56 protein-coding genes (2 of these 56 only partly in view) are annotated in these 57,671 nt (G+C 46.1%); 20 read left to right on the top strand and 36 right to left on the bottom strand.

Annotation, left to right across the window (positions count from 1 at the left end):
* Both MKY85_RS29020 and MKY85_RS29025 read right to left on the bottom strand, forming a co-directional pair.
* Positions 1-738, bottom strand: the 5' portion of a protein-coding gene (locus MKY85_RS29020) for a glycosyl hydrolase family 8 (RefSeq protein ID WP_339238701.1). The gene continues 372 nt to the left of window position 1, outside the view; 738 of the gene's 1,110 nt are visible here — the first part of the coding sequence; the start codon lies at positions 736-738; its stop codon lies beyond the left edge, outside the window.
* Positions 739-839: 101 nt separating this feature from the next.
* Complete coding sequence (locus tag MKY85_RS29025) at positions 840-1,280, bottom strand: MarR family transcriptional regulator (protein WP_339243248.1); 441 nt, start codon at positions 1,278-1,280, stop codon at positions 840-842.
* A 212-nt stretch (positions 1,281-1,492) separates the two neighbouring features.
* Between MKY85_RS29025 and MKY85_RS29030 the strand changes: the two genes are divergently transcribed.
* Entirely contained in the window at positions 1,493-1,933 is a 441-nt protein-coding gene (locus MKY85_RS29030; protein WP_342571414.1) for a GNAT family N-acetyltransferase, read from the top strand.
* Between the two features lie 166 nt (positions 1,934-2,099).
* Here the strand turns inward: MKY85_RS29030 and rlmN are convergent, their stop codons facing one another.
* The 3 genes from rlmN to greA all read right to left on the bottom strand — a co-directional run bounded on the left by rlmN (position 2,100) and on the right by greA (position 5,490).
* The gene (gene rlmN, locus MKY85_RS29035) at positions 2,100-3,194 is read right to left on the bottom strand and encodes a 23S rRNA (adenine(2503)-C(2))-methyltransferase RlmN (RefSeq protein ID WP_342571415.1); all 1,095 of its coding nucleotides are present in this window, start codon (positions 3,192-3,194) and stop codon (positions 2,100-2,102) included.
* A gap of 179 nt (positions 3,195-3,373) precedes the next feature.
* On the bottom strand, positions 3,374-4,729 hold the full coding sequence (locus tag MKY85_RS29040) for a sodium-dependent transporter (RefSeq protein ID WP_339238705.1): 1,356 nt from the start codon (positions 4,727-4,729) through the stop codon (positions 3,374-3,376).
* Between the two features lie 284 nt (positions 4,730-5,013).
* Positions 5,014-5,490, bottom strand: a complete 477-nt coding sequence (gene greA / locus MKY85_RS29045; RefSeq protein ID WP_339238706.1) for a transcription elongation factor GreA — start codon at positions 5,488-5,490, stop codon at positions 5,014-5,016.
* 287 nt (positions 5,491-5,777) lie between these two features.
* Between greA and MKY85_RS29050 the strand changes: the two genes are divergently transcribed.
* The 3 genes from MKY85_RS29050 to MKY85_RS29060 all read left to right on the top strand — a co-directional run bounded on the left by MKY85_RS29050 (position 5,778) and on the right by MKY85_RS29060 (position 8,377).
* A complete protein-coding gene (locus MKY85_RS29050) occupies positions 5,778-6,650 on the top strand; it encodes an arylamine N-acetyltransferase (protein WP_342571416.1) in 873 nt (290 codons plus the stop codon).
* 162 nt (positions 6,651-6,812) lie between these two features.
* A complete protein-coding gene (locus MKY85_RS29055; protein WP_342571417.1) occupies positions 6,813-7,499 on the top strand; it encodes a 4'-phosphopantetheinyl transferase superfamily protein in 687 nt (228 codons plus the stop codon).
* Positions 7,500-8,062: 563 nt separating this feature from the next.
* On the top strand, positions 8,063-8,377 hold the full coding sequence (locus MKY85_RS29060) for a DUF2628 domain-containing protein (protein ID WP_192135327.1): 315 nt from the start codon (positions 8,063-8,065) through the stop codon (positions 8,375-8,377).
* Between the two features lie 435 nt (positions 8,378-8,812).
* On the opposite strand, the gene MKY85_RS29065 is transcribed toward MKY85_RS29060, so the two are convergent.
* Together MKY85_RS29065 and MKY85_RS29070 are read right to left on the bottom strand one after the other, a co-directional pair.
* Entirely contained in the window at positions 8,813-9,559 is a 747-nt protein-coding gene (locus tag MKY85_RS29065) for a Bax inhibitor-1/YccA family protein (protein ID WP_342573506.1), read from the bottom strand.
* A 207-nt stretch (positions 9,560-9,766) separates the two neighbouring features.
* Positions 9,767-10,123, bottom strand: a complete 357-nt coding sequence (locus MKY85_RS29070) for a nucleotide excision repair endonuclease (RefSeq protein WP_342571418.1) — start codon at positions 10,121-10,123, stop codon at positions 9,767-9,769.
* 669 nt (positions 10,124-10,792) lie between these two features.
* Here MKY85_RS29070 and MKY85_RS29075 point away from each other — a divergent pair.
* The 3 genes from MKY85_RS29075 to MKY85_RS29085 are packed head-to-tail and all read left to right on the top strand — an operon-like array spanning position 10,793 to position 13,632.
* The gene (locus tag MKY85_RS29075; RefSeq protein WP_342571419.1) at positions 10,793-12,244 is read left to right on the top strand and encodes a PLP-dependent aminotransferase family protein; all 1,452 of its coding nucleotides are present in this window, start codon (positions 10,793-10,795) and stop codon (positions 12,242-12,244) included.
* A gap of 12 nt (positions 12,245-12,256) precedes the next feature.
* The gene (locus tag MKY85_RS29080) at positions 12,257-13,177 is read left to right on the top strand and encodes a D-alanine--D-alanine ligase (RefSeq protein WP_339257943.1); all 921 of its coding nucleotides are present in this window, start codon (positions 12,257-12,259) and stop codon (positions 13,175-13,177) included.
* On the top strand, positions 13,174-13,632 hold the full coding sequence (locus MKY85_RS29085) for a GNAT family N-acetyltransferase (RefSeq protein WP_339238723.1): 459 nt from the start codon (positions 13,174-13,176) through the stop codon (positions 13,630-13,632). The genes MKY85_RS29080 and MKY85_RS29085 overlap by 4 nt, the downstream gene beginning before the upstream one ends.
* 178 nt (positions 13,633-13,810) lie before the next feature.
* On the opposite strand, the gene MKY85_RS29090 is transcribed toward MKY85_RS29085, so the two are convergent.
* The 4 genes from MKY85_RS29090 to MKY85_RS29105 all read right to left on the bottom strand — a co-directional run bounded on the left by MKY85_RS29090 (position 13,811) and on the right by MKY85_RS29105 (position 17,273).
* Complete coding sequence (locus MKY85_RS29090) at positions 13,811-14,599, bottom strand: glucose 1-dehydrogenase (protein WP_339238724.1); 789 nt, start codon at positions 14,597-14,599, stop codon at positions 13,811-13,813.
* A 228-nt stretch (positions 14,600-14,827) separates the two neighbouring features.
* A complete protein-coding gene (locus MKY85_RS29095) occupies positions 14,828-16,336 on the bottom strand; it encodes a copper amine oxidase N-terminal domain-containing protein (protein ID WP_342571420.1) in 1,509 nt (502 codons plus the stop codon).
* 207 nt (positions 16,337-16,543) lie between these two features.
* Positions 16,544-16,672 (bottom strand): hypothetical protein, encoded by a 129-nt coding sequence (locus MKY85_RS29100; RefSeq protein WP_342571421.1) that lies wholly within the window; start codon positions 16,670-16,672, stop codon positions 16,544-16,546.
* A 133-nt stretch (positions 16,673-16,805) separates the two neighbouring features.
* Positions 16,806-17,273, bottom strand: coding sequence for a YfbM family protein (locus MKY85_RS29105; RefSeq protein ID WP_339238728.1), 468 nt, complete (start codon positions 17,271-17,273; stop codon positions 16,806-16,808).
* Positions 17,274-17,369: 96 nt separating this feature from the next.
* Here MKY85_RS29105 and MKY85_RS29110 point away from each other — a divergent pair, with 96 nt between their 5' ends.
* Both MKY85_RS29110 and MKY85_RS29115 read left to right on the top strand, forming a co-directional pair.
* Positions 17,370-17,834 (top strand): DUF4385 domain-containing protein, encoded by a 465-nt coding sequence (locus MKY85_RS29110; protein WP_047840920.1) that lies wholly within the window; start codon positions 17,370-17,372, stop codon positions 17,832-17,834.
* 139 nt (positions 17,835-17,973) lie between these two features.
* Entirely contained in the window at positions 17,974-19,275 is a 1,302-nt protein-coding gene (locus MKY85_RS29115; protein ID WP_342571422.1) for a VWA domain-containing protein, read from the top strand.
* A gap of 135 nt (positions 19,276-19,410) precedes the next feature.
* On the opposite strand, the gene MKY85_RS29120 is transcribed toward MKY85_RS29115, so the two are convergent.
* A complete protein-coding gene (locus MKY85_RS29120; RefSeq protein WP_342571423.1) occupies positions 19,411-20,226 on the bottom strand; it encodes an SDR family oxidoreductase in 816 nt (271 codons plus the stop codon).
* 297 nt (positions 20,227-20,523) lie between these two features.
* On the opposite strand from MKY85_RS29120, the gene MKY85_RS29125 reads away from it, so the two are divergent.
* Positions 20,524-21,183 (top strand): TetR/AcrR family transcriptional regulator, encoded by a 660-nt coding sequence (locus MKY85_RS29125; protein WP_342571424.1) that lies wholly within the window; start codon positions 20,524-20,526, stop codon positions 21,181-21,183.
* Positions 21,184-21,291: 108 nt separating this feature from the next.
* Here the strand turns inward: MKY85_RS29125 and MKY85_RS29130 are convergent, their stop codons facing one another.
* The 3 genes from MKY85_RS29130 to MKY85_RS29140 form a co-directional block, all read right to left on the bottom strand.
* A complete protein-coding gene (locus tag MKY85_RS29130; protein ID WP_339257950.1) occupies positions 21,292-22,344 on the bottom strand; it encodes an LLM class flavin-dependent oxidoreductase in 1,053 nt (350 codons plus the stop codon).
* A 141-nt stretch (positions 22,345-22,485) separates the two neighbouring features.
* On the bottom strand, positions 22,486-23,298 hold the full coding sequence (locus MKY85_RS29135; RefSeq protein WP_342571425.1) for a methyltransferase domain-containing protein: 813 nt from the start codon (positions 23,296-23,298) through the stop codon (positions 22,486-22,488).
* A gap of 146 nt (positions 23,299-23,444) precedes the next feature.
* The gene (locus MKY85_RS29140) at positions 23,445-23,786 is read right to left on the bottom strand and encodes a zinc ribbon domain-containing protein YjdM (protein WP_339238739.1); all 342 of its coding nucleotides are present in this window, start codon (positions 23,784-23,786) and stop codon (positions 23,445-23,447) included.
* A 243-nt stretch (positions 23,787-24,029) separates the two neighbouring features.
* Here MKY85_RS29140 and MKY85_RS29145 point away from each other — a divergent pair, with 243 nt between their 5' ends.
* On the top strand, positions 24,030-25,181 hold the full coding sequence (locus MKY85_RS29145; RefSeq protein ID WP_339238740.1) for a VanZ family protein: 1,152 nt from the start codon (positions 24,030-24,032) through the stop codon (positions 25,179-25,181).
* Between the two features lie 168 nt (positions 25,182-25,349).
* Here the strand turns inward: MKY85_RS29145 and MKY85_RS29150 are convergent, their stop codons facing one another.
* The 7 genes from MKY85_RS29150 to MKY85_RS29180 all read right to left on the bottom strand — a co-directional run bounded on the left by MKY85_RS29150 (position 25,350) and on the right by MKY85_RS29180 (position 32,774).
* Positions 25,350-26,807: a carboxylesterase/lipase family protein gene (locus MKY85_RS29150; protein WP_342571426.1), complete on the bottom strand. Its 1,458-nt coding sequence runs from the start codon at positions 26,805-26,807 to the stop codon at positions 25,350-25,352.
* A gap of 182 nt (positions 26,808-26,989) precedes the next feature.
* The gene (locus MKY85_RS29155) at positions 26,990-28,084 is read right to left on the bottom strand and encodes a metallophosphoesterase family protein (protein ID WP_342571427.1); all 1,095 of its coding nucleotides are present in this window, start codon (positions 28,082-28,084) and stop codon (positions 26,990-26,992) included.
* Complete coding sequence (locus tag MKY85_RS29160) at positions 28,084-28,422, bottom strand: multidrug efflux SMR transporter (RefSeq protein ID WP_342571428.1); 339 nt, start codon at positions 28,420-28,422, stop codon at positions 28,084-28,086. The genes MKY85_RS29155 and MKY85_RS29160 overlap by 1 nt, the downstream gene beginning before the upstream one ends.
* A complete protein-coding gene (locus MKY85_RS29165; RefSeq protein WP_342571429.1) occupies positions 28,419-29,189 on the bottom strand; it encodes an HAD family hydrolase in 771 nt (256 codons plus the stop codon). The genes MKY85_RS29160 and MKY85_RS29165 overlap by 4 nt, the downstream gene beginning before the upstream one ends.
* Positions 29,190-29,340: 151 nt before the next feature.
* Entirely contained in the window at positions 29,341-30,714 is a 1,374-nt protein-coding gene (locus MKY85_RS29170; protein ID WP_339238746.1) for an ABC transporter substrate-binding protein, read from the bottom strand.
* Between the two features lie 279 nt (positions 30,715-30,993).
* Positions 30,994-31,809, bottom strand: coding sequence for a carbohydrate ABC transporter permease (locus MKY85_RS29175; protein WP_339261561.1), 816 nt, complete (start codon positions 31,807-31,809; stop codon positions 30,994-30,996).
* Positions 31,810-31,898: 89 nt separating this feature from the next.
* Positions 31,899-32,774, bottom strand: a complete 876-nt coding sequence (locus MKY85_RS29180; protein ID WP_342571430.1) for a sugar ABC transporter permease — start codon at positions 32,772-32,774, stop codon at positions 31,899-31,901.
* Between the two features lie 198 nt (positions 32,775-32,972).
* On the opposite strand from MKY85_RS29180, the gene MKY85_RS29185 reads away from it, so the two are divergent.
* The gene (locus MKY85_RS29185) at positions 32,973-33,515 is read left to right on the top strand and encodes a transcriptional regulator (RefSeq protein WP_339257958.1); all 543 of its coding nucleotides are present in this window, start codon (positions 32,973-32,975) and stop codon (positions 33,513-33,515) included.
* 258 nt (positions 33,516-33,773) lie between these two features.
* The gene (locus MKY85_RS29190) at positions 33,774-34,493 is read left to right on the top strand and encodes a hypothetical protein (RefSeq protein WP_339238749.1); all 720 of its coding nucleotides are present in this window, start codon (positions 33,774-33,776) and stop codon (positions 34,491-34,493) included.
* Positions 34,494-34,634: 141 nt separating this feature from the next.
* Here the strand turns inward: MKY85_RS29190 and MKY85_RS29195 are convergent, their stop codons facing one another.
* Positions 34,635-38,663, bottom strand: coding sequence for an S-layer homology domain-containing protein (locus tag MKY85_RS29195; protein WP_342571431.1), 4,029 nt, complete (start codon positions 38,661-38,663; stop codon positions 34,635-34,637).
* Positions 38,664-38,890: 227 nt separating this feature from the next.
* Complete coding sequence (locus MKY85_RS29200; RefSeq protein WP_342571432.1) at positions 38,891-39,634, bottom strand: SDR family oxidoreductase; 744 nt, start codon at positions 39,632-39,634, stop codon at positions 38,891-38,893.
* A 240-nt stretch (positions 39,635-39,874) separates the two neighbouring features.
* On the opposite strand from MKY85_RS29200, the gene MKY85_RS29205 reads away from it, so the two are divergent.
* Both MKY85_RS29205 and MKY85_RS29210 read left to right on the top strand, forming a co-directional pair.
* Positions 39,875-40,249: a helix-turn-helix domain-containing protein gene (locus MKY85_RS29205; RefSeq protein ID WP_342571433.1), complete on the top strand. Its 375-nt coding sequence runs from the start codon at positions 39,875-39,877 to the stop codon at positions 40,247-40,249.
* A 182-nt stretch (positions 40,250-40,431) separates the two neighbouring features.
* On the top strand, positions 40,432-41,478 hold the full coding sequence (locus tag MKY85_RS29210; protein WP_342571434.1) for a sugar diacid recognition domain-containing protein: 1,047 nt from the start codon (positions 40,432-40,434) through the stop codon (positions 41,476-41,478).
* A 134-nt stretch (positions 41,479-41,612) separates the two neighbouring features.
* On the opposite strand, the gene MKY85_RS29215 is transcribed toward MKY85_RS29210, so the two are convergent.
* The 3 genes from MKY85_RS29215 to MKY85_RS29225 form a co-directional block, all read right to left on the bottom strand.
* Entirely contained in the window at positions 41,613-42,779 is a 1,167-nt protein-coding gene (locus tag MKY85_RS29215) for a glycerate kinase (RefSeq protein WP_342571435.1), read from the bottom strand.
* A 30-nt stretch (positions 42,780-42,809) separates the two neighbouring features.
* Complete coding sequence (locus MKY85_RS29220; protein ID WP_339238755.1) at positions 42,810-44,105, bottom strand: SLC13 family permease; 1,296 nt, start codon at positions 44,103-44,105, stop codon at positions 42,810-42,812.
* 521 nt (positions 44,106-44,626) lie between these two features.
* A complete protein-coding gene (locus MKY85_RS29225) occupies positions 44,627-45,181 on the bottom strand; it encodes a hypothetical protein (RefSeq protein WP_339238756.1) in 555 nt (184 codons plus the stop codon).
* 96 nt (positions 45,182-45,277) lie between these two features.
* Between MKY85_RS29225 and MKY85_RS29230 the strand changes: the two genes are divergently transcribed.
* Positions 45,278-46,195 (top strand): phosphatidate cytidylyltransferase, encoded by a 918-nt coding sequence (locus MKY85_RS29230; protein ID WP_124116831.1) that lies wholly within the window; start codon positions 45,278-45,280, stop codon positions 46,193-46,195.
* Between the two features lie 352 nt (positions 46,196-46,547).
* On the opposite strand, the gene MKY85_RS29235 is transcribed toward MKY85_RS29230, so the two are convergent.
* Together MKY85_RS29235 and MKY85_RS29240 are read right to left on the bottom strand one after the other, a co-directional pair.
* A complete protein-coding gene (locus tag MKY85_RS29235; RefSeq protein WP_342571436.1) occupies positions 46,548-47,117 on the bottom strand; it encodes a hypothetical protein in 570 nt (189 codons plus the stop codon).
* A 407-nt stretch (positions 47,118-47,524) separates the two neighbouring features.
* The gene (locus MKY85_RS29240) at positions 47,525-47,902 is read right to left on the bottom strand and encodes a LysM peptidoglycan-binding domain-containing protein (RefSeq protein WP_342571437.1); all 378 of its coding nucleotides are present in this window, start codon (positions 47,900-47,902) and stop codon (positions 47,525-47,527) included.
* 306 nt (positions 47,903-48,208) lie between these two features.
* On the opposite strand from MKY85_RS29240, the gene MKY85_RS29245 reads away from it, so the two are divergent.
* The 3 genes from MKY85_RS29245 to MKY85_RS29255 all read left to right on the top strand — a co-directional run bounded on the left by MKY85_RS29245 (position 48,209) and on the right by MKY85_RS29255 (position 50,697).
* Positions 48,209-49,270 (top strand): trifunctional transcriptional activator/DNA repair protein Ada/methylated-DNA--[protein]-cysteine S-methyltransferase, encoded by a 1,062-nt coding sequence (locus MKY85_RS29245; protein WP_342571438.1) that lies wholly within the window; start codon positions 48,209-48,211, stop codon positions 49,268-49,270.
* 73 nt (positions 49,271-49,343) lie between these two features.
* Entirely contained in the window at positions 49,344-50,129 is a 786-nt protein-coding gene (locus tag MKY85_RS29250; RefSeq protein WP_342571439.1) for an isocitrate lyase/phosphoenolpyruvate mutase family protein, read from the top strand.
* A gap of 52 nt (positions 50,130-50,181) precedes the next feature.
* Positions 50,182-50,697 (top strand): hypothetical protein, encoded by a 516-nt coding sequence (locus MKY85_RS29255; RefSeq protein WP_339257967.1) that lies wholly within the window; start codon positions 50,182-50,184, stop codon positions 50,695-50,697.
* Positions 50,698-50,866: 169 nt separating this feature from the next.
* Here the strand turns inward: MKY85_RS29255 and MKY85_RS29260 are convergent, their stop codons facing one another.
* The 7 genes from MKY85_RS29260 to MKY85_RS29290 all read right to left on the bottom strand — a co-directional run bounded on the left by MKY85_RS29260 (position 50,867) and on the right by MKY85_RS29290 (position 56,941).
* A complete protein-coding gene (locus tag MKY85_RS29260) occupies positions 50,867-51,565 on the bottom strand; it encodes a hypothetical protein (RefSeq protein ID WP_339238763.1) in 699 nt (232 codons plus the stop codon).
* A complete protein-coding gene (locus tag MKY85_RS29265; protein ID WP_339257969.1) occupies positions 51,562-52,437 on the bottom strand; it encodes an ABC transporter ATP-binding protein in 876 nt (291 codons plus the stop codon). Before MKY85_RS29265 ends, MKY85_RS29260 begins: the two co-directional genes overlap by 4 nt.
* A complete protein-coding gene (locus tag MKY85_RS29270; protein WP_339238765.1) occupies positions 52,434-52,814 on the bottom strand; it encodes a GntR family transcriptional regulator in 381 nt (126 codons plus the stop codon). Before MKY85_RS29270 ends, MKY85_RS29265 begins: the two co-directional genes overlap by 4 nt.
* Positions 52,815-52,913: 99 nt before the next feature.
* A complete protein-coding gene (locus MKY85_RS29275; RefSeq protein ID WP_339238766.1) occupies positions 52,914-53,084 on the bottom strand; it encodes an aspartyl-phosphate phosphatase Spo0E family protein in 171 nt (56 codons plus the stop codon).
* Between the two features lie 245 nt (positions 53,085-53,329).
* Complete coding sequence (locus MKY85_RS29280; protein WP_339238767.1) at positions 53,330-54,712, bottom strand: transcriptional regulator; 1,383 nt, start codon at positions 54,710-54,712, stop codon at positions 53,330-53,332.
* Positions 54,713-54,985: 273 nt separating this feature from the next.
* Positions 54,986-55,903: an aldo/keto reductase family oxidoreductase gene (locus tag MKY85_RS29285; protein WP_253442051.1), complete on the bottom strand. Its 918-nt coding sequence runs from the start codon at positions 55,901-55,903 to the stop codon at positions 54,986-54,988.
* A gap of 147 nt (positions 55,904-56,050) precedes the next feature.
* Positions 56,051-56,941 carry a diacylglycerol kinase family protein gene (locus MKY85_RS29290; protein WP_339261563.1) on the bottom strand — a complete coding sequence of 297 codons (891 nt, stop codon included), beginning with the start codon at positions 56,939-56,941 and terminating at the stop codon, positions 56,051-56,053.
* A 372-nt stretch (positions 56,942-57,313) separates the two neighbouring features.
* Between MKY85_RS29290 and MKY85_RS29295 the strand changes: the two genes are divergently transcribed.
* Positions 57,314-57,671, top strand: partial view of a leucine-rich repeat domain-containing protein gene (locus tag MKY85_RS29295; protein ID WP_342571440.1) — the start only. Its footprint extends 1,160 nt past the window's final position; 358 of the gene's 1,518 nt are visible here — the first part of the coding sequence; it begins with the start codon at positions 57,314-57,316; its stop codon lies beyond the right edge, outside the window.

Genomic DNA, 57,671 nt, shown 5'->3' on the forward strand with positions numbered 1-57,671 from the left:
GTCATCATATGTATACTCTTTCGTCCCCACATTGAATGTTTTCGGATAAAATATCCCGTCATCCGGCATACTCTTCAACATGGATTCGTACTTGGCATATGTGCCCGGCTCCAGCATTTCATGCTTCTCCATTAATTGGAGAGACGGTAGATCCACATAAACCAGGCTTAACATATCCGCGGAGTAACCATTGCCAAAATCGTGAAAATCAACATAATATCCTTTATTCTGAACCGACTGCGTCAGTGTACGGGAAATATCCGAGGCTGTTGCCAGTTTGGCTTCTCTTCCCTGTTGCCATTGATCTGCTGCCTTTAATAAGGCACCGACAATTCGGAAATCATCACCGAGTGCGTTGGTGGTCACGTGAGATTTTCCCTCAGCATCCAGCTTCCAGGCAATATATTTTTGCGGCATGAGGAAATAGGTCGTCAGCAGCTCATAGCTTTGCTCAAATAACGCCTGATCGTTCTTCGCTACAGCATATTGCATCCAAAGACCAAGTGATTCAGATAAAACCTCTCTGCCTGCTACAATATCCGCTTTTTCGGATGTGGCATCTTGCAAATAGGACGCAAGTAAACCATTGGGATTGGTCATATGCTCTTGGACAAAGGATACTGTAGGGGATAATTCATTCATCACGAACCGCTCCTTCATGAAAATAATGAACGCTGCTGCAATACTGACCACCATTATGACCAACCACGTTACTGTTTTCCGGTTCATTCTCTTCATGATTCCCTCCTGTACTTTTGCTATTGTGAGATAATGACTCTGCTCCTTGAGATCGGTTCGGCTAGGGTCTGGGATGTAGGGGGCAAGGATAGAGGTATTGTTCATTCTGAGATATTCATGTAGGACCGCCGTCCGCCCTTTTTGACAAATTTCCAGTCTACCTCGATGTTGTGGCGCATTCGGCGGAGAAGTTTAACCGCCGTATCTATCTCTTCATCCGTAAAGCCGTCCAGCGTCACCTGGTCGGAATGCTCTCCCTCTTTACGAATGAATTCCCATGCTTTCAGGCCAGCTTCTGTCGGATATAACAACTTGTTCTTCTTATTGTCTATTGCCGACTGTTTGACAATAAATCCATCGGATTCGAGTTTGCTAATCGCTCTGGCAGCAGTCGTGCGATCCACTTTAATCAGTTCAGCGAGCTGATTCGGGATGATTCCCGGATTCTCACAGATGCGATACAGGTAGAGATATTGTCCACGGGACAGGTTCAGATGCTGAAACTCGACATTGCTGATCGAATCCAGACAGCGGGCAATCATGCCAATTTCACGCAACACTTCTTTTTTATCAGTCAATGCGCTCACGCCCTTTTATAAAATTGTTGCATTCACAACATAAATAGTGATATAACTACAGTTAAATTGGATTAAATTTTAACCATGATACTCACAAGGAACGGCTGCAATGATTATGCCATATACCAGTTTATCATGCCCGGATATGATTACTATCGTCCAAAGGAGAAACATTCATGAATACAACGATTGTTGAAGTTAATAATCAGGAATTGCTCGATGCCTGCTTCGCCATCCGTACCGCTATTTTCGTCGAAGAACAAGGCGTACCCGCAGCGGATGAATTCGACGCTTATGATACATTAGAAGCAGAGGCACGCCACATTCTGCTCTACGTAGACGGTGTACCTGCTGCCTCCTCCAGACTGCGCGTTGTTGAGCAGGTCGCCAAATTGGAACGGATCTGTGTCATGCTCGATTACCGCAAACACGGCCTGGGCCGTGTGCTGATCAACAAGCTGGAGCAGATGGCCATTGCCGATGGACTCGAGAAAGCCAAATTGCACGCCCAGGTACAAGCCTCCGGGTTCTATGAACGTCTCGGATATGCACCTGCATCGGACGTGTTTATGGAAGACGGCATTCCCCATCTGCTGATGACCAAAAAACTGAAATAATGTATTCCAAAAACGCCTCCGTTATCACTTCTCAGTGATGTACAGAGGCGTTTTGTATTCAGACAACACATTCATTCGCAACCCAACAACGGTATATGGCACGCACAGACCCGATTATAGTAATCAAGTATGCTAACTAACTTACTTGCCAGCTCCGCGTTGTGTCTTATCCCAGTGCCAGACGGTCTGGCTCTAATTCGGCAGTGTTGTTCTTCATTTGTTTACTGCGCAACTGTCCGCAAGCAGCATCGATATCCGTACCATGTTCCATACGTACAGTGGAGTTGATGTTGTTCTTTTTGAGCGTATCATAGAAGCCCAGAATCGACTCCTCAGTACTCCGTTGATACTGACTGTGCTCATCCACCGGGTTGTATGGGATCAGATTCACACTGACCATACTTCTGCGACTGGACAACAGTTCAGCGAGCTCCGCTGCATGCTCACGTTGATCGTTAACATCACGCAGGAGGATATACTCGAACATGATGCGTTTGTTCGTCGTAGCCAGATAATAATCGACTGCATCCATTAATTGCTCGATCGGGAAAGCCCGGTTAATCTTCATGATGTGCGTACGCAGTTCATTATTAGGCGCATGCAGGGAGATCGCCAGATTGACCTGCAGACTGCTGTCTGCAAATTCCTTGATTTTGTCCGGAAGGCCACTCGTGGACACCGTTATGCGTTTGGCGGCAAGTGCCAGTCCTTTGCGATCCTTGATGACTTCGATGAAATCACTCATGTGCTGGAAGTTGTCGAATGGTTCACCAATACCCATCACAACCACGTTGGTTACCCGTTCGTCTTGTCCCGCTGCATCCAGATGTCGCTGCACATGCATAATCTGTTCGACAATCTCTCCAGCAGTCAAGTCACGGCTCTTCTTGATCAGACCGCTCGCACAGAAGCTACAGCCAATATTACAGCCGACTTGTGTGGTCACACAGACAGTCAGTCCGTATTTTTGCCGCATCAATACCGTCTCAATCAGGTTGCCGTCCTGCATTCGAAGCAGGAATTTCACGGTACCATCTGCCGATTCCTGTTTCACATGTTCGCTCAGCGAGTTCATGGTGAAATGCTCGGAGAGAACGTCCAGACATTCCTGACGGACATCGGACATCGCCGGGAAATCATGCACACGCTCTTGGTATAACCATTCCCAAATCCGGGATGCACGGGATTTCTTCTGCCCATGCTCCGGCAGCCAGGAACGTAATTGCTCTAATGTTAATCCATATATGGATGATTTGTTCATTGTATAATCCTCTTTTCGCAAAAAAGCATATGGCTTATCGGTCCTACCCAAAAAACCTCTACTCCGTATTGTCCCAAAATTGACGAGGGAAAACAAGGGCTTTTGCATTTATTCCAAGAGGTTTTATCCATGGTAAATCTGCACAACAGACCATATTTAACCCTATCGGGCCTTCACATTTAGAAGTGAATGATACCGGATGTGTGCAGTAGAACCAGCAGAACCAGGATCGGAGCCACGTAACGCAGCATGAACAGCCACACACGGAACCATCCGGAACGCAGACCGGAAGCTTCAGCAGCCGTTTTCCAGAAGTATCCGGCAAAGATCGTCACAAGCAGTCCACCTACAGGCAACAGGATGTTGGATGCGACAAAGTCCATCCAGTCGAACACGCTCTTCGATCCAATCGTCCATTCAGGCAACAAACCGAGCGATAGTACCGAAGGAAGCCCCACGATAAAGACCCCTAGCGAGATAATCCATACCGCACGACTACGGCTCCATGACAGACGTTCCATGAAATACTTCACCGGGACTTCCAGCAAGGACACGGCTGACGTCAAAGCCGCAATAGCGAGCAGGATGAAGAACAATCCGCCAAACAGGAATCCAAGCGGCATAGCTGAGAATGCTGCCGGAAGAGCCACAAAGATGAGTGACGGCCCTTGGTCCGGTGCAATACCGAACGAGAATGTCGTTGGGAAGATGATCAGACCAGCAATGAATGCATAGATGAGGTCACCGGCACCAACAGCGACGGTCGCTGCACCGAGAGATTGATTTTTATCCACATACGAACCGTAAGTCACCAGTATACCCATCCCGAGTGACAGGGAGAAGAAGGCATGTCCAAGCGCCACCAGTGCAGATTCCGTTGTCAGCTGCGAGAAATCCGGATTCAGGAAGAAGGAAACCCCGGCCCCTGCACCTGGCAACGTAACAGCACGAATCATCAGGATAATAAGCAAAACTAACATTGCCGGAATCAGTACCTTGTTGAACTTCTCGATTCCGTTCGAAACGCCTTTGGCAACAATCCAGCCTGTAATCAGAACTGCAACCAGCTGCCAAACGATCGGCAAATACCCGCTTACAAAGGAGCCGAATTGTCCAGCATAATCCGGATTATTAAACAATGTTCCACTGAAGGAAGTCACTGCATATTGCAATGTCCAGCCCGCGATAATGACATAAAAGGACAAGATGATAAATGGCGTTAATACTTGCAGCAATCCGGCTGCGAGCCAACCCTTATGTCCACCTGCTTTGATAAAAGCAGTAGCAGCACTTCCTCGTCCACTGCGACCAATCGCAAGTTCAGCCAGGAGCACTGGCAGACCGATGAGCAGCAAACAGACGATGAAGAGCAGGAAAAACGCAGCTCCTCCGTTCTCACCCGTAATGTACGGGAATTTCCACATGTTGCCCAGACCAACCGAACTACCAATGGCTGCCAGGATAAATCCAGCTTGGGAAAAACGCTCTCCTTTGCCAGCGTTGTCTTGATTTCGATTAGGCTTACTAAAATTCATTGTATCTACTCCATCACTTTAAAGTTTTCCCGTAATTATATACTACTCGCCTTGTCAGGTCATTCGAAATTCGAAATTTGTCGAAATGTTATTTTTTTACATATAAAAGCACTCGATCATCTTCATTCTCATAAGTTCCCTAAACACAGTATGTGATAAATTCTGTCAGGCCAACCGTATGGAGTTATAACATAACCATATTTCCAACCTTTCAAAACCCATTAGAGCGAAAAAGAGGTGTCCCTCAGCCACTTTGATGACTGGGAAACACCTCTCTTTTAAAATTAAACTCTTATTTCAAGCAACTCATATTTGATAACACCCATCGGAGCATTAACATGAATGACGCTGCCCACTTCTTTGCCCATCAGTTCTTTGCCAAGTGGACTCTCATAGGAAATTTTATTATCTGCTACATCGGCCTCAGCAGGACCAACCAATTTATATTCAATCTTCTCAGCGAATTCGATATCATTGAGCAATACAGTGGAACCTACACCCACTTTGGTAGCATCCATATTCTCGGATGTGATGACTTTGGCGTTTTTCAGCATCTTCTCCACGATCAGAATCCGGGTCTCCATAAAGGCCTGATCATCTTTGGCTGAATGATACTCACTATTTTCCTTCAGGTCACCGTAACTGATCGCGAGTTTCAGACGCTCAGCCAGTTCCTTACGCTTCACTGTCTTCAATTCCCTCAGTTCGTCCTCCAGCTTTTCCAAGCCTTCCTGTGTCAAAATCACTTCTTCATTAGCCATTTTTCCATCTCCTAATCCTGCTATCTATCTATATTCTAACCTATATCCACTCCAAAGGGTTAGCATACCCCAGAAAAAGAAGTAGCTCATCCATATATTGTATTTCACTACCATCAAAACCATGATTACCTCTTGAAATGATTTTCAGAGCTGTCCTACTAATTGTACCGTTACAATTAGCTTAATTGACGATGTTGCTTTCACCCGTTGACTCTTACAATGAACTCAGGGCAGCAGAAGTTTATAACCATTGCTTGCAGCCCAATATATATCCTGAGGTGATCTGAATGAACGTTATATTAAATCCATCTGAAATACAGGCCTATCTGAAACGGATTGGCATGAATGATATAAAGAAACCTACGCTGGAATACTTAATTGAACTCCAACGTGCACATGTGCAATATCTTTCGTGGCAAACGGTCGATATTTTTGCAGGTCGTCCTGTAGGAATCAGTCTTCAAGAGTCAATTCAGCTCATATTACAGGGACGCAGCGGCTACTGCTTTCATCTAAACGGTGCATTTAGTGTTCTTCTCCGCTCGCTGGGTTATACGGTTGATTGGCATCGTGGCGGAGTACAGCCTCATGGGGAACAACCCCGTGTGAATTCATTCCATCTCGGTCTGTCTGTCCTTCTGCCGGATGCCGACCCAACAGTTGAACGCTGGATTGTGGATGTAGGTCTGGGCGGAATGCCCTTTGAACCTCTGCCACTTCGTTATGGAACCCATGGTTCCGCTCCGTTCACATACCAACTGATGCCATCATCTGTTGCTGCTGGGGGATGGCGGCTTGAGTACGAACCGAATGGGCCAAGTGAAGGCGTCGACTATGCTCCTGAAGCAGTTCACGATCTGGGGGAGTTCATACCGAAACATGAATTCTACAGTCGGGCGGCCGAATCCCCTTGGCATAATGTATTTTTGCTTCGTCAGCGGAATGAGAACCGCAGTCATGAACTACGAGGATGTATGCTCCGAACCCATGATATCGAAGGAATTCGGAAAACGGAAATTCAGAGTTATACCGAATGGCGTAACGTATTAACTGAAATATTCCATGAACCCTTGGTGAATTACAGCGAACTGGAATGCCAGGACATGTGGGAACGAGTGCAGGCTGCGCATACGGAATGGAAACAAGCGCAAGAAGCATAATGAGGAAGATGCAGAACCTGAGGCCTTAACACGATATGGAAAACAGGATAATTATCTTGATTAAGCATCCGTATAGGGAGCACTTAAATAGAAATCACATAAGGGATTGTTCCATATAAAGGAAAGCTACTGATCCACGCCGAATACGTCCTTAGGTGATAAATGATGATAACGATTCGTGTACTCCAAGTTCCAGAAGTAATGCCTGAGGCATACTGGAATCATTTTCTGTCCCAAGTCTCGGCAGAGCGTCGCACCCAGGCTTCACGTTTTGTTCGTCAGGCTGATGCGTATCGCTCCGTGTTGGGAGAAATATTGACTCGTGTGACTTTGAGCAGGTTAACTGGCCTAAGGCCAGCTGAGCTTTCTTTTACCCGTAATCCCTACGGCAAACCTTCCCTCAGCCAGCATTCGGATGTACAATTCAACGTCTCCCATTCTGGTGACTGGATTGCTCTTATCTCCGGCGGTACCGATGAACTGGGTGTGGACGTCGAGAAAATAGCCCCCATTGACATGCAGATTGCAGAACGTTTCTTCTCTACAACGGAGAGCCAGTTCTTGTCCGCCACGCCTGACGATCGTCGGCTGAATACCTTCTACCGTCTATGGACACTGAAGGAAAGTTATATCAAAGCAGTGGGTATGGGGTTGTCCATACCGCTGGACTCCTTCGCCATCCTGCCGGATGAGGGCGGAGTTTGGTATTGCGAGCAAGCCGGGGCATATCGCTTTCTCAGTCAGCGACTGGACGACGGGCATATGCTTGCGGCATGTTCGGCTGGGGGAGAGCTGCCAAGCCAGCCCAAGATTGTAACCTTGGAGGGTCTATATACGGAGTTGATGTAGTGTTCGGCTAGTTGCGGCTTATTAGGGGATCGTGAAGTATAATTTGGATTTGGTTTTCAGGCTTGGGGTTTAGGGCCGGGTTTTGGGGGTCGGGGTTAAGATTGGGTTCATGCCCTAACCAACCTGACACGCCTTATGGGCTTCAATTACACAGGTCTGGCATTCTAAGGAACCCTACGCACCCTATATGCTCTAATATGTCCTTTTTCACGTTGATATTGCCGAATTCTGCAACAATAAGGTGTCTGAGGTTCGTTAGGTTCCCCTACACCCTAATAATCCACTATTAAGAAGTGTGAAATTCGTTAGAATTGCAAATATGATGAAGGAGCGGTCATTGACTCTCCTTCATTTTTACTTTTTATCAAAAAGAGAATATATCTCATATAGGAAACCATAATTTTCAAAAAAAAGATTAACATCCTGTCCAGTTAATGGTACTATAGGACCAAAAGGAAGAAGAATAGGTAATAATAATCAGGTATTTACGACTAGTTTCACACTACATACTTGTTAGTACTCGATTCTCTCTCCGATTCATTATTTTAGAAGGAAGTGGACAAATGCATATCTTTTTGCAAAACAGTGCAGGTGTAACCAAGAACGTGAAAGTAGGTTTCAGCTGGACAACATTATTTTTCGGATTTTTCCCTGCGTTGTTCCGTGGTGATTTGAAATGGGCTGCCATCATGTTCTTGATCTCCGTAGCACTTGGTATTTTCACTGCAGGAGTTGGAGCTTGGATTAGTGGGATCGTGTTCTCTTTCGTTTACAACAAAATTTACATTAAAGAGTTGCTCGAAAAAGGCTACCGTCCTTCCAACGCTGAAGCTCAAGCGGTTCTGGAAAATAATCAGATTATTGCCCGAGCAGCTTAAAACCAAAGCAATACACGGATTATCATAGCAATTATAAGCTTTTAGATTTTTTATTGTAGAAATACCAACCAGCAATCATGTTGAGATAAACACCAAAAAATCCCTGGCGAATCCGTCAGGGATTTTTTGGTGTTTATCAGATATCAATACTTATCCTTCAATTGCATAAGGATTCCTGCACCAATGATGGTAATTTCTTTGTCTTTGATCTTTTGCGAGATATGCAGCTCTGGGTACAGTCTTCAGAGGTAGGAAGATCTCCAGTACGGGGGAGATGTCAAAAGCGATCATGGTCACGGACAGCCACCCGTCCTATGGACCGCCCAACAGTCTCATCTTCATATACCAAAAAAGCCAACGACGTGAGTAACACGCGTTAGCTTTTTGGCTTTAAATTCAAACTCCGTTTACTTCTCGAACATGATTGAAGCAGGACTAGTCCCGGCTACGCAATTTGCCAAGCAGACGGATGATCTCAATGTACAGCCATACCAGCGTTACCATCAATCCAAATGCACCGTACCATTCCATATACTTGGGCGCACCACGCTCAGCGCCACCTTCGATGAAGTCAAAATCAAGGACCAGATTGAGAGCAGCCACAATAACAATAACGACCGAAATACCGATGCCGATCAAGCTGTTGTCATGCAGATAAGGAATCGAAATGCCGAAGAAACCAAGTACAAAGCTCAGCAGATACATGATCATGATACCGCCGGTTGCAGCGACGACCCCAAGCTTAAAATTCTCTGTAGCTTTGATCAAACGGGTTTTGTATGCCATCAGCAGCGCGATGAATACGGCCATCGTCAACAGAGCAGCCTGCAAGGTAATTCCGTTATACAGGGATTCATAGGTTGCGGAGAGCGCCCCCAGGAACAGGCCTTCTGCCACGGCATAGACGGGTACGAGATATGGTGCTGTTATCGGTTTGAACGAAATCACAAGTGCCAGAATGAAACCAACGATCAATCCGCCATACGCGAGCGGCATTACTTCTTGTCCGTTAAAGAACATCATCCAGGTTGCAAACGCACTAGCCAACAGGATCACCAGCGTAATAAACGCTTTGTTCACCGTGCCGTTAATTGTCATATAATTCTGATACCGATCTTCTCCATATCCTCTGTTCTCAAACGTGCTGTCTTTAAGGGTAGGGTTACCGCTACGACCGATCAACACAATCACCTCTTCATATGTATTTGGTATATCTGTGATACTGAGTTTGGGCGTTCTACGTTTCAAATTCTACTAGCTATTCCCTTGAAAGAGCGGGATGGCACCACAAAGGATCGGATGCAACCCTTCGATTACATCCTTACCTCGTGGTGCAACACTTAGGACATATGTCCTAGGCGTTGCATGTTAATTAAGATTTTATGCGTCTTAATTGTACAATACTTTGTCTACATTGTATTTCGCACGCATCGTGTTGATGATATACGTCTCGTAAATTTCACGATCTACCGGATCTTCAATCACGCACACTTCAATCTTTGTTACTTCCTCACGGTGGTTCTTGATTGGAGATACAGTATCTTCAAAATGCTTTTTGATACGTGGTCTTAATTTTCGTGCTTTCCCGACAAATAACAGCTCTCCAGCGGCATTGTAAAACATGAAAATTCCGCCTAGTTCCCGGGTTATCAGGTGAAAATCCGTAAATCCATAAATGTGGCTAAGCTGTGGATCAACCTGCTTCGTAATGGTTACATCCGGTGTTGGCACAGTAATATTAATCAATAGGCTCACTTCCTCATTATCTATAGGTTTACATCCTATCACATATTATAAAGGGACACCATTTCAATCTATAAGAAGTACAATTCACGCAATTTTCGCTATTACGACAAATATTTCAAAAAAAAGGTTAACTTCCCTGATTCAAAGTGTTACTATAGGGGTATGAGGAAGAAATTGGGCACTGAGACACATGTCTTTATATCTACCTCCGTCTATTGTACCCTATGATTGAAACTCTTTTTCATGCTGAATTCTGTTACGTGATCACGACAAGAGTACAGTTAGCAAGAACCTTAGCTTATAGATTGTAGATTCATCATCTAATCGACCCTTGCAGCAAGCAAACGTAGAAAGACCTAGATTCTTGATTCACTGTAGATTTTAAGTATCACCTAGAAAGCCTGCAATTATAGTCGTACTGAGTTAATAGACACACGTAGAAGGTCAGATAGCTATCGATCCTAGAGAGACTAGTCATGCAATGCAACTGTAGAATTATAGCAGCAGTACTATAGAAAATGGATCAAGTCTCACCACAGGCCCCGGCATATTGCTTGGGCTTTTTTGCGTTTACGCGAATAACCGACCACCTCCTCAGGGAAACAGAGGTATCGTGGTTCTTTCTGTCGGGTTTATAATATGGCAAGATACCAGTAGAGGAGTGATGGGATGTATTCCGATCTGCAACTGACGGAGGACCGCCCTGTATATATACAAGTCAAAGATTATATGAAGCGATTGATGCTCAAAGGTGGCCTGCAAGCCAAACAAAAACTGCCCTCCACCCGTGAACTTAGTACACTCATGAAGGTTAGTCGTAGCACGGTTCTGCTCGCTTATGCCGAGCTTGAAGATGAAGGTCTGATCTACGCGGTCAAAGGCAAAGGCAATTACGTTAGTGCTTCCATTGAGGCTCCTGAGGCCACAGCGAGCTGGCAACTGGACTGGAAGACAGAGGTAAGTAAGTATGCCATCCAGGCAGAGCAGTACGATCTGATGAAGCATGGCTCCGGTGCAGAGCGCGGCGAGATCTCGTTTACCAGCATAGCACCGGATGAAAAGCTATTTGATCTGCCGAACGTGAAACGGGCTTTTCTGGATCGCATGTCACTTGAAGGCGAAGTACTGCTGAATTACGGATATGCGCAAGGATACAGACCGCTGATGAACTATTTACTACGATATATGGAGAATAAAGGTGTTGACCTCCGTGGCAAGGACATCCTGATCACCAACGGATTCACGGAAGGTTTCGATCTGGTGCTTGGAGCGTTGCGCAAAAAAAGCGGAAAAGCGCTCTGTGAGAATCCCACGCACCACACGGCAATCAAAAACCTGAAGCTGCACCAGTTCCACCTAACCGGTGTCAATATGGAGCCGGATGGCCTGGACTTGAAGCAGCTGGAACATGAACTTGAGGAAAGTCCATATGATCTGGCGTATCTCGTGCCCTCCTACCACAATCCAACCGGGATTGTGACGTCTCCTGCGAAACGGGTAGAGATCATCCGGTTGATGAACAAGTATCAGGTTCCCATCATTGAGGATGGATTCAACGAAGAATTGCGCTATTCCGGTTCCCACGTATCTCCCTTGATCGCCAGCATGGGCAAGGGCAATGGACTGGTTTATCTGGGCAGCTTCTCCAAAGTCCTGTTCCCAGGTCTGCGGGTGGGTTGGGTTATTGCTGATACGGCGCTGATTGATTATCTGGAGAGTATGAAACGGGCACGCAGCATCCATACCTCCACACTGGACCAATCGTTATTGTATCAATATCTGAGCAACGGCAATTTCGAGAAATATTTGAAGCGAGCCCGCACGGAGTATAAGCGAAAATATGAATTGGTTGTGCGTTGCCTGAAGCAACATCTGCCAATGTGCCGGATTTCCGGTGCGGGTGGTCTGCATCTGTTCGTGCAGTTCCCGTCCGAATACAGAACCCGTGAACTGCTAGAGGCTTGTAAAGTGAAAGGTGTAACGTTCACACCAGGGGATACCTTTTATCTGGAGCCCGGTCAGGGTGTAAACACGATGCGTCTGGGTTTCTCCAGAGTGAGCGATGAGCATATACGTAAAGGCGTTCGCATCATTGGCGAGACAGCAGCTCAAATGAGATAAGGAGGATTTCACATGAAAGTTGGCGTAATTATGGGCGGTACATCTTCAGAGCGGGATATTTCCCTGCTCACCGGACAGGAGATGATTGCCAATCTGAATAGAGACAAATACGAGGTTGTGCCCATTGAGCTGAATTCCAAGCGCGATCTGATCGACAAGTCAGCGGGAATCGATGTGGCACTGCTTGCCCTGCATGGCAAATACGGCGAAGACGGTACGGTTCAAGGCACACTCGAATCCCTGGGTATTCCCTACACAGGCTGTGGTGTGCTTGCAAGCAGTGTATGCATGGATAAAGACATGTCCAAACAGCTCATGCAGCATGCAGGTGTACTTACCGGTGAATGGTTGCGAGTGAGTCATATGGAGGAGCTGGCCTCTATTGCTGTTCAACAATTAACGTACCCCGTGGTGGTCAAACCGAATTCAGGCGGTTCCAGCATTGGTACCCAAGTGGTAAAGGAAGCGTCCTCCCTGCCCGCCGCTGTAGAGGCTGCCCTCGCCTGGGATGATACGGTGATGATTGAACAGTATATCGAGGGTGAGGAAATCACCTGTGCCATTCTGGATGGTAAGATGCTGCCGGTGATCTCCATTCGTTCGAACGCTGCGTTTTTCGACTATGCTTCCAAATACGATGACAATGGGGCCGATGAGCAGGTTGTGCAATTGCCTGTGGACCTTCACCATCGCGTCGAAGCCGCGGCCCTGGCCTGTTATCAGGTGCTAAAATGCAGCGTCTACGCTCGCGTGGATATGATGATTCGGGAAGGCATGCCTTATGTGCTTGAAGTGAACACACTGCCGGGACTTACTCGTAACAGTCTGCTGCCCAAAAGCGCAGCTGCTGCAGGCATTTCTTTTGCAGAACTACTGGATACCATTATTGAACTTTCATTGAAGGAAAGACCCAAGGAGGATACAACATTATGAGCCTGGATGTGACGATTAGACACAGCTCCCCTACCGATCTGCAAGATATGGTCATTCTGATGGACCAACTCGGTTACCCCACCACTTACGCCGAGATGGAAGAGCGTTATACCCATATCTCTGCGGACGCAAACTTTACGACACTGGTAGCTGAGGTACGCGGACGCGTAGTTGGACTGATCGGATTACAGACGTCTTATCTGTATGAAAAGAACGGAAGACACTGCCGTATCTTGGCCTTGGTTGTACATGACCAGTTCAGAGGTTCTGGCATCGGCCGTCAGCTCATTCTTGAAGCTGAGCAATGGGCAGCCACGCATAACGTGGACTCCCTGTCTCTGAACAGTGCCAATCGTCCGGAACGTGAAGCTGCACATCAATTCTATCGTCAGATGGGCTTTACCGCCGGAAGCACCGGGTTTAGCAAGAAGCCTCAGATCTTACAACACACTTAACCTGCGGATATAAGCTATCTGGATGACACGAAAAAGAACGCCCCATTCAGCACATTGGCCAGTTAAGGGCGTTCTTTCGTATCCGAGGTACATGGTGGAAGGAATGATTCTCCAGGTAATCTATTGGTTATTCTATGTTGAATTTTCAGGTCGAATCAGTACCGTAACATATCTGGGATCAATATTTGGCTGACTGTGCACCATCGATTGGTATAATGGCTCCGTTAATAAACGGTGCTTCGCCGGACAGCAGGAAGGCAACGAGGCGTCCCACTTCTTTCGGTTCACCCAAGCGCTTCGCCGGATTGTCCTTCACGAACTCTCTGGATGCAGACTGCCAGTCATTCGGATTGATCTGTTTGAACGAACCGATGACCATATCTGTCAGAATGGCTCCAGGTGCTACCGCATTGATACTGATTCCGTGCTCAGCGTATTCAATCGCCGCATCTTTGGTCATGCCAGCAACGGCATGTTTACTCGCTCCGTAGGCGATCTGGTTTGGTACAGCACGAATGCCACCGACAGAGGACGTGTTCACAATGTAGCCTTCACCCTGTTTTTTCATTACAGGCAAGACGTGCTTTAACCCGTAAAATACACCTTTCAGGTTGATGTCGATGACTTTATTGAACATCTCTGTCTCGTAGTTCTCGATCAGGTTTTGCTTGCCTTCAATGCCTGCATTGTTGAAAAATGCATCGATACGTCCAAACGCATTTACCGTATCACTAACATACTTCTTCACTGCTTCTTCGTCGGCTACGTCACCTTCAATAAGCAGGAACTCGGCATGCTTTACCTCTTCTGATATCACACGCTTGGTCTCTTCCAGCGCCTTCATGTTCACATCCACCAGGGCAAGTTTTGCCCCTTCACGCGCGACTTCCACCGCAGCTGATCGGCCAAGACCCGAACCACCACCTGTAATCAGGACTACTTTACCTGCAAATCGTTCAGACATCATCCATAGACCTCCCTTTGCTGTTTTTGACATCTTCAACACATAATTACCCATTTCATCATTTGCTCTAATCAAACGGGGATCTCTTACAACCAGAAATTCAACCGGATTAGTATGCTTCTATACCCATCCAGTCATTCATCTGGCCTGAGATAGCACAACAAAGAGGAGCGCCTCCAAAAGAAGCACTCCCCATAGAATTAATTCATCGTTTTTGTTAGTCATAAAAATTTAAGGACGGTCAATGTAAATCCAGCCTGTTTCTTGTTCCTTATCTACAGTAGCTCCGAGGGATTCAGCCATAAAGCGCAGCGGCACATATGTCTTGCCATCCTTGCCTACATATGCGGATTCCACCATGGTTACTTCTTTACCAGCAACGGTTGCCTTCTTGGAACCTACAGTCAGAACAATCTCATCACCCGTGATGTCGTCAATGACAACAATTCGGTTCGAACCTTTGGTCCATTTCACTTCAGCATCCAATTCCTCAGACACGTAGCGAAGGGGAACAAATGTTGTATTCTTAACGGTGATCGCCCCGGCGTATTCATCATCCGGGAAGAGTACTACACTTTTATTCGTGATCCCAGCTTCATCTTTGAGCAATTGATATGCAAGTGAATTGGAATCAAAATTGCGCAGCATCTGTCCAGGTGTAATATCATCCTTCATCAGATCCATAACGCCGCCCGATACATCCACTTCATCCACTGCAACCGTTCCACCGATGTTCCACTGTTCACTGTTTCCACTTACGGTTACAGCGTTCAATGGCAGATCTTCGGAGGCCGGCAGCGCTACCTTCAGTTCAAAGTTTTGCTTGCGGATATCCAGCTTGCTGTCGAGATAGAAGTCCAATTTCAATTTGGTTTCTGTACCAAATACCGTTTTGAATTCTGGAGTCTCATTCAACAGGTTGTTCAGCTCCTGATCATAATTGACCAGCATGCTGTCCAGTCCTACTTTGATCATGGCATATAGTGAAGCAACGGCTTCATCTTTCGATTCAGGAACGATCGAATTCAGCGTTTCATCTCCCCCGCCTTCAACCTCGTTCACAGCTTCCAGTACAGGATAGAACACATCGTACAGATCTCCAATCAGGTCTTTCAGCCCTTGCTCATCCTTCGAGACACTCGTCAGGAACGGTTTAACCATGGCAAGCATCTCTTCACCACTGATCTCCAGGTGCAGCTTGGAGAGGCTAAGTGTTTCGCCATTCACGGATTCCTGTACCGGTGTTACAGAGATATTCTTCGGATTGGACAGATGTTTCAGGACAAAAGAGAACAGTTTCGGTGAGATTTCCTCGAGTTGTTTCTCCAGAGCCTTCGTATCCACCATTGGAAGAGCTTGTGCATCCTGGAACGTATCCAGAGATATGTACAGCGGTTTCTGGGCTCCATCCAGATCAATCACCACTTGGGACTCATTCATGGACAGGTGGAAAGGTAACTTCGTTCCCTCCATGCTCAGTGTACCTTTGATCGATGCTGTCTTCGCATCTTTCATTTTGGCTTGATCAATATCCAGAGATATGGAATTAATACGTTCGATCATTTCAAGGTCGTTCTCTGTCGCAAATTCCTTAGCCGGTTCTATGTTTATATTCATGGATTGTCTGGATTCACCGGACTTGATACTCGCACCATTGGCCATTGCTTTGCCAACGTCTACTCCACCCACAGCCTGACATCCTGTAAGAACAACCATTAATAATACCAGTGGCACTGCCATCCATTGGACTAACTTCCGATTCGTAATAAGATCCCCTCCTTAGAAAAATATGATTCATTTCCATTATGAAGGTATAGGTAATTGTTGTAAACGGATACGCAAAAAATAAACCAAAAGGCCGGAACATGTCCGACCTCTGGTCTATCTATATTTCAACATATCGTATGTTTCGATAAAAGATCCTGCTTCATTATGCAATACTGGAAGTTATTCTTGATCCTGATCTTCTGCGAGTTTCTCATCCGTTTCTTCATCTTCCGCAGTTGCGGGAGTCTCGAATTGATCGGGCTCGTCCTCTTGAATCGCTTTATTCTCTTCGTTCTGATCCTGTGTCATATCGCATTCCCTCTCTTCTACCAGATTGTCATGTCAGCAAGGCATGAGCCTTGTGTCTATCAATAACCCGAATAGGCACAGTTCAAACCTGTCTCCGCGACGGACAACCATTTCCCATCATTTCAGTGCCCGTTTAGAAAACATAAAACACGATTCCGTTTCCACTTGCAGCCGTTGCCTGAAACAAGGCCTGGATATCATCCACCGTCTGGACAATCTCCTGAAATGTCTCTTCCGCATCCCAATCTTCCATGACTGGATAGACGCCCTCAGTGATCATCTGTTCCAGACTATACCGCTGCTTTAATTCATCCGGTGTGAGCTGCTCCAACGCCATGTAAGCCTCCAGCACCTGCTCATTACTGAGTAAGAACAGATCCATATCCGAATAGTTTCCCAAGTATTGCTCACCTGCGAGAGGCACTACATAGCCCAGGGGTGGCTTCCCATCTACCAGATTGCCGTTCAGCGTGAATTGGATCATCTGCCAGGTTTTATCGATATCCAGATCAACTGCACAATCATGGACACTGATCTCCCCTGACTTGATGGATTCAACTAGCTCTTTCGTTACCACAAGATATCTTCCGGACATTCCCATACCGTTATCCCTCCTGTGTAATTGATTCTAATGTTCCCCATTAACCGTGCTTGTTGGTTCAGAATCGGGGTAATTCCTATCAAGGAGGTCGTATACATGAAAAAATTTGACTACAGTCTCAATTATGATGAGTTGGATCTGCGCAAACATCCTGAGCTATACACCGTAGGCCGGGGAGAGCAGGGTGTTCTCATGGTTGAGCCATACAAGGGCGAGATTCTTCCACACTGGCGATTCAAAACACCCGAGATTGCGACAGAGTCATCGGAGAAAATCTATGAGCTATTTTTGGAGTATAAGAAAAAGGGGGATTTCGTGGGTATGGATATGGCTCGCAAATTTCTCCAGATGGGCTATACACGGGCCAGACGGTATACGAATCACAAAGGCGGACGCAAATATTCGAAGGAGGATGGCTCAATCTTGCCCTATCAGAATGATAAGGTGAAGGCAGAAGCCGCAGCCATATTCAAAGCCCAATGGGAGATTGCGAAAACGGACCCAGACTATGTGAAGATGAAGAAGGAGCATCGGGAAAAGTATGAGTCTGATGAGGCGTAGAAAAACGGGGGAACCGTAATATAGTCTCACTGATTGGATCTGTCATCTGCTCGTTGACTTATGGAAACATATGTATCAAAATCTAACTTGTTACTATGTAGTACCATTAATGAGTTTGAAGAACAGAGGCAATCGGAATATGACAGATCCCATCATTCATTTGAGCACCGGCCAAAATACCACGATTCATGAGTCAGGCCAGATTTACGTAACGATTCAAAGTGCTTCAGCACCTTCTGCTCTCGATGCAAGCTGTTTTATGGTCAACGACAGGGGACAAGTTCCCTCGGACGATTATTTTGTATTTTATAACCAGAATGTTGATCCCCACCGCAGCGTTGTTCTCCAACATGCCGAGGATCTCAAGTCATCCTTTGTGCTGGATACCCGTAAATTACGACAGGCTCCTGTAGAAAAATGCGTCTTCACCGCTACGATTGACTCCGTAGGTACGTTTGCAGATGTTCAGAAATGCCAAGCCATTGTAAGAGCAGGTTCACAACAAATTACATACGAGATTACGCAAGCTACTTCAGAAACAGCACTTATTTTCATTGAAATTTATAAGCATCAGGACGGATTCAAGGTTCGCGCCATCGGACGCGGTTTCTTTGGAGGTTTGCAGCCTCTTGCCGAGTCGTTTGGAGTTGAAATTGAGAGTCCGAGCGAAGCCAAGTCTGAAGTTGCCGCTTCCACAGAGTCACAGGCACCAACGGCCGAGCCGGTGAAACCTCCTAGTCCTGCAAAAAAGAAAAAAACTAAACCACTGAAATTGACGAAAATAGATCTGCTTGAACGTAAAGTTACCTTATCTCTGGAAAAGAAAAAAGTTGATCCTTTGCAGGCACGTGTAGCCGTCGTTTTCGATGCATCCGGCTCCATGTTCGATCTATACCGCAAAGGCATTGTGCAAGAAGCCTTTGAACGTATACTCGCCGTTGCGGCAGCGTTTGACGACAATGGCGAGTTGGATGTCTGGTTCTTTGCGGATGATTTTATGCGTGCGCCAAGTGTAACAGCCAAGGATTACAAGGATTACATTGTTCGCACGTATGTTCTCGGACGTAGGGGCTTCGGAAACAATGAACCCAAGGTAATGGAAGATGTTATTCGTAAGTATACGGTGGAAGAGCCTAATGCACATATCCCAACCTACATTATCTTTTTCAGCGATGGAGGTGTGGACAAAGAAAGCAAAATCACACAGCTTATTACCGAAAGCTCACACAAAAACCTGTTCTGGCAGTTTGTTGGCCTGGGACGGTCCTATTATGGAGTATTGGAAAAATTGGATGACATGCCTGGACACTTCATAGATAACGCCGACTTTTTTGCCTTGGACGATTTCTCCAAGATCAGTGATGAAGAGCTATATGATCGGCTTCTGAATGAATTTCCAGGCTGGATCAAAGAAGCTCGGGTCAAAGGGATTCTGACATAAACTTCCGATCACATCATCCACGATATTAAGATGAACGAACTCCAATTCATGAAAAGACGTTGCCAGTGAATACCTCGCTGACAGCGTTTTTCTTTTTTACTTTACCACTTTCGAACTACTCACCACTTATCATTCTCAGGCTTTCGCTTTTTCTGGTTTACCACCCTTGGAACGCGGACGAAGCATACCTCCCACAATACGCAACATCAACTTGCGTGGCACGAGACGAGTGAACTGCGCTGTCCAATAGTTACCGGACCCCGGCACAGCGTAGGGTTTGCCTGATTCCAGTGCCCTCATGGCCACGGCTACGACATGCTCAGGTGTATCACGTTTGCCCACAGAAGCTTCTTCCGCACCCACGATATCAAAGAACGAAGTCTCGGTTGAGCCCGGACATAGCGCTAAGAACTGAACGCCACGCTTCCTGTTTTCTTCGTATAACGCCTCGGTAAAAGAAAGTACAAATGCCTTTGTAGCTCCATACACAGCCATATACGGATCAGGTTGAAAAGCAGCCGTCGACGAGACATTAATGACAGCACCCTTTCGCTTCTGCAACATGCCTGGCAAGAAAAGATGTGTCATATTGGTCACGGCCAACACGTTTAACATAATCTCGTCCTGTTGCCTTGAACCATCCACCTGTTCAAAACATCCATGGGTAGCGAATCCAGCATTGTTAATCAATATATCGATGTGTATGCCCCGATTCTGACATTCCTCATATACGCTCTGAGGTGCATAGACTTGCGACAAATCCGATACGATCACCTCAGCCTTTACTTGATATGTACGCTCTATTCGTTCTGCCAATTGAATCAGTTTGGTCTCTGTTCTGGCCACGAGCACAATATTTCTACCCTTGGAAGCCATTTCAAGTGCAAAAACTTCCCCAATACCTGATGATGCGCCTGTAATAAGTGCCCATTGTTGTTGATCCTTTAACATCTCTCATCCACCCTCTGCACATGATCGAAACGTTTGTTTTCATACGGAAACAACGTTTTCTAATGGAATCATCGTAATCGAAATTCATGACACTGTCAAATACATTTGTTAAAATTGGATCTTGAGCGGTGCGCCTCCTTACTGGATTCGGATTAAATTGACGTTATCCGACGTAAAACAGTAGAATGACCATAAGAAAAAAATATATCGACGTACTTTCATAGAAGACAGACCGCATTTAAGCTGAAGTTTTTCTATACAAAAACAACAACAATACGGTTATGAGGATGAAAATCAATGAAGGATCTTAATTCGGGTTCCACGGAATCTGCACATACGGTAACAACTTTTCAGGAAGCCAGACTCCAGCACTCGGATAATCTGCGGCAAAATATCGTGCATGCTGCTGCTGCTTTACTGCAAGAGCATGGACCGGAAGCCGTCACGGTACGCCGTGTAGCTGAACGCATGGAGTGCTCCACCAAAATCATATATAACCTTTTTGGCAAAAAAGAAGGGTTAGCCAAGCATTTATATTTAGAGGGTTGCTCTCTCATGGCCCAGCGGTTTGAAGCTATGCCCCGGCATGAATCGTTCGAACAATATTTCCGGGATCTGGCCCACGTCTACTGGGACTTCGGCATTTCACAATCCAGCTTCTATCAGCTGATGTTTGGAGGGTCTTTTTCCGAATTCAAACCCGATGGAGAGACTTTGCAGGGAACAGCGACTGCACTGAAGCAAGTATCTGCCTTGGTAGAGGTAGCCATTGAACAGGGAATGCTTCATGTGCAAGATCCCTTGCTTGCGGTACGAATGATCTGGGCTCCCTTACACGGTGTTATTCATCTGTACCTGGGAGGCCATATTGAGAGCGAGGAAGCTGCCAAAACGCTCTATGATCGTACGGTGTCCATGGTTATCCACTCCCTTGTCAGTACATCTGCGAGTGAATAAGCATGTAATCTGTACTTTATAGAGAGTTTCGGCAAATAAATGAAAAAGGAGCAGGTCCAATGGCTTAATCCGCCGAGGACGTGCTCCTTTATTTGGTTCACTCTGTGTTTACTGGTTCTCCGCTTCCCAACGTGCAATTTCCTTGCGCACAATTGGAGCGACTTCTTTACCGAGCAATTCGATCGCTCTCATCACCTCGTTATGCGGCATGGTGCCGAGAGGGGTGTGCAACATGAAGCGGGTAATTCCGACTTCTTTGCGCAGATAGATAATCTTCTGAGCTACCGTATCCACATCACCTACATACAATGCACCTTCAAGGCTGCGCGCCGCATCAAATGTCGCACGGCTGTAATGTCCCCAGCCACGTTCACGGCCCAACATGTTCATGACCGCTTGAGCTGGCGGGAAGAATTTCTCCACCGCTTCGTCTGTTGTATCGGCAATGAAGCCGTGAGAGTGAGAAGCGACTGTCAGCTTGGAAGCATCATGTCCCGCGTGAGCAGCTGCTTTTTTGTACAGCTCCACCAGTGGTGCGAATTGCACCGGACGGCCACCAATAATGGCAAGCACCAGTGGCAAACCAAGCAGTCCTGCACGAACAACCGATTCCTGATTACCACCACTGCCGATCCATACCGGAAGTTTTTCCTGTACCGGGCGCGGGTAGATGCCCAGATTGTTAAAGGAAGGACGGTGTTTGCCTTCCCAGGTTACTTTTTCCGAATCACGCAGCTTGAGCAGCAAATCCAGTTTCTCGTCGAATAGTTCATCATAATCATTCAAATCATAGCCGAACAGTGGGAACGATTCGATAAATGATCCCCGCCCTGCCATAATCTCTGCACGACCGTTCGAAATGCCATCCAGTGTCGCAAAATCCTGATATACCCGTACCGGATCATGCGATGACAGCACCGTTACGGCACTCGTCAGGCGAATATTCTTGGTCTGTGAAGCTGCCGCCGCCAGAATGACAGCTGGGGATGAAGCCGCATAGTCAACACGATGATGTTCTCCCACGCCGTATACATCCAGACCCACCTCATCTGCCAAAACAATCTCCTCAACGACATCGCGAATACGCTGCGCATGACTGATTAGCTCTCCTGTTTTTACATCCGGATTCGTCTCCACAAATGTACTAATTCCGATTTCCATTGTCTGTTCCTCCTTGGTATGAAGCGATCCGTCGTTCATCTAACCTATTGTAAGTAGATCACCTTTTGTTATGTATCTTAATATTGAACTATTTTGATAAAAAACACAAGTACCCCTTGTTTCCAGGGGGTACTTTTATGCTTATTTTCTCCTTCCAATGTACAACAGATGCGACGAGATCCCCAAAATGGAAGGGTCTTTGGCGGCTTCAATCATATATTGAATAAGTTCATCATACTCGCCACGTTCTTTCCAGTGTTGTTGCTGCTCGTCCGTAAGCATGGCTCTAAGGCTGGATGAACCAATGAAATCAACAGTTTCAAATCCTTGTTGCTCCATGAAGGGCGTAACGTCCTGAATATTAAAATAATATGCCCCCGTAAATCGTCCTTGATCCTGATGATCGAATATACCCTTTTCCACAAAAGAACGAATTGCTGCCATGTTATCATTCGGTTTCCAATGCTGCGGGGATTGCAGCGAATTGATACTCATGCGCATACGGCTTTGCATCGCTACAAATACCACGCCTCCTCGCTTGGTTACCCGATACAACTCCCGTACAGCGGCCGTTCGCTCCTCCTCTGTCTGCAGATGATATAACGGCCCCAGCATAAGGGAAGCATCATACGTCTCTTCAGCCATACCGGAGAGCGAAGTGGCATCGAGAACATGGAATCCATCGAATTGCTGTGTCAAACCGAACTCCTGAGCCTTTTGCCGTGCAGTATCCACGGAGGACGGTGTCAGATCCGATAAAGTGACCTGGTACCCCAATCTCGCCAGTTCCATGGCATATTTTCCCGGTCCAGCCCCATTATCCAGAATATGACCGGTAGCGGGGAGACACTCCTTGATGTAATGCATGTTAATGATGAACTCAATCGGTTCCCGCTCCAGTCTTCCCCACTCATCAAACCTCGAATAATATTCAATAATGTGATCTCTCTTCATCGCTCTGACACCTGCCTTTTTTTATATGTAGAGCACTCAACCATATTCAAAAATTAAATTCCAACCAGTATATATCTGCTAAATATTTCCTGTCAACCAAAAAACGTTCAACTCCCAATGTATGCAGAACTGAACGTTTTCCAATCTTATATTTTCTTCACAAACTCGGACTTCAACTTCATCGCACCGAAGCTGTCGATCTTGCAATCAATATCATGGTCCCCATCAATCAGGCGGATATTCTTCACCTTCGTGCCCTGCTTGACTACAAGCGAGCTACCTTTAACCTTCAGATCTTTAATGACCGTAACAGTATCACCATCATTCAGCACATTTCCGTTGGCATCACGGATTACTTTCGCATCTTCTGCGTTCTCATTGTCTGCTTCCAAAGACCATTCATGTGCACACTCCGGGCATACCAGCAGGTTACCATCCTCGTACGTGTACTCCGAATTACATTTCGGGCAGTTAGGCAAATTAGACATATGTATTACTCTCCATTCTACGATTGGCTATCCAGCAAGTATACGGGATTTCGGCGGTATGTTCCATATGGTTGATCACTGCATGAATGAATTTAAACCAAATTTAAGGTTCATACATCCCTCACTTTAAGGGTAACAACTTATGATGTAACTATCAGATATTCGCTACACATACTTAAATCCTATCTATTTCTCTATGAGAGTTACTATATTTGATACCACATACTAAAGGAGTGCCTACTCATGTCTCCCTATGTTTTTCCGGTGCAAACGGCTTTTTTTATCTTTGTTGTTGCGGCCATGTTCTTACTGGTGCCGTGGCTGATCTATGGTTATCGCAAAGACGGCTTCTTCAGCTGGTCGCGGTTTGGCATCAGCTTTTCCTTTATCTTTTATATCCTGGCCGCCTATTGCCTCGTTATTCTCCCGTTCCCCACTACGCGAGATACCTGTGCGCAGCAAGCCGCTGACACGATCTACTACAATTTGGTTCCATTCACTTTTGTCAAAGACATCATGAAAGAAACACCCATTGTATGGTCTCAGCCATCCAGCTATATGGGTATGATTCAGGGCAGAGCCTTTTTGCAAGTTCTATTTAACGTCCTGCTCCTTATGCCGCTGGGTGTATATATCCGTTATTTTTTTCAAAAGAGATCGTTCTGGACATATGCCCTGCTTGGTGGCTTCGGGCTTTCCTTATTTTTCGAGATCACCCAGATCACCGGATTCTACGGGTATTATAATTGCCCTTACCGTCTCTTCGATGTAGATGATCTGTTATTGAATACTTCAGGAACGGTCATTGGATTCTTCACAGCGCCCATCCTGCTTGCTTTATTCCCATCCCGTGCAAGCATTCAGGCGAAGAGCGAACAAATTGTGGAGCAAAATCGCGTGTATCCCGTACCACAACTGCTTGCATTGCTTATCGATGGTGCGGTAGTCGTGCTGATTAGCAATGTGTTGTCCATCTTCACCCCGTCCGATGTAATTCAAGGAGCATTGAATACATCCATTGCAATGGTCATTGTGCTGTTCTTCATTCCATGGGTACGAAACGGAATAACACCAGGCTCAGCTATTCTGCGCTTCCGTTATGTGAATCGCCAGAGTGGTTCACCGACCATGGAATCATTATTTAAAAGACTACTCGCACTTTACACGCCTTGGTTCGTGATTACAATCATCCGCTGGGTCAATGATTATGCCTTCACCAGTAATGAGGATGTCATGCTCCGGCCTTATCAAATATGGCTTTCCCTCGGAACAGTCGGTGTCTATATGTTGGTCTACGCGGTGCTCTTTGTTCATGTCTTGATCGTGCTCTTCTCCCGTGGGAAACGTTCCTTCTACTTCGATGAGGTGTCCAACACGCAGGCCTCTCGTAAATAATGTTTGGAATATAACCATGCATGATTTTCCTTGAATCTCTTCTCACGTTCTGCTTCTTCAGCCGAATTAATTAATAAAAGAGGACGTTCATTCTGAGAATGAACGTCCTCTTTGGCATGTACTCTTTGGAATTATTCAGGGTAATGCATACTCAATAACCCGCCTGGATTATAACCCCAAAAGTTCTCGCTTGGCTGCATCCGGATCATGCACAACTTCAATCTCATGGTTAAAGATTAGTGTCGCACGATCCTGCTCGTATTCAGGCCAGCTTACACCAGCAACTTCAGGTTTGCCGTTCTTGGAAAAGGAAATCCAGGCATCCTGTACCTTGAGGGCAAGTGCCGCCGCAGCTTCATCCGGCTCCGCATTCATGAATTTGAGGACATGCAGTGTATTAAACACAAAGAACATTTCTATGCTGTGAATCGCTCTTTTTAACAAGGGATGTTCCGGCATGACCCAATCAAATCGATACATCCACACCGGGGCATACTTCTGCTGTGCACCAGCATACTGTAGCGCTGAATGCCAGAAGAACATATCGGTCATGACCTGAGCTTGTCCATCAGCTGTTTTGGGATAACTGTCCGCGATGGCTGCCCGGTTCTCCAGATCTGGCGTCATAAAGTCTACGCCCTGCACCATATCGATCTCTTTTGAATACGGCACATGCGGCTGGATGAACAGTGCACCCTCGTGCAATGTCGTACCAATCAGCACAGGAATGTCCTGTGCCGAGCCTTCGCTCACCGCCTGTAGTGGCACTTGCGGAAGAGTCTCCCCGTCCAAAACAGGTTGGAACAATAAGGCCAGACCTGCCCCACTCTGCTGTTTGACCTTTTCACCGGCTGCAATAATCTGCTCTACAGGGATTGTACTTAGCTTCTGCAGATGATCCGGGTCCACGCCAAGAATCTTCAGCATGCCTTCCCTCAACGCTGAGGCTTGCTCTGCCGGCATGAACTGGGAAGCACCACTCTCCATAATGGCACGTTGGAATAGTCCTTTGGCCGATGGCATCGCCATCAGTGCCGCAATACTCATGCTGCCTGCCGATTCGCCGAACACCGTTACTTGATCCGGGTTACCACCAAAAGCAGAGATATTATCCTTCACCCACTGTAATGCCGCCACCTGATCCAGCAGACCTGCATTGGATACATATGAATCACCGAATGGAGCCATATGGAGGAAACCCAAAGGTCCCAGTCGGTAATTGATCGTGACAACGATGACGTCGCCCCGTACCGCTAACTGTGTACCATCATACATGGGTTGACTGCCCGAACCGGATACGAAGGAACCGCCGTGAATCCAGACCATTACCGGCAATGGTAGTTCTGCCTTTTCCCCAGGAGCCCATATATTCAGATATAAACTATCTTCTGACTCATTCGGTAGTTCTGTCAGGCCTTCAGGTTGATGATTCCGAGGTTGTATATTCTCAGGCCCAAATTGCGTAGCCTGTCTGATTCCATCCCATGACTCGGGTTGTACCGGAGCCTTGAACCGTAACTCACCTACCGGGGGTTTCGCATAAGGGATGCCCTTCCATACACTTGCTCCGTGCAAAAGCTCGCCTTGAACTGTACCATATTTCGTTTGAACCTGAAGTTCTCTCATGCCGCTTCTACTTCCTCTCCGTGAATAGGTTGGACTATTGCTGAATACGTTATGTGTACTTATTTGAGTATAGTTTGTACACCCACCCATTTACAACTTTACCCAACTCTATACATTCCTACTACGTTTCACGTGGAACTTTAGGGGAGTGACCCTCCCCTTTGATCCCCCAACCCAATTAACTACCCTTCTCGTGGATAAAGAACCGTAAACTCAGCACCCTCGATCCATTCGCCCGCGACAAAATCCCGTCCCTTCACAACAACTCGATCCTTATAAATCTCCACATGAAGTCCTTCACTGCCCTCCAGATGCTCATCCTCATCCGTCCAGAGATAACCTACAGACGAAGCGTTAAACATGGTTGGCATACGGCCCGCACCATCGTACATCGTATGCTGCGCCTCCAACTGCCAATGGGTATGTCCTGAGAAGAGAATTGCTTGCGGGTATTTAGCCAGAACCGCTTTAAGTTCCGCATCCTGATTCACACCATACCAGCCTTGCTCTTTCATTGATCCTGCTACCGTATCCATCAGCGGCTGATGCAAAAACAGGAAGATGGGATGATCTGGTATTGCATGTTCAGACAATTTTGCATCCAGCCACTCCAACTGTTCAACTGACATATCGCAATCCTTCGGGTGAGGTTGCTCAGTGCCCAGGAATATATAATGATACCCATCAATCCAGTGATCGTGGTAAGAGCCCTTCATGCCGGTTGTCCCTTCAAAATCACTCCATCGACGCTGCCATAACCCTGCAACCGTAATGAGATCACCTCCTGAAGAGATCGGTCGCCCATCCTGACCCTCCTGCCCCGAAGGTGCAGCAGACAACGTATAAGTCCCGCCGGATAGTTGCTCAATCAGTGCAGCTGATTCAGCAGCAGTTTGTGTTGTGATCCGTTCCATATCTGCTTCTTGCTCCAACAGCTCGGCTACTTCGTCCTCATTCATCTCAAGCAAAACGATCGGCGGATCTTGCCATATCACGGCTCCAATATCATGATTACCTACCGTGTACCGGATGTCCGGCAAGCTCTCCGCATGTTGCTTCCATATGCGCTGCAACTCACGATATTCGCTCGGCAGCCCCCGATCCGTCACATCACCCACATGCATAATCCCGCTGCTCCCCTGACTGAATGTAGCTATGTCGGCTAATGCTTGGTCCAGATGCCGGTTATGGATATGGTCTGCCTCATCTCGCACATGTGTGTCCGTAATGACCTGGAAGCTGGCGATAGGTTGCTCCGGTGTAAGTTCATTTTTCATCAAGAATCACTCCATTTCAGTCCAATAATGCCAATCAGAATAAAACCGATCCATACCATCGATGTGAGCCGCAGACGTTCACCAAAAAAGTAATGCCCTACAACGCCAATAAGCGTAATGCCCACGCCAGACCAGATCGCATAGGCCACAGCCAGCGGCATATACTTCACTGCAAAATTGAGAAAGGTAAAACTTGCGCCATAACAGACAAACATCAACACCGAAGGCCAGAACCGCGAGAATCCATCCGATACTTTTAGCAAAATGGTAGCGCTCAGCTCCAGACCAATGGCCAGCGCCAACAGTACCCAGCCCAAGTAGCCGTGACTGTTCGTCATCGATTCAGCCCGCCATTCAGCAATTCATGGAATGATTGAATCGTTCTGTCCGCCAAGCGGATTCTTCCCGTTTCTCCAATCCCAATCCTGTATCCTGCACCAGCGCTTCGTGCCATCTCCATATCTCCGTCCGTATCTCCAATGACCACCGTATGCTGTACCGATACACCCAACCGTTCACAAGCAAGTAGAAGCATATCGGGAAAAGGTTTCCCCCGCTCCACCAGATCGGTACCAATCACTACGTCAAAAAAGGATTCCAGCCCCATCCACTGCAAGTGCTTGACTGCACTAGGTGTATCATCCGCCGTCACGACACCCATAACCACGCCTTCGCTACGGCACTGTTCAAGGAATTCTCGAACTCCTGGTAATGGACGTGCCGGGCGATGCTTCTCCATCTCTTCCTCTGCTTGCGCCAAACACTCCCGAACCATCATCTTGGCTTCCGCCCAGCTGAGACCCGCACGATATCCGTGCCATGTTAACACAGCGTACACCTCATCCATGGTTCCCATCGCAAGCGGCCCGCGCACGTCATAGCCAGTCATTCGGCCTTGGTCATCGTGGAATGTACCCCAGATCTGTGGAAGTTCCTCTGTATTGATACGCAGTCCCCGGGTAGCTAGCTGATCTTTGAAGCCACCCAACACACAATCGGTCCAGAACCCCCACATGCGCGTAAAATCAAGTAATGTTCCGTCCTTGTCGAACAATACGGCTTCAATCGGAATTGTTAATCCTTCCACATACGTTTCATCTTGCATCAGTTAAACTCCTTGTCTGCGATCTTGTATGAACGGAAAGGACGGTACAGCATGTACCGCCCTTTTCGCATGAGTTACTTATAGCAATACGTTTGCTTGTTATTCGAACTGTTGCTCCACCGAAGCACACGGAAAACGTTCATCGATATCATTATTTCGTTACACGATCCAGCTCTTTCTGTGCTTTTTCCTTCGCTTCCTTCAGCGCTTGTTCGGCTGGCATATTATTGATCTGCACCTGATCAGCTGCATCTTTTAATGCATCATTGATTTTGCCACCTGTTGGATCCTGGAATGGAGCCGAGGCGTGAGCTGCCTGTTGCAATGGTACAGTGATCTGTGGATTCTCCTCACTGAACTTCATGAATTCTGGATCTTGTTGTGCCGATTGACGCACTGCAATATATCCGGTGTTCATGGACCATGAAGCTGTGTTCGAAGTTTCGGAGAAATACGTAAGCCATTTGTAGGCTGCCTGTTGTTGCTCTGGACTTGCCGCTGACGGAATACCTGCTGATATGGCACTTGCTACCGGTTTTCCTTCACCCATACCTTCCCAGCCTGGTTGTTGCATTGCAGCGACTACGCTGAAGTCCAAGTCACCTTGGTCCCCACTGGATCCGGTGTAACCTGCTGCTTTATTTTTCATCACATCATCAATCGTTTTGTACCAATACTCCCAGCCCTGGCCACCATAATGAATGCCCATAATCCTGTCTTCGTTGATCCATTTACGGAACAGGTCCCATGTCTCGATCCATTCCGGGGAGTCAATCATGACGGTTTTGCCATCGTCGCTAATAATCTGTCCGCCCTTACCCAGCACGGCATCAATCATATTGTCGCTACCCCACATCGGTTCCCAGCCGTAGAAGGTGGTCTTGCCATTCTCTTGCTTGCTCATCTTCGCAGCTGCTTCAGCCAGCTTCTCCCATGTCGTCAAACTTGCTGGGTCGATCCCATTCTCCTTGAACGTATCCATACGGTAATACATGATCTGGGTTGTACCGTACATTGGTAAAAAGTATTGCTTACCATCCACCTGTCCCTGGTTCAGGAATGTCTGAATGAAGTCGTCTTTCCTAAAATTCGGATCAGCAGCAATCATCTCATCCATGGGCGCATAATATCCTTTACGTGCCCAGTCTATATTGGAGCTAAGTACCGCGGCGGGAACATTCTTGGAAGCAATCGCTGCTTGCAGCTTCTGTTCCGTCTCCGTGTAATCTGCCTGTACAATTCCCTTCACAACGACTTCGTTCTGTGAGGCGTTGAACGCATCAATCGTCTTTTTCATGTTATCGCCCAGATTACCACCCAGACCATACCAGAACTCGATCTCAACCGGATCTTTGGCCTGAACTTCGGTTCCACTGGCAGCAGCCGTCGTGCCCGATTCTGCGGGTGCTTGTGTTCCACAAGCGGTCAGTAGAGCAAAGCTGGTCGCGAGTACCAGCGACATGCCACCCTTCCAGTTCAACCTCAATCTCTTTTTCCATGTCATGCTTGCTTGACTCCAGTTCATTGTCGTTCCTCCCGTTTTAGGTGAAATGGTAGTTTGCATAAATTGAACTAAAGAATATTTACACTAGCCACTCCAATGACAGAACAACCCTCCGATCGCTGTTATCCCCAGATTTTTTTGATTCCTTTTTATAAAGGTAAAATCCGGGGATAAGCGTATGCTTCCGATGTAGCTTTCTTGCAGAAAGCTTTTAGGCGAGCGCTTCGCTTCTTCAGATTATTTCTGTCCTCTCCGTTTTGTGTAAATGTTTATTTCAATTTATATAGTAAGTAGTTAATATCAGTTCTTGTTCACACCTGCCGTGATATTCACGCTCTGCATGATGGTCTTCTGGGTGAACAGGAAGAGAATAATTAGGGGTGCAATCGTGAAGGCACTCGCAGCCATAATCTGTGGCCAAGCAAGTCCGTATGCCCCGCCTTCTACAAAGAAACTGCGCAGACCCGCCGATACCAGTTGCAAGTCAGGGTCTTTGGTGATGAGCATAGGCCAGAAATAGTTGTTGTACTGTTCAATAAACGTAATCAGTACCATCACGGCGAAGCTTGAGCGAACAAGCGGCGTGATAATTGTCCAGAGAATCCGGAAGTGGGATGCACCGTCGAGCTGTCCAGCTTCCACTAATTCGTGAGATACCTGCATGAACGCTTGCCGGATCAGGAAGATCGAGAACACGCTAACACAGTTGGATACAATCAAGCCCGTGTAGGAATCTAGCAGATTAAGTTCGCTAAGCACCAGGTAACTGGGCAGATACACGGCTGTACTTGGTATCATATAACCCACCAGAATCAGGGATGTCAGTACACCTTTGAGACGGAATTTCATATGTGTCAGGGCGTACGCCATCATACTGGAGTTGACGATCTGAAATAGACAGATGGCTAAGGCTACCCCGGTACTGTTCAGGATGTAACGGGCAAATGGTGCCGCATTCCAGGCATCCACATAGTTGCTCCAAAGGAACGTCTCCGGCCAGAAGGTCGGTGGGAACTGCCAGATCTCATCATTGGTTTTGAATCCGCTAATGACCATCCAATAGAAGGGAAAAGCTGTACCCAGCGCGATAACGGCCAACAGCAGATAGCGGATCATTTTACTTATTTTAAAATTCGGTTGTGACACGTTCTGCAACTCCTTGCGCTTCATCCGTTTAGACTTTTTGTTAGGCAATGTCATTGTCATTAGTAGTGCACCAGACGTCTGCCAAGCAGGAAGGATACACCCGACAGCAACACGCAGATCAGAATAATCACAACGGCGATGGACGAAGCTTCACCCACATTAAAAGATTCGAATGCTGACTGGTAATACATGTACAGCAACGTTCTCGTTGATCCTGCCGGTCCACCTTGCGTCATGACATTAATCTGGTCATAGGCTTGCAGGGACTGGATGGTAAGAATAATGGAGAGAAAGAATGTTGTTGGTGAGATCAGCGGTAACATGATACTTCTGAACTTATCCCAACCGTTGGCCCCATCGATTGAAGCTGCTTCGAGCAGATCAGAGGGTAGATTGCGTAGTGCAACCAGATAAAATACCATCGCCCACCCAATCGATTTCCAGAGCGTAACGATCAGGACGGCAACCAGTGCCCAGTCTGCGTCACGCAACCAGCCAATCGGAGATACACCGGCCCAGCCCAGCATGAGATTGGCCAGTCCCACTTCGGGCTCGAAGATCCAGGACCACGCAATGGACACCGCAACTGTCGGGGTAACCCATGGTGAGAAGAGTAATGTTCGGAAGATGCCGGATGATTTGATCTTGCTATTCATGAGCATCGCAAGCGCCAATCCGCCCACAATGGTTGGAATTACACTTCCCAGTCCGAATAAAAGGGTGACTTTCAGGGATCGATAGAATTCAGAGTTCGTCAGCAGATAACTGTAATTGTCCAACCCAATAAACAACTTGTCCGGGCTCATGAAGTCCCAATCGGTGAAACTGAGATACACGATATATCCCAGAGGTCCCAGCCAGAAGATCAGCAACGGGATTAGAGCTGGTAGCGTGAATAGAACCGCCTCAGACTCCCTCCATAGTTTTAAACGCAAATCCCCCACTCCTTACTGTCCAATTTTTCTTTAATGATTGGGAATTTTTGAGTATAATCAGCTTTATATTTCTTCTGTACAAAATTGATTGTACACTCGTATTGAAAATTCTAATTCCGGCTTATGTTAAAATTGGAGCAAGTCATGTAAAATATGAGGCAGCTAGTGGGAACGTTATCATAAACCAGAGGTGACATTGTGGGAAAAGAAACTGACGGGAAACCGAATCATTCTTCGTTACCTGATCGGCATGCGCTGAGGGAGAGAGTCATTGAGGCCATCGCCAATACGATGGATCTGTATGGGGTGAATCATACGTTTGGCAAATTATACGGCATTATGTATTTTGAAGATCGACCGATGACACTTGAAGAGATGAAGACCTCGATGAATATGAGCAAAAGCAACATGAGCTATGCGGTTCGGTCACTTACGGAGTCACAGATGATCTATAAACTGGAGGAAAAGAAGGAGCGCCAGGATCAGTATGTAGCCGAGACGGACTTTTATCGTACATTCCAGAATTTTTTTGGATCGAAACTCCAACGGGAAGTAGATGTCATGTTAGAAGGCATTCGTGAGGTTATCCCTGACCTGTCCGCAATGATTCTTTCGGAGCATACCTCTTCTGAAGATCGAGATGATGCCCTGCGTGATCTGCACAAACTCCAACACGCAGAGCAATATTACGTCTGGTTACAAGGATTCGTGGATCAGCTGCGGGACGGTAAGTTTTACTAGAGTTCTCCTCGGAAAAACGACTAGTATGCAGTAATCGCATTAAATGAGAGACGATTAAAGACAAGATAGGAATAAGAAGTCATTCCAAAACGGTATGGGCACGAGCCCTATGCCGTTTTTTTGATACAAGCAATGCAAAAACAACGGACTAACGACTACATCACCAACTATATTGGGGTAATCGGTAACACAAAATGGGCTAATGCATAGACTGGGACTAAATAAAAACCAGATTCTTATGTATTGGAGATGTGAACATTGAGTAATCCAAAAAATAAGGTTAAGACCCAGCAAATTCCCATGAAAAAACTTTCTCCCGTAAGCATTATATCTGAACTCCCACCTGTCCGCGGTAACGCAAGGACTTCCTCCTCGAATCCCAACCCCACCCATAATGAAAAGGACACATCCTCGGCTATTAATGAATGCGTAGATCGCGCTTTTCGTATTCCGATTTTCTTGAGTACAACCAACACGGTAAATGACCTGCAAGGACAATTTCTGAACCGTCTTATTGCAGAAATTGAAGATGCATTACTCTTCCCACGCACATTGCCCGTAAGTGAACAATATCCGGAAAATATACTGACAAATATCCGACGCTTGGTTTTTTCAAGCTATGGCTTGCTCGCAATCAACTTCCAACGATTTTTTGTTCAAATTCTTCAATCCAATGTGGGTGGTCCACCAACGAGCACGCCATTCTGGGAAGGTTCTACTTTTTCTCAAATCGAACCTGCCATGGCTTTTCAATTCGGAATTCCCATCTTATTAGTTAGAGAGACGGGAACGGACGTCAGTAATGGAATCTGGGCTGGGGGCATCACACCACTCAACATATTTGTTGATTGGGACTCCGAGAATCAATCCGTTGAGGAATTCTTTAACAGTGTTCAATGGAGAGAGGTCTTTGCATATTGGGCTGCTGAAGTTAGGGGTAACTATTTGCTCCGAACAGAACCCATGTTCAATAATTAACATCACTCAATAAGTATGGGAGGGGCTGCTGAAGGTTTGCTCTCTCTCTTAACCTCATAGATACCAAAAAAAGAGCAGGTTATCTTATCGATAACCTGCTCTTTCCCCTTCATTCTGGGCTCTATGCTTTTGTAACAGAAATTACTTTTGAGCAGCAGCTTCAATATCTGCATATGCCCAGTGTGTTGCTGGTACATCGCTGAACGTTGATGTAACTGCACCAGTGAGTGGTGTACGGTTGAACAATACATTCAGCACTTTCACGGCTTCTGCACGCGTCAGCTTACTTTCTGGTTTGAAAGTACCATCGTTGTAGCCAACCATCAGGCCAGCCGATTGCACGTATGCAATCGCATCTGCTGCCCACAGGTCTGCGGGTACATCTGTGAAGGAGACCACTGTACCGTTCACGACTGTAGTAGTAGATTGTTGCTGCATCCAACGATACGCAATGGTCGCCATCTGTGCACGGGTAATCGAACCTTCCGGTGCGAATTGAGTGTGGCTCATGCCGTCCATGATGCCAGCAGATTGAGCCTTTTGAATCTCACTTGTTGCCCAGTGTGTCGCAGATACATCCGTGTAGCTTACACTAGTAGTGGAACCTGTTGCTGCTTCTTCAGTTGGAAGATTGCGAGCCAGCATGACTGCCATCTGTGCACGGGTTACGAATGCATCCGGACGGAAATCTGCACCAAAACCTTGGATAGACGGTTGATGTGTACTTTGTGAAGCTTTCAGTCCATCCACTACAACGAGGGTGAACGCACTGAATTTTGTCACGGTAAACTCAATGCCTTCGCTGTTATCCGCGAGTTGTACCAGTTTGCCTTGAATCAATTCTTTGGTGCCGTCACTGTGTTCAATGTAAATCGCCAGGTTGTCCAATGCTTGCTGACGAGCAGCCGGATCAGTCGGCAGACTATCACGCAGTGGCAACGTAAGTGTTACTTCGCGGCTCTGCATATTGGTTTCAATTTCAACTGGACGAGCCAGTACGCGTACATTCGCATTCGGAGCGACCTGTTGAATCAGCTGCTCTTTCTTCGCACGCTCTTCAACTTCTTTGCGCTCCGATTCTTTCTTCAGCGGAACCACACGGAAGTACAGGTCCTGATCGAATCCGGCGATGGAACTCGTCGGAACGGAAATCACTGCATTTTCAGTGGAAATTTCGAGTTTCAGCGAACCATCATTCAGTTCTTTCACGGCTGCCTTAGGCAGTTCAATCCGTGTCTCGGACACGGCATCTTTGGTGTCTGGAATGACAATGCGTGCGGTGTTCATGTTCAATTGTTTCGCTTTTTCCACGGATTCCTTCGCAATCGCTTCGGTCATTTTCACCAAATCTTTAATGGTGCCGTTGGTTTCCGTTGTACGGGTAATCGGTGTTTTGGTCAAGTTGGTACCGTTCGTCCCATTAACGTCAACCACGATCTGTTCCTGTTTCGTTGTTGGTGCAGGTGTAGAGGTTACCGGTGCAGACGTAGAACCGCCCCCACTACTTCCACCTGGGTTAGGTGTTGAGCCATTATCAGTGTTGCTATCTCCGTTCTGTGTAAAGACAAACTTCACGGCGCGGCCTGGCAGTTCATCGCTGATTGCTTTGTAACGAACCCATACCGTTTTGTTACCGCTAAGATCAAGTTTCTGAATATTAGCCAGATCCAACCAGTGCAACTTGTTGTCAAAGGAAATCTCCATCGTGTCGTCCAAGCCCGTTAGGGTGTTATTGATGTCATTCCCCTTCACATTAGGAGCTGTAAAGAACCGATCAAATACATACTGTAGATTCTCAACAGTCTCGTAGCTTTCTTGTTCAGTGAGTAACCATTCAGCCAATTCCTTTTGGTCTTCAGGACTCAGCTCTGCTCTTTTGGATAAATCAAGGGCACCTGTTCGATCAAACTTGTATTTATTGAAGAATGCTTCACCTGTAATGTAATCATTCATAGCTGAATCAAGCCATTGATCCATTCGATCAACCTTGGTAGCCTTGTCGATAGACTGGTATGGCGTAGTCAAAAGCCCTAACACAACCATAGGTTCCACGATAACCCCTTGGTAATTCCCTTCTAACCTCTCGTAGGCTATTGAATACAAATATCTGTAAGCAAACACACTTTTGTCTACTTCGTTCGTACGTTTCAAGTATTCTTGACCAATACTACGATATTCTTCGCTTTGTTGATCATTAAAGGATGCCGGCAAATTGGCCAACTTCTGCGCAAGTGCATCCAGCTTGTTTTTAAGAGTAACAAATTCCTTTTGCTCCCAAACCGATTGTGCGAGGACACCCAGTTCAATCATGTATTGAACCTGTTCTTTATTTTTGAACTCTTTACTTACATATTGAATCAGGAATCCTGCAATGAAATTTCTAACCTGCGGGGTTAAAGCGCCGTAGCCATCCGGCAGAGTAATACCCAGATCCGGGTTTTCCATCGCAACACGCATAGCATCTCTATCAAAGTTGCTTTTTGCAATATTTAAGGCAGTCAGTGGATCAGTTCCGTTGTCATCAGGGAAAAATTTATTAAATGCAGTCTGAATTTCTTCAAAACTTGCATATCCACCAAGTGGTCTCTCGCTAAGCATATAGTCTGCCAGTTGTTCTTGCTCTTCAGAAGTGAGACTATCCAATTTGCTAACATCCAGCGGGAATTTTCCAAGTGGAGTCTCCACGTCTTCATCGGAATTATATCTCTCAATATCTCCCTGAATTTCTAACATATTTATTAACTTTTTCAACATTTCTTCTGATGTTTCTACTTTGTTAATAAAAGGGGTTTCATCCAGTGCTGATTGCGTATAATTCAGTATCTCCGCGATATCGAGATTTTTTGTGAGTTTACGCTCATATCTAAAAGCTGCCATACGTCTTTCAACTTCGGAGGAATCGAGATAATAGTGAATAAGTTCATAGTATTCATGATCTGCTTCTATATCATTGAATTGTTGCTGTATTCGTTCGGCTTGTTTATTAAAAAATGCATCAAGGACTTCTCTGGAGTCAGTTCCTCCAATTTTGTGAGGAAGCTCCAAGGCTTGCAAGGCTAACTGCACTACATATTGGACTTGTTCCTTACTCTTATACCTACTAGATGCTGGCGGACTTGATTCCTCCAACATATACTTTGCAATTTCAGATTGTTCTTCTTCAGATAATGATTCAAAATCCGGAGTAGCAATGAAATTTTTGTTACTAAGCAGCTCTATTACTTCTGGGATGAAATCGGTAATAGGATCCTGAGCTTTTTTCTCTTTAATATCGTTAAATTGCTCCAACAAGGCTGAACTATTGGGTTCGAAAAAAGCATCAAACGCAGTTTGAACTTCAGATACCGTTTCATAACCGTTTTGCGGCTTATGATCAATCATCCACTGAGCCAGTTCGGATTTTTCTGTGTCATCTATATTAGACATTTTATCCATATTTATTGGAAAGGGCTGAACGCTAATACTGGAATTCCACTCAATGAACATACTAGTCATGAAGTAGTGTTCATACATGCCAGTTAATGTTTCCTTCATGACCGAACCTTCATTGGGAGCGTTAATTGGAAGGTATTCGGACAGCGTTTTTATTAATGCATCAAGCTGACCCTGGTAATGGATCTTATCTGGGTTGAGCCCTATAACAGGTTCAAACATGATAATATTCGTAAAAATTTGCTTATCGGCGCCTTTCAACGAGCTGTATTTAGCACTCGCTTCAACCATTGGTTCGGCTTGATCAAAAGGAAGAAAATTAGTGGCTTCTCGATACGAAGTGTTGTATAGATGATCCAATATTTGTTGGACATGATCCGGATTTTTTTCTCTGGGCAGGACTACTAATTCGTGTAGTAGAAGGAAAACGTCCAGAATCTGATCAGAACTACTGTAATCCATCCCGCTCGGTAGCAAGAGTATCATGCCTCGTGCGATTTCACTCTTTTGAATACTATCCAACTGGTTATAGATACTGTCTACACCAATTATGCCGTCATCTTCCAATACACTCTGAAGATATAAAACAACCTCTTCAATATCCTTATTTAAATTTTTTATATCATTCATTTGCTCTACTGGAGTGAGAGTCTCTGCACTTGCAACCCCACCCACGCTAACCACCTGTAATAACAAAACCGCAATTAAAAGGCAGCTTATCAGCTTTCTGTAATTCATGTACTTGATCCTCCCTGTCTCATGTTTTTTCATATAAACTCAATCCCTCTGATACGTAAGGCCTATTGTAGTGCACTGCAATAAACAGAATCTAAACAAAAAATGATAATAAAAGGAAAAAGATCCACCCTGTAGTGCAAAACCAGGGTAGAACTCAACTTTTTTCGCCATATTTCATCATTTTATTTTTAAAATCATATTCTTTTGGACCTATATAACTCAGACTCTTAAATCAAAGTGTACCCGCCATCCACATACAATGTGCTGCCAGTCGTGAATGTATTGGTCATCAGATACGTAACTGTATGGGCAATTTCTTCATTGTAGCCAACCCGCTTCAGCAGAGACAGCTTCTCGTAATCTTTAAAATGATCACCACGCGGTGTCCCTTCTTGCCCCTCCCGCCAGATGGTTCCAGGAGATACAACATTCACACGAACCGGTGCCAGCTCCATCGCGAGTGCTTTCCCCAGACTCTCAATTGCACCGTTACATGCGGCATAGGAAGCGCCGCCATCCAGTGGCCGCTGGCTGAATCCACCAGATATTAACGTGACCGAACCGGAAGCCGAAAGAGACGGTGCAGCATATTTAGCCGCAAAGTATTGAGGCCAGAACTTGCCTTTGAAACAACTCTCTGCCGTCTCCCGATCCGAAGTCAGCGGGCCTCTAGTGTAGGCTGCCCCTGGCGTGAAGAGATGGTCGAACATGCCGATCCGGGCGAAGAATGCTTCAAGTTGCTGTTCGTCCTGATTATCCAATACATGAACTTCCACTACCTTTTCCCCAGAAGCGCCTTTGCCCACAACCTTCGCAATCTGTTCCCTCGCTTCTTCCAGTCTGGACGCTGATCTGCCTGCAATAATCACATCCGCACCTGCCTCTGCTGCCTGAATTGCCGTAGCCAGTCCGATACCTGAGCTCCCTCCAATAACGACGACCCGTTTATTCTTCAATGTATAATGACTCATCTATGATCATCCTCTCATCTCCGGTTATGGATGTGCATGCTCGCTCACATTGTGTTCATTATTCATGAAATGAAGAAGGTTGAATAGTACGCATTTACATCGTACCTAGTACGAATATTCGTACTATGAAGGCCGAATCACAACGGTTTCTCCCCTTTTTTCACAGAGGTGGTCGAGCAGAGATTGCGAAAATCCGATATGATAGAGATAGACATTGTCTTATAAAACGAGGTGATTACTATGGATTTGCAAGAACCAAGGTTACAGGGAGTACTGACAACACTGGAGACCATCAATGGAAAGTGGAAACCCCTTATCTTGTTTATTTTATTAAAGGAAGGTACGAAGCGATTCGGTGAACTGCGACGCAGGATTCCTGATGTAGCCCAGGGCACGTTAACAAAACAACTACGCGAGCTGGAGCAGGATCAAATTATCGTGCGCACGCTCTATGGGGATGTTCCACCCAAGGTGGAGTACAGCCTGTCCGAACACGGTCAGACCGTTGGTGCATTATTGGATGGCATGTGTGGTTGGGGCAAAGCACACCTAGATTACCTGAACAGTGCACAAGGCTCCGTAACGGATAATGGTAACGTGACCGAATTGACCTGAACGGACAACTATACATGAAGTGCCCAACAATCCATGAACTCTTTCAAATGGAACGGACCTGCTTGTGTAAGCCTTACCATTACTCTATAATTTCGTTCAGATGCACAATATGGATATCGGACGGAATTCTCATCAGAGAAGAGGTACATTTTGCACGATAAGATGGAAGGGGTGGAACTTCGTTGTTGCAGCTATCGGAGAGACAGGCACAGGATATCGTAGATAAAATGATGCAGGACATTCCATACAACATCAACATCATGAATGAGCACGGCATTATTATTGGAAGTGGTCAGAAGGAACGTGTGGGCACCGTTCATCAGGGCGCTGTCCGCGCGTTGACGACAGGAAGCATGGTTGAGGTCTGGGAAGATGGCATACTTGAGAAAATGGGGACCAATGAACCGATTCTCATCAATCAGCAGCATGTCGGAGTCATTGGCATATCCGGTCATCCGGATGAAGTTCGGCCTTTCTGCAACATCGTGCGTACCACCGTATCTCTCCTGATCGAACAGCGTAATCAATTGGAAAGCATGGCCCATGAAGCTTCACGTAAAAAAGCCTTTATCGAACGACTGCTGAACCAATCCGGTTCCTACTCACAGAAGGTCAAAAAGGAAGCCCTGCAATACCGCATTGACCTACAATTGCCGACCGTTCTTCTATATATCCGTTTCCCCAGTAAATCCATGGCTGCGGACACTGAGATCAACCGAATATTGCTCCAAGTTCCTTCATTCTCTGTTGAAGGTAATGGCGACACACAGATCATTATGATCCAGAATGAAGCAGATGTTGATCCTACAATCCAGACTTTGAGTCAGATTTCACCCGAAGCATTCATCGCCGTTAGTCAAAAAGAAGCGAACATCGCCACCGGTTATGAACAGGCCCGGTCTGTGATGAACATCCTGTTGGCACTTCAACCAGACACACCGATCATTCGGTATGAGGATGTGCCCTTTCTGGTACGATTCAGCGCAGCTGATCTAACCCCTCATGCCAATATTATCAGCAAACTTGAGGATACAGCCGATCTGCTGGACACGCTCCGCAGTTTTATCCACCATAACGGCAGTATGAGCACAACAGCGGACCATCTCAATATTCACCGCAATACGCTTCAATATCGGCTCAAACGCATACAGACCCTGACGGGCAAAGACCCCCGTAATCTGCTGGAACTCATTGAACTGACCCACGGACTACTCGCGTTCTACCAATAACGTCCTAACAGCTTACAGAACAGCAAAAGACGAGACACAGGCCGCCTGATTTCAGGCATATCCGTATCCCGTCTTTTTTACATCGCATTCCATACGATTGCGTAACTCCCCGTACAATCCCGATCGTCACTGTTCTAAGAGAGTAGACCCAGTTTCAGCACCCTGGCAATGTTCTCGGTTGTACGCTCTACATTTTCCGGGCCTTCTCGCAATAGTTGCTCCAGATCTGCTGCCCCAGGCACAATACCAAATATGGCATCAATGCCTTCCGCGTACAGGGTGTCGATCCCTTCACCTACATAGCCTGCAAGGGCAATCACAGGTTTACCCGCTTCCTTGGCTGCCCGAGCAACACCATAGGGCGTTTTACCAAATTTCGTTTGGAAGTCAATACCGCCCTCGCCCGTAAATACCACATCCGCAGCAACCAATTTTTCACGCAACTCCGTATATTCAATGACAATTTCAATCCCTTTACGTAGCACTGCCTGTGTAAAAATCAAAAGTCCCGCACCCAATCCGCCAGCCGCTCCGGCACCTGGTATATCACGGATATCTTTGTACAGTTGCTGTTTCACTACATCTGCATAATGGGACAGGTTCGCATCCAGCTGCTCAACCATCTCTGGGGTAGCCCCCTTTTGTGGCCCAAACACCCTTGATGCCCCATGCTCCCCGCAGAGCGGATTGGTCACATCACAGGCGACAATGAATTCCACTTCCTTCAAACGCTCATCCAGACCGGATACATCAATCTGAGCAAGTTGATTCAAAGCCCCACCACCCCGCGCAAGCGGTTGACCCTGTGCATCCAGAAACTTGGCACCAAGCGCTTCAGCCATACCAGCACCACCATCATTCGTCGCACTGCCACCAATGCCGATAATCATTTTACGGATACCCAGATCCAGACATGCCCGAATTAACTCTCCTGTTCCATACGTTGTCGTCCGTAGCGGGTCTCGGGCTTCCTTGGTAACCAGATGTATGCCACTGGCCGATGCCATCTCTATGGCCGCCGTTGTTCCGTCACCCAGAATGCCATACTGGGCAGTCACGGTCTGACCTAAGGGTCCACTCACCTTTTTCTGGTGAAGGGAACCGCCAGAAGCATCCACAAGGGACTGGACCGTGCCTTCCCCACCATCCGCCATGGGGACATGAATATATCCTGCGGTCGGATATATTTTACGCAATCCTTTTTCCATCGCGATACATACTTCTTTCGCAGTCATGCTTTCTTTAAACGAATCTGGTGCCAGAACAAACGTCATGCCTCTATTTTCTACCGTATCTCTCATCTCTCTCACTCCATCCGTTAAATTCAAGAATTAAAGGATAAATCCGTACAATATCGTTGCAACGATCGCCATCGTGCCACCTACAATTGCTTCATATGGAATAACGCCCATCCGCTGACGAATTGTCATCTTCATGCTGTCAGCAGACACGTGGAAGTAATTTCCCTGTGGCAGGGAATCGATGACAGTAGCCCCGGTGTGCACCATAACAGCGGCCGCGAGTGGTGCTGTGCCCATGTTCAGGATGGCATCACCGAAGGAACCTGTTGCCAAGATAACCCCCGTCGATGTCGAAGCCGTTGCTGCCGCCATCAGAATGCCCGCGATTGGTGCGAGGAAGGTGCCGGATATTCCGGATGCTTCGATCAGACCAACGACCTGACCCGACAGATCTGAAGCAGAGATAAGTCCTGCGATTCCGCCTGCACCTACTAGAATGAGCACAGTTGCTGTCATCTTGTTTAATCCTGAGGTTGTATATTTCACGATGTTTCTGCCTTGCCCCATCGCCAGCATACCGATGATGCCTGCAATCGGCAGGATGTACATCGCATCCACTTTGAAAGTAGACAATACATCAATGCCCGTAATAGAGCCGATGGGATTGATCATCAACAAAATGATCGCTACCAACGGAGCAACAATGGCTTTGCTCAGTGGAGGATACTTCGATGTATCTATATCGCCCTGTTCGGCTTCCTGGTCAGAAACCATAACCCCCTTGTTCTTGAGCATTGAAGCTACAATTACAGTTACAATCAAGCCGCAGATGGCGGGAATTACGCCAGCCAACATGACATTGCTCAGATCCAGATCGAACCCGCGTGCTGCTGCAATGGTATTGGGATTCGGGGAGATAATGTTGCCCGCCTTGCCTCCACCGGATAAAGCCAGCAGCAGTGCCAATTTGGATATGCCCATTTTATTACCTACAGACAATGCGATTGGTGCAACGATCAGCACGGCTACGGGGATAAATACCCCAACCGCGGTAATGATCATCGTAGCCAGTGCCAAGGCGAGAATCGCTTTGCTTCCGCCAAATTTACGTACGATCGCCTGCGCTATCGTCTCCGCCGCTCCCGATTCCATCATGACACCTGCAAGCACCCCGGCGGCTAATACACGGAGTACCGTTCCCATAACACTTTGTGTGCCATTTACCAGTATATTTACGGTCTCATCCAGGTTCGCTCCGCCAATTAAAGCGCCTACAATTGCACCCAGAAATAAAGAATAGACCGGATTCAGCTTCCTCAAAATTAAAATGATGGCTATAGCCAGTCCTGCCAGCGCGCCAATCCAGCTAATTGTTAAAGGTTCCATTAGTAATTGCCCCCCATGCACTTGTTGAACACGCTTTCATTATAGTTGCTGGAGGCGAGAATAAATATTGATGAAAGGACGAAATTCATTGTGCATATGCATAATGAATTTCGTCCCTTCAAATGATATACTGCACTTGGACGGCCGCGAATCGAATCCTTCCTCTCACCCACGGGGTTGGGGCAAAAGCTGAGCTGAACCGGATCGCTAAAGAATCTGAGGCGTCTTATTGAGCGGTTTGAAGCGCCCACAGAAATCTAATGAACCTGAGACACGCTATACCTGAATAAATAACCGTTTGCAGCGTATTTATCAAGTGATTGCGGGAAATAACGTGTCTCGTGTTCCTTACATTTTCAAAAGAGGGCCGAGAGGCCAAATAAGACGTCCTGTGTTCCTTAGAAATCGGCTCTCACCATTATCTATATGAAATACACAAACAGCCTGTTGCCTCGTCATCTCGTGGCAGCAGGCTGGTTTATGGTTGAACTCCTTGGCAAGCATCGGCACACGCACCGACCCTATTCCTGCTCTGCATTCCCCAACGTATACTCACTCAATTTCCCTTCATAGACCATTTGCAATCGTTCACTCTGGCGAAAATCATCCGGTGTCACGAGCGCCGGCAACTTGTTCCATAACTTGATGCCTGAACGCTGTAGAATCTCGGCTACAAATTGGGAGCAGAAGTAGGAGTTGCTGAACTCCACCGGCTCCTTGAGCGTAATGCCAATCACGCCGAGCAGATTGTACATATATTTCTGGCGACTGCGGATGAAGATGTGCAGCACACGTTTCATCTTTTCCACTTCACGATCCGTGACCTGAAGCTCATATATGACACATGTGGTATTGGGATACTTGCTGTATGTACCTGTCTGAATATCTTCCTTCACAAACCCGCCGTTCAGCGGATTACTCGGATGCTTGCGACCGAAGCTGTACAGTTCGGATAATTCCTTGTCAAATGCGATTGATGCGTGATTATATGGCGCTCGGGTATAGCTCTGAATAACCTTGGTAAACAACGTTCCTGTATTCGTAAGCAAAATATAGATGGAGCGTTCATCTGTCATAGCAAAATTTCCCCTTATCAAGTTGGCACTATTCCTTCATAATAACATAGGTGCCCTATAATGGAATCTTACTTTGAATAAGCAGGTGATCGGTACGTGAGCAGCTCACTCTTTACTCTAACGTTAATCTTCACAGCTTTACTTGTGATACATATCGTCTACAAAGTGATTGCGAAGCTTCAACCAAGCAAAGACTATTCAGGCATCGGCCAAAAAATCAAAACCTGGTGGGGCATGTTCGTGATCTTCTGCCTCGCTACCCTTTTCAACCCCATCGTGTCCCTGATCTCCCTCATGGTATTGGCATTCTTCTCACTCAAAGAATACTTCTCCATGATTCGCAGTACACGCAAAGCCGACCGCAGGCTGTTCCTATGGGCGTATCTGGCGATTCCGGTTCAGTTCTATTGGATCTACATTGGATGGTATGGCATGTTTATCGTGTTTATTCCACTATATGTGTTCCTGGTGCTTCCCTTGCCGCGCCTGATCAACAAAGGTACGGTCGGATTCCTGCGCAGTGTCAGCTCCACACAATGGGGATTGATGCTGATGGTCTTCGGGCTGAGCCACCTGGCCTATTTCCCGTTCGCCACACCGGAGTATGGGTCCAAGCTGGTACTGTTCCTGGTCGTGTTAACACAGCTTAACGATGTGGTGCATTATCTGGTCTCTCTCTATCTGGGCAAACGAAAAGTGGTACCTACCGCCAATCCGTTTGTCACCTGGGAGGGGTTCGCATGTGCGTTCATTGTAACGACAGCTACGTCTTATTTCATCCATCCCTACCTGACACCATTTGATTGGAAATTCTCGCTGTTCATCGGGGTGCTGATCAGTTTGGCCGGATTCTTCGGCAGTCTCACCGTGTCTGTACTGAAGCGCGATCTGTTAATCGGGGATGACAACAAGTTTGATTCGCTCAAAAAAAGCTACCTGAGCCGGGTCGACAGCCTGACCTACACCTCTCCGGTAATGTTCCACGTGGTCCGTTATTTCTTTGACTTTATGTAGCAACTATATAAAATGAACTAAAAAGTAATTTTTACACTTGCCACTCCGATGACAGAACAACCTTCAGATCGCTGTTATCCCCCGATTTTTTAATTCTTTTTATAAAGGTGAAAATCAGGGGATAAAGGCGAAGTTTATGCTTCCGAAGCAGCTTTCCTTTAGAAAGCTTTTAGCTCCGCTTCTTCTGGTTATTACTGTCCTCTACGTTCTTGTGTAAATCTTTAGTTCATTCTTTACAGATATAGCAACAGAAAGGTCTGTGACCTTGTATTCATACACTTCGAAAAAAGCAGCCGAATGGGCTGCTTTTCCTGTTCAACAAGCTCCAGACTGAGCCTGCATGAGGTATGTGCTATTTCAACGTAATTTCCTTCTCGGCCATGATTTCGTTCCCCTCATCATTGGTGAAGACAAATGTGGCTTTGCCACGCTCGCCCTTCATCTCATCCGAGTAGATAAATCCGGAGAATTGTCCATTTCCGCTAAAGTAAAACCCCTCTTCGCCATTTCCACCATGTTCGATGGCTTCCTGTAGCGAATTCACAATGGTCACCGTGTTAGACGTCCATCGCATCTCCGTTAGTGTATAGCCCTTCGGAACTTGTTTAATGCCAAAATCAAAGCTGTTGCCCTCGATCGGTTTCTCCGACTGGTCAATGACGATATCAATCTGCTCAGATGGTCCAGTGGATTCCGATTGAGCCGCAGGCTTGCCCTCATCACCACTCGCACTTCCTTGATCACTGTTATTCTTCGCATCCGCATTTGGCACAGAGCTCTCTCCAGCTTCCTCTATGGGTTGCTTCGATTGCGGATAGGCGTGTTCCTGAACGGATTCGTTATTATTTTTGGCACCACAGGCACTAACGACTAGCGAAATACAGAGCACAGACATGCAAAGTACAGATTTCTTTATATTCATGGTCATCATCTCATTCTCCCTTCATTCATCTACAGCACATACATCTATATCAGTTGAATTAATCATTTACACGATAACGGAGAGGACAGAAACAATCTGAAAAAGCGAAGCTACAAGCTTTCTGAAAGAAAGCTACTTCGAAAGCATACGCTATCCCCGGATTTTCCCCTTTGGAAAAGGGAATCGAAAAAATCTGGAGATAACAGCGATTGGAAGGTTATTCTGTCATCGTAGTGTCAGTGTAAATATTCTTTAGTTCAACTTATATAGCACACCACTTATTAATCACTACACCATATCGTCCCTCATGAAGCTCCATTATATGTAAATGATTCATAAATTCAGTATGTGACAGCATTTCAATGAATAAAAAAGAGCTTTGTTCATGACATCATGCACAGATGATTCTATCGATCAAACCCCGGCAAAACTAACACTTCTCCAATCCGGATGGCGTTATGCTCAAGTTTGTTCACTTTCTTAATGGCTTCTACATACACACGCGTGTCCATCTGCTGAGGTTTATGTGCCACAGAGATACCCCACAGCGTATCTCCCGGAGATACAACGATTCGGTCCCCCGATAACACTTGCTCATCTCCGGCAAACACGGTGAATACAGCACTGCACCCTATGATTATAATTAGAGTTATGGTGGCGATCTTCAATAGCCGGGTTGGTGTCTTCACACGCTGCAAGAATTGCTCTTTAAAATGCAAGGTGCGAGAATCAGACGTTTTGGTATAAACGGATTCATATATGCTTTTGTACGTAGAATATTTCATTCTAGTCGACCTCCAAAATTTCATTCCGTTAATCTTTAATTTCATGTTTACCTATGTGTTTTTCCTATAACAATGAACAAGATACAATTATGTTTTTCGACACCTAGGTATCTTTGCCTAAGTCGATTCACGATGATAGGTCTATACTACCAGTTCACTCTAAACAAATTCTGAACAACCAAATTTCATCGGGATATTCAATGCAATCTTTCCAATATTCATGCCTGATTTTCGGCGATGCATGCCGTAACGTTTTTCTATAATAGGTTATAGATAAAGATTCTAATGAGGTAAGGACGTGCCCCCATGATTTCTGCTGATCTGAAGGAACAATATTACGAGGCGCTTGTGGCCAAGGATTCGGAATACGAGGGTTTATTCTATGTAGGGGTCCGAACCACAGGTGTGTTCTGTCGTCCCACATGCCCTGCACGAAAACCAAAATTCGAAAACTGCGAATTCTATGAGACGGCTCAGCAGGCACTTCTGGCCTCTTATCGCCCTTGCCAGCGCTGCCGCCCGCTCTCTCATCCCAACCAAGTCTCCGATGTGGTTCGCCTATTAGTCGAAGCTGTGGAGGAAAATCCGGAGAAACGCTGGAAAGGACAGGACTTCAAGGCACTCTCCATCGATGAATCTACGGCACGCCGACAGTTCAAGAAGCGGTTTGGCATGACCTTTGTCGAATATGCCCGCGCCCGACGCATGGGGCTTGCCCTGAAGAATATTCGTTCTGGACGCACCGTGATTGATAGTCAATTATCTACCGGATACGAGTCAAGCAGCGGCTTCCGCGATGCCTTTTCACGGATCATGGGTGCTGCTCCCACTCAAGTTCATGAAGGGCAAGTTCTAAAAGCGTCCTGGATTGACACCCGCCTTGGTCCGATGATGGCTATTGCAGATGATGAGGCCCTATATTTACTGGAATTTGTGGATCGTAGAGGCCTGGAACGCGAAGTTGAGCGCCTGCGCAAACGGACCAAATCAGCTATCGTACCTGGTACTACGGCTCCCATACAGTCCATTGAGCGTGAACTAAACGAGTACTTTCAAGGAAAAAGGACAGCATTCGACACTCCGTTGTTCTGTTTAGGAACACTATTTCAAAAACAGGTATGGGAACAGCTAATGGCCATTCCGGCAGGTGAAACGAGGTCATATCAGGAAATTGCCAATGCACTCGGTAAACCGACTGCTTGCCGAGCCGTAGCACAGGCGAATGGGGCTAATCAGCTTGCCATTGTGATCCCATGTCACCGTGTAATCAATGCCAGTGGTGAACTAGGCGGATACGGCGGGGGATTAACTCGCAAGAACTGGCTTTTGACGCATGAGAAACAACAGGAACAGGGTAGCTGCGAATAACGAAAATGAAGCAATAAAGTACGCATCAAATACTAAAGGAATACATGATATAACAAAGGAGAGTCGTCCTAATATGAGGATCTTAGAAGAGAAGGCAGCGTTGTTCCAACAATACCATGTGAAAAGCAAACCACTAGTTCTGGTCAATGTGTGGGATGCCGGAAGTGCACAAGCCATTCAATCCGCTGGCGCAACGGCCATTGCGACCGGAAGCTGGTCCGTTGCTGCGGCCCATGGTGAGCAAGATGGCCAAGCCATGCCATTCCATCTGGTACTTGCCAATCTCGCACGGATTACAGCGAGCGTGGATCTGCCTGTAACGATTGATATAGAGGGAGGGTATGGGAGGTTGGTGTCAGAAGTGAAGCAAAATGTCCTGCAAGTCATCGATCATGGTGCTGTAGGAATTAACATTGAAGATCAACTTCCCGCTGGGTTGGGATTGTACACTGTGGAGGAGCAATGCCCGAGACTGTCCGCCGCCCGGGAAGCTGCCGAGCAGGCAGGCATACCTTTGTTCATTAACGCCCGCACAGATATTTTTCTGCAACATGCACCAGAACACCATAACCATTCCCTGCTGGAGGAAACACTCATGCGTTCGAACCGTTATGCAGATGCAGGGGCCAGCGGTCTGTTCGTACCCGGCTTACAGGATCACCAGTTGATTCAAGAATTGTGTGAGCGTTCACCGCTGCCAATTAACATCATGGTTACGTCTCCTGAGCCTTCACCCAAACAACTTGCCGCATTGGGTGTAGCACGCGTAAGCTATGGGCCTTATCCTTACCTGCAAGCTATGGAACATCTGAAAGAACTGGGGCGAAGTATTTTGCTGAGTAGTTCCGAATCGTCATAAGCGAACACCTATGGTATAATCACCCCTACCCAACAATATCTAGGAGGCAATTATGCTTAACGTGGAACAAAAGCTTGAAGTGTTACAATCGTATCCCCAACTGCAACGCAAAGACGTTTCTCTCGGTCGTGTGAATTTCCACTACGAGGAAAGTGCGTATGATAAAAAAATTGTTGCTCTCCACATTCACCCTAACGGTAACGGTTATATCTATGCAGGTCTACTGCCTGACTATGAGACCGATGCGAAAGGATTCGTCAATATTCGCGATTACTCCGAAGCAGATCTGCGCACCTTGTTAGATGAAACGATCCAAGCGATGTCTCACAATCCCAATGCAGTTGAATTCAAAGAGCCAGAACAAATAAAAGCTGCCCCTGCATTGGCTCCAACTTCTACGGGTGGCGGAACATGGGTCGATGAAGATGGACATACGCTGACTTTAAAATATGAAGATGACATGTGGTATGTGTATTCCGGCGATAATCTGGATATGGCCTTTGAAACACGTAGCGAAGCTGGCGAGTATCTCCAAGACGAAGGATTCAAACCACAAGCTCAGGCTTAACACATACACATTCCTTGAATTGAACAGCGATTGATGAATAGTATAATCAGTAGTCAGCAAGCTAAGATGATACCAAAAACACGAGGCGTGTTCGCACTCGTGTCTTTGGTATTCGAGGAATTTTCGCATACTTTCATTAGCCCCGGTTGCTTCATATAACAATATGCTGTCAGTCTCTTTTGGATTTCATGGTAAGCGGCGCATTCTTCATCATCGGGTACGTAGAGAGAAGTAGCGCACCACCTATGAACCCAAGAACGGTAAACAATGTCATGCGATTAATCCCAGCAATCCACAACATAAACTCACCAAGATCACCCAATGTAATAATCAGCGTAATGACCAAGCCTACCCCAAAGAACATAATGAAGAAGTTACGCAACCCCAATCGCATCCAGCATACCGTTGGGAAGACAGAGAATCCCAATACGAGAAAGCCACACATCAGATCGATCCATAGGTAGGCTAAGAAATGATATTCGTTTGAATACAACATGCCTGGTTGATAGAGGGTAACGTCAACCATACCACTTTCCTGAAGCAGGTGTATGAGGAAATACACCACATGTAAAATGGCCATGGTACCTGCAACCATCCATACCGAGTTCATATAGAAGGATTTCATGAATTGAATTCGTGTACTGCCCATACCAATCGCAACCGGGAACAGAGTAATGATTCCCCCGATCGCGAACGTGCATATCCCTCCGTACATGGGGCCAAACAGCTGCGTGGTATACGAGACATCAAATATGAAACCAATGGCCAGATATACAACAGTGAGCATTAGAGCGATGGATGTAAATATGATCAAATACAAACGCATATCATCCTGAATTAAACGATTGGTGCCTTTTACTGCATTCACGGTTTAACCCCCTCTTGTTTACGGGTCCTGTTAACCAAATAATCCTGTAATGTCGCTTTCTCAATGGAAAGCCCCTGTGCATGAGCGATATCCTTCCACATTTTCGAGTAGGGCTCATCAATCATCACTTTCACAGTCGATCCCATCTGGGAAGATTCGATAACTTTAACATCTGCTGTCACCCGACTAACATCTTCTATTCTCCCTGTTAGAAGAACTCCTTTTTCGCGCATTTCTTCCATAGGCTGATTTAATATCACCTCTCCGGCTTGCAAAACGATAAGGGACTCACATAAAGGCTGAATCTCCTCAATATGATGACTGGATATCAGGATCAGACGCGGGTCATCTTCGTAACTTTCCAGTAGCGCATTATAGAAAAATTTACGCTTCTCCGCATCGAGCCCATTGGTCGGTTCATCCAGAATAGTTATCTTTGCATGACTGGCAAGACCTAATATAATCTGAGTGGCCGTCTTCATGCCTTTCGAAAATTTATTGATCTTCTTCTTCGCTGGTAATTCGAACACATCGATTAACCGCTCCGCTAATTCCTGATTCCACTGCGGATGAAAATATTGCCCCATTTGAACCATATCACTAACCGTCCAGTTTTTCCCCAAGGGATGATTCTCCTGGATGTAACATAGATGCTCTTGAGCAGCCAGATTATTATAGGGATCTTGACCCATGATCTGAACGGTTCCACTGTCCGGGCGGTTATGCCCTGCGAGTATACTCATCAGGGTTGTTTTGCCCGCCCCATTTCTTCCCCAGATTGCACTAATGATTGGCTCACTCTCATGCAGCGTAACCTGGTTCAGAACGGGTGTCTTCTGATAACTGTAGTTGACTTGCTCCATATGAATCATAACTCACTCTCCTTATCTTGCTTGCCGCGAATCAGATCAATAATCATGTCTTCATTCATGTGAATACGTCTGGCTTCTTCAAGTAAAGGCTTAATGTATTCTTCATAAAAATCCTGCTTTCGTTCAATGAGCAAGGCTTCTCTTGCTCCCTTCGCAACAAACATCCCAACACCTCGCTGTTTGTATATTATCCCCTTGTCCACGAGTTCCTGGAGTCCTTTGCGGGCTGTAGCGGGATTGATGTTGTAGAAGCGTGACAGCTCATTGGTTGAGGGAACTTGTTCTTCCACCTTCAATCTGCCCTCCACAATATCGTCCATAATCATCGTGGCAATCTGATGAAAAATAGGCTGGGATTCATCCAAAGTCGATTTCATGTGCCTCCAACTTTCATACGTATTCATTATTTAGTTAGTCGGTTAGTTACTCATGTAACTAACTATAGTATACAAAAACGCAAATGTAAATAGGCGAACTTAATTCATCGTCTTTTCTACCTTGGTTCTATTATATTGATTAATTAGACCGTCCAGGACTACGGATTGCTGGATCACTTCAGGGTGAAGCAGACTGTCGTACTCCATATGCATGCGATATAACAACTGTCTGGCATCTTCGATCCGTGACATCAAATCCAGGCGATCCATAATACCCCTCCCTTTTGTCATATTTTAGTGTATTATGCCAATCAAAAGCGCATATGAGATAAGACATACTTATTCTTCCACTTGAATACACACAAAAAGAACGCTTCTGAAATAAATCAGAAGCGTTTCTCTTAACATTTTATTAAGTTCCAAATCCATGATCAGCAGGTCTCATAATTTCGGGGTTCGGGATGTTAATGTCTGGGACAGGTTCCGTAGCAGGAGCTACGGTGAATACAACGATACTACAGGTAGCTATCAGCAAAGCCAACTTTCTCTTCATTGAGTTTCTGCACCTCACTAATTATCATTTTGTATTGCTGTTTCGCCGTCTCAGATGCAAATTCCCGGTATTGCTCAAACAGTCCGACACCTCTAAGCATACCTCGCCCACTGCTAATTTCAATAGAAAATCTCAAACTATCCAGAACAAATTCTATTCCTAAATGAAACTCGTCCTTCTTTAAATAGTATGCGCCCAAATCTGCTAAAAGTCGTAAATATCGATCATCCGTAACCTGTCTGCTCACTTTACCAATCCGGTTACTCTGTTCCTGATAAGTGAAGTAGGATTCATACTGTTTAAGTACATGATCAATATCCTTATCATAACGATTAGCCGCCGTTACAATATCACAAAGCGCTGGAAATATCTCATTTTCCTTTGTTGAAATATACGCCAGATAATCAGGTAATACCTCAAACTGACCCCCCATTAAATGATATATATAACGATTAGCTTCAGCCCATTCCTGAAACTGATTCATAACGACCATCTCATCTTGATCCGGGTTCCTCACCCAACGGTTATCCGAATATAAAGAAACATAGTTAAGTGCCCCAGTGTAGTCCTTCAAATGATAACAGGCACTTCCTGCAGCTAGATAAGAGTAAAGAATATAGAAGACAATGGGTCTTTTCGTCTCTTCTTGTTTCCGTCGTCCATTCATCTCATAATGAATGGACGCTTTTACTTTCAATTTTTCAGATAACTCCTGAACCTTGTTCCATCTATGCAATGCTCCAAACGCATTAATGAGTTCGTTAAGCGCATCCAACTGATAACGTTCATCCAACCGATCCACATAGTATTCAAACCGAGCTGCAATAATCAGATTCCGCTGCTGATCATTGGTTAACCCCAACCTGAACAGCCGATACTGACAGAGTGCAAGCCGCTCGGAATGCTGCATTTTCTCGCTTTCAGCGATGTTCTCATATAGAAGGATGGCCGGTTTGAATTTACCTGCTTGGTAGAATTCTTCAGCCACATCAAATAACAAAGGAATATAGGACAGATTATCCATCATCAGACGAATAACCTCTTCAATACAGTCCAGCTTGTCCAACTCGGCACAGCGATGAAGGAACGGTCCCAACCTTCGCCAGTCCGGGGTTGCATGTACAAAACACTCATCTATGTATAACTCATAGAAGTAACCTTCTTCCAGTCTCATGGCGGAAGTAATGCGATCCAACTGCTGCATGGCAATAGGCCGATTTTTATTCAAAATATTGCTCAGCGTACCCGAATTAATCCCTGACGTTTCCGAAAAATGACTAATGGACATCTGTTCACGCTTCAAATAACTTTCTAAATGATCGCGTATCGTGGTTGTCGGCTCCAAACGAACACCACCCTCCAAAATAAAAAACATATACAGGATTATCGGTATGCAAAAGTAATTATATGTAATTAAAAAGTATCGGTCAATATAATAATTTCAACTAATTTGTATTAATTACATTTTAATCCTTTAATTAAAATACAGACCCCTATCCTTATTTTATATCGGAAACGTACTCGGCATCAAACCTGAAAATAGACAAAAAACACGAGCCATCTATCGGCTCGTGCTCTCAACTGACTCATTAGTCAGTATGCTCACTATAACTTGCATTTAAGGCAGTATATTACCTGCCGCACGATAAATTTCATACCACTCTGGACGAGTGAGATGAACATCTCCTGCTTTTACACAATCTTGCAGACGTTCAATATTCATCGTGCCTGTCACAGGCTGCATCTGCGCAGGGTGACGAAGCAACCAAGCGATTGCAATCGTTGTATTGCTCACGTCATACTTCGCAGCAATCTCGTCGATCTTAGCATTCAATTCCGGGAACTTGTCGCTACCCAGGAATACGCCTTCGAAGAATCCGTACTGGAACGGGGACCACGGCTGAATGGTGATATCATGGAGACGACAATAATCAAGAATGCTGCCATCACGGTTAACCGCAGCATCGTTCTCCATGTTCACGTTGATTCCGCTGTCGATCATCGTTGTGTTGGTAATACTCATCTGCAACTGGTTGGCAACCAGTGGCTGTTTCACGTATTTTTTCAACAGTTCGATCTGGTTCGGATTCTGGTTGGACACCCCGAAGTGACGCACTTTACCTTCGCGCTCCAGTTGATCAAAGGCTTCAGCCACTTCTTCCGGCTCAACCAAAGCATCCGGACGGTGCAGCAGCAGAACGTCAAGGTATTCCGTTTTCAGACGCTGAAGAATACCATCCACCGAATTCAGAATATGCTCTTTGGAGAAATCAAACATTCCTTTGCGAATACCGCATTTGGATTGAAGAATCATATTTTCACGAACTTGGGGATTCATCTGTACTGCTTCGGCGAAGATCTCCTCACATGTTCCTGTACCATATATGTCAGCATGGTCAAAGAAATTCGCCCCAACTTCCATTGCAGAACGAACAAAATGTTCAGCTTCCTTACCGTCTAGTGAATTAATCCGCATGCAACCCACAGCGACTACAGGTACTTCAAGTGTGCTGCTGCCCAATTTAATGGTTCTCAAGATGTTTTCCCTCCATATTCGAATATTATCGTGTATCTTCTTTTGATTGTGACACACATCTGCAATCGGTTTCAATAGATTTATCCTACATTCATATGGAGAAATGATAGGTTCTTGATCCCTGCCTATACTTATCAAAAGAAGAAGTTATACTTCTTCCGGCACGATAACCTCAATATGTCTTGGTAGGACAGTGATATGAATAGGCAGGTCAGGACCTTCCTCACCGTCTACATTCGTGCGAATGGCTTCGTCTGAGCGAACATGAACTTCTTTGGCTGTAAAATAATCCACATCCTTATGCTCCTTCAGATTGCCAAAAAACAGGGAAGTACCTAGGGTCAGGCTGTTGAACACACTAATATTGCGAACAACAAAACAATGGATCAAACCATCGTCCACCTCAGCCTCCGGTGACAACTTCTGGAATCCTCCAACCGAATTGGTCAGCGCCGCCAGAAAAAGAGGAGATTCTCCCTCCCAGATCTGACCGTCATATTCAATGGTCAGTTGATTGGCTGGTGTATTCACCAAGTCTTTCAAACCTTCCTTGAGATACGCGAATGAACCCAGCTTCGACTTCTCTTCCGAGGATACAGAGAATAGAGCTTCGGCCAAAGAACCTGCTGCTACCACGTTGGCAAACAGACGATCATTAATTTTCCCGATATCCACGATATGGGTCTGATCCGAACGTAACTGCCGAATGGCCTCCTCCGGGTCAAGCGAGATATTCAGCGCACGTGCAAAATCATTCACCGTACCTAAAGGTACGATGCCCAATCGGGGACGATGGTTCTGATCCATCATGCCATTAATCGTCTCATGCAGTGTTCCATCGCCTCCGATGGAAATGACCAGATCACAGCCATCCTTGCAAGCGTTCAGGCAATAGCCCACCGCATCACCTTCTCCGGCCGTCTCGTTAATAACTACCTCATACTGCTGCGACTCCAGAATTTCTCTGACTTGAGACACATACTGATCGGCCTCTTCCTTACCTGACGACGGATTGCTAATGATCATGGCTTGGCGCATACTCACATCTTCCCCTCCAAATTGGCATCTTTACTCCATCTTTACCCGTTTCAAGGGTGGGTTGAATAGGGTCAAGCAAGGGATGCTTTATTTTTTTGATAAACATGTCTCTGAAGAGTGCAGAGCAGGACTTGTTTCATATAGAATAGAAGTAAGAGAATACCCCTTATGAAATTCCGTGTTCCTTTTTCCTGTTGACGGGTTAATAACTATAGATGTGTTTTTAGCCGAGTCTGCATACATTAAATTGTTCAATCTACACGCAACACTCCGTAGGCATAACAACCTTCTGTTATGGTGGAAATGCGATACTTATCTAACTCAATCGTTCGGATTATTTTATAATTCTAAAAATCGGAGGAAATACATGCAATGAGAAGAGTGACTCTATTATTTCTAGTATTCATCCTAAGTCTCGGGGCATCGGGGCAAGCCATGGCTTACACAACTACAGACTCGGGCGAGGGAATCATTGAGGATCCCTTACTTGAAGACGGATTGAAGCTAATCCTGAATAAACCTCTCGATGATCCACTGACTTCATCTGATCTGGAGCAGCTTGAAGTGGTGGACCTGAGCAATGCAGGTATTCAGAGCCTGTCCGGTCTGGAATATGCGACCAACCTGACTCACCTCCGATTATATGGGAATGAGATTGAGGATCTCACACCGCTGGAGCACCTAACCCAGCTTCGCGAGATCGATGTTCGCAACAATTACATTACATCCA

Source organism: Paenibacillus sp. FSL R5-0749, from assembly GCF_038595085.1.
GTDB lineage: Bacteria > Bacillota > Bacilli > Paenibacillales > Paenibacillaceae > Paenibacillus.

Coding starts and splice junctions, on each gene's coding strand:
- MKY85_RS29025 (WP_339243248.1), bottom strand. CDS start 1,280: ATGATTGCCCGCTGTCTGGATTCGATCAGCAATGTCGAGTTTCAGCAT.
- MKY85_RS29030 (WP_342571414.1), top strand. CDS start 1,493: ATGAATACAACGATTGTTGAAGTTAATAATCAGGAATTGCTCGATGCC.
- rlmN (WP_342571415.1), bottom strand. CDS start 3,194: ATGAACAAATCATCCATATATGGATTAACATTAGAGCAATTACGTTCC.
- MKY85_RS29040 (WP_339238705.1), bottom strand. CDS start 4,729: ATGAATTTTAGTAAGCCTAATCGAAATCAAGACAACGCTGGCAAAGGA.
- greA (WP_339238706.1), bottom strand. CDS start 5,490: ATGGCTAATGAAGAAGTGATTTTGACACAGGAAGGCTTGGAAAAGCTG.
- MKY85_RS29050 (WP_342571416.1), top strand. CDS start 5,778: ATGAACGTTATATTAAATCCATCTGAAATACAGGCCTATCTGAAACGG.
- MKY85_RS29055 (WP_342571417.1), top strand. CDS start 6,813: ATGATGATAACGATTCGTGTACTCCAAGTTCCAGAAGTAATGCCTGAG.
- MKY85_RS29060 (WP_192135327.1), top strand. CDS start 8,063: ATGCATATCTTTTTGCAAAACAGTGCAGGTGTAACCAAGAACGTGAAA.
- MKY85_RS29075 (WP_342571419.1), top strand. CDS start 10,793: ATGTATTCCGATCTGCAACTGACGGAGGACCGCCCTGTATATATACAA.
- MKY85_RS29080 (WP_339257943.1), top strand. CDS start 12,257: ATGAAAGTTGGCGTAATTATGGGCGGTACATCTTCAGAGCGGGATATT.
- MKY85_RS29085 (WP_339238723.1), top strand. CDS start 13,174: ATGAGCCTGGATGTGACGATTAGACACAGCTCCCCTACCGATCTGCAA.
- MKY85_RS29090 (WP_339238724.1), bottom strand. CDS start 14,599: ATGATGTCTGAACGATTTGCAGGTAAAGTAGTCCTGATTACAGGTGGT.
- MKY85_RS29095 (WP_342571420.1), bottom strand. CDS start 16,336: ATGGCAGTGCCACTGGTATTATTAATGGTTGTTCTTACAGGATGTCAG.
- MKY85_RS29100 (WP_342571421.1), bottom strand. CDS start 16,672: ATGACACAGGATCAGAACGAAGAGAATAAAGCGATTCAAGAGGACGAG.
- MKY85_RS29105 (WP_339238728.1), bottom strand. CDS start 17,273: ATGGGAATGTCCGGAAGATATCTTGTGGTAACGAAAGAGCTAGTTGAA.
- MKY85_RS29110 (WP_047840920.1), top strand. CDS start 17,370: ATGAAAAAATTTGACTACAGTCTCAATTATGATGAGTTGGATCTGCGC.
- MKY85_RS29115 (WP_342571422.1), top strand. CDS start 17,974: ATGACAGATCCCATCATTCATTTGAGCACCGGCCAAAATACCACGATT.
- MKY85_RS29120 (WP_342571423.1), bottom strand. CDS start 20,226: ATGTTAAAGGATCAACAACAATGGGCACTTATTACAGGCGCATCATCA.
- MKY85_RS29125 (WP_342571424.1), top strand. CDS start 20,524: ATGAAGGATCTTAATTCGGGTTCCACGGAATCTGCACATACGGTAACA.
- MKY85_RS29130 (WP_339257950.1), bottom strand. CDS start 22,344: ATGGAAATCGGAATTAGTACATTTGTGGAGACGAATCCGGATGTAAAA.
- MKY85_RS29135 (WP_342571425.1), bottom strand. CDS start 23,298: ATGAAGAGAGATCACATTATTGAATATTATTCGAGGTTTGATGAGTGG.
- MKY85_RS29140 (WP_339238739.1), bottom strand. CDS start 23,786: ATGTCTAATTTGCCTAACTGCCCGAAATGTAATTCGGAGTACACGTAC.
- MKY85_RS29145 (WP_339238740.1), top strand. CDS start 24,030: ATGTCTCCCTATGTTTTTCCGGTGCAAACGGCTTTTTTTATCTTTGTT.
- MKY85_RS29150 (WP_342571426.1), bottom strand. CDS start 26,807: ATGAGAGAACTTCAGGTTCAAACGAAATATGGTACAGTTCAAGGCGAG.
- MKY85_RS29155 (WP_342571427.1), bottom strand. CDS start 28,084: ATGAAAAATGAACTTACACCGGAGCAACCTATCGCCAGCTTCCAGGTC.
- MKY85_RS29160 (WP_342571428.1), bottom strand. CDS start 28,422: ATGACGAACAGTCACGGCTACTTGGGCTGGGTACTGTTGGCGCTGGCC.
- MKY85_RS29165 (WP_342571429.1), bottom strand. CDS start 29,189: ATGCAAGATGAAACGTATGTGGAAGGATTAACAATTCCGATTGAAGCC.
- MKY85_RS29170 (WP_339238746.1), bottom strand. CDS start 30,714: ATGAACTGGAGTCAAGCAAGCATGACATGGAAAAAGAGATTGAGGTTG.
- MKY85_RS29175 (WP_339261561.1), bottom strand. CDS start 31,809: ATGATCCGCTATCTGCTGTTGGCCGTTATCGCGCTGGGTACAGCTTTT.
- MKY85_RS29195 (WP_342571431.1), bottom strand. CDS start 38,663: ATGAATTACAGAAAGCTGATAAGCTGCCTTTTAATTGCGGTTTTGTTA.
- MKY85_RS29200 (WP_342571432.1), bottom strand. CDS start 39,634: ATGAGTCATTATACATTGAAGAATAAACGGGTCGTCGTTATTGGAGGG.
- MKY85_RS29205 (WP_342571433.1), top strand. CDS start 39,875: ATGGATTTGCAAGAACCAAGGTTACAGGGAGTACTGACAACACTGGAG.
- MKY85_RS29215 (WP_342571435.1), bottom strand. CDS start 42,779: ATGAGAGATACGGTAGAAAATAGAGGCATGACGTTTGTTCTGGCACCA.
- MKY85_RS29220 (WP_339238755.1), bottom strand. CDS start 44,105: ATGGAACCTTTAACAATTAGCTGGATTGGCGCGCTGGCAGGACTGGCT.
- MKY85_RS29225 (WP_339238756.1), bottom strand. CDS start 45,181: ATGACAGATGAACGCTCCATCTATATTTTGCTTACGAATACAGGAACG.
- MKY85_RS29235 (WP_342571436.1), bottom strand. CDS start 47,117: ATGAATATAAAGAAATCTGTACTTTGCATGTCTGTGCTCTGTATTTCG.
- MKY85_RS29240 (WP_342571437.1), bottom strand. CDS start 47,902: ATGAAATATTCTACGTACAAAAGCATATATGAATCCGTTTATACCAAA.
- MKY85_RS29245 (WP_342571438.1), top strand. CDS start 48,209: ATGATTTCTGCTGATCTGAAGGAACAATATTACGAGGCGCTTGTGGCC.
- MKY85_RS29250 (WP_342571439.1), top strand. CDS start 49,344: ATGAGGATCTTAGAAGAGAAGGCAGCGTTGTTCCAACAATACCATGTG.
- MKY85_RS29255 (WP_339257967.1), top strand. CDS start 50,182: ATGCTTAACGTGGAACAAAAGCTTGAAGTGTTACAATCGTATCCCCAA.
- MKY85_RS29265 (WP_339257969.1), bottom strand. CDS start 52,437: ATGATTCATATGGAGCAAGTCAACTACAGTTATCAGAAGACACCCGTT.
- MKY85_RS29270 (WP_339238765.1), bottom strand. CDS start 52,814: ATGAAATCGACTTTGGATGAATCCCAGCCTATTTTTCATCAGATTGCC.
- MKY85_RS29275 (WP_339238766.1), bottom strand. CDS start 53,084: ATGGATCGCCTGGATTTGATGTCACGGATCGAAGATGCCAGACAGTTG.
- MKY85_RS29290 (WP_339261563.1), bottom strand. CDS start 56,941: ATGCGCCAAGCCATGATCATTAGCAATCCGTCGTCAGGTAAGGAAGAG.